This is a genomic window from Pseudomonas sp. H1_A03 (assembly GCF_054685145.1).
This window is the reverse complement of the sequence record NZ_CP162829.1, coordinates 1,889,043-1,946,713: the sequence shown is the minus strand read 5'-3', so window position 1 is coordinate 1,946,713 and position 57,671 is coordinate 1,889,043. Positions and strand designations below refer to the sequence as shown.

General features: G+C 60.9%; 42 protein-coding genes and 3 pseudogenes (2 of these 45 cut by a window edge). 19 read left to right on the top strand and 26 right to left on the bottom strand.

Going from position 1 to position 57,671, the window contains the following annotated elements; all coding sequences use genetic code 11:
* The 3 genes from AB4O35_RS08890 to AB4O35_RS08880 form a co-directional block, all read right to left on the bottom strand.
* Positions 1-3,092: the start of an NEL-type E3 ubiquitin ligase domain-containing protein gene (locus AB4O35_RS08890; protein ID WP_065945536.1), read on the bottom strand. Its footprint begins 3,919 nt before the window's first position; the window shows 3,092 of its 7,011 coding nt (coding positions 1-3,092); its start codon is at positions 3,090-3,092; its stop codon lies beyond the left edge, outside the window.
* 70 nt (positions 3,093-3,162) lie between these two features.
* Entirely contained in the window at positions 3,163-10,098 is a 6,936-nt protein-coding gene (locus tag AB4O35_RS08885; RefSeq protein WP_065945537.1) for a dermonecrotic toxin domain-containing protein, read from the bottom strand.
* A 116-nt stretch (positions 10,099-10,214) separates the two neighbouring features.
* Positions 10,215-11,153 carry a DnaJ C-terminal domain-containing protein gene (locus tag AB4O35_RS08880; protein ID WP_065874317.1) on the bottom strand — a complete coding sequence of 313 codons (939 nt, stop codon included), beginning with the start codon at positions 11,151-11,153 and terminating at the stop codon, positions 10,215-10,217.
* A gap of 239 nt (positions 11,154-11,392) precedes the next feature.
* On the opposite strand from AB4O35_RS08880, the gene AB4O35_RS08875 reads away from it, so the two are divergent.
* Positions 11,393-12,661: an Hsp70 family protein gene (locus AB4O35_RS08875; RefSeq protein WP_186754648.1), complete on the top strand. Its 1,269-nt coding sequence runs from the start codon at positions 11,393-11,395 to the stop codon at positions 12,659-12,661.
* A 432-nt stretch (positions 12,662-13,093) separates the two neighbouring features.
* Here the strand turns inward: AB4O35_RS08875 and AB4O35_RS08870 are convergent, their stop codons facing one another.
* From AB4O35_RS08870 to AB4O35_RS08860, 3 genes are all read right to left on the bottom strand, one after another.
* Positions 13,094-14,107, bottom strand: coding sequence for an AI-2E family transporter (locus AB4O35_RS08870; protein ID WP_065874318.1), 1,014 nt, complete (start codon positions 14,105-14,107; stop codon positions 13,094-13,096).
* A gap of 196 nt (positions 14,108-14,303) precedes the next feature.
* The gene (locus tag AB4O35_RS08865) at positions 14,304-14,606 is read right to left on the bottom strand and encodes a PsiF family protein (protein ID WP_065874319.1); all 303 of its coding nucleotides are present in this window, start codon (positions 14,604-14,606) and stop codon (positions 14,304-14,306) included.
* Between the two features lie 70 nt (positions 14,607-14,676).
* Positions 14,677-15,465 (bottom strand): AraC family transcriptional regulator, encoded by a 789-nt coding sequence (locus AB4O35_RS08860; protein ID WP_065889078.1) that lies wholly within the window; start codon positions 15,463-15,465, stop codon positions 14,677-14,679.
* 97 nt (positions 15,466-15,562) lie between these two features.
* Here AB4O35_RS08860 and AB4O35_RS08855 point away from each other — a divergent pair, with 97 nt between their 5' ends.
* The gene (locus tag AB4O35_RS08855; RefSeq protein WP_065889080.1) at positions 15,563-16,438 is read left to right on the top strand and encodes a DMT family transporter; all 876 of its coding nucleotides are present in this window, start codon (positions 15,563-15,565) and stop codon (positions 16,436-16,438) included.
* Positions 16,439-16,457: 19 nt separating this feature from the next.
* On the opposite strand, the gene AB4O35_RS08850 is transcribed toward AB4O35_RS08855, so the two are convergent.
* Both AB4O35_RS08850 and AB4O35_RS08845 read right to left on the bottom strand, forming a co-directional pair.
* Complete coding sequence (locus AB4O35_RS08850) at positions 16,458-17,348, bottom strand: esterase/lipase family protein (protein WP_065874322.1); 891 nt, start codon at positions 17,346-17,348, stop codon at positions 16,458-16,460.
* Between the two features lie 100 nt (positions 17,349-17,448).
* Positions 17,449-18,090: an FMN-dependent NADH-azoreductase gene (locus AB4O35_RS08845; protein WP_065874323.1), complete on the bottom strand. Its 642-nt coding sequence runs from the start codon at positions 18,088-18,090 to the stop codon at positions 17,449-17,451.
* Positions 18,091-18,226: 136 nt separating this feature from the next.
* Between AB4O35_RS08845 and AB4O35_RS08840 the strand changes: the two genes are divergently transcribed.
* From AB4O35_RS08840 to AB4O35_RS08815, 6 genes and pseudogenes are all read left to right on the top strand, one after another.
* Positions 18,227-19,126, top strand: coding sequence for a LysR substrate-binding domain-containing protein (locus AB4O35_RS08840; protein ID WP_065874324.1), 900 nt, complete (start codon positions 18,227-18,229; stop codon positions 19,124-19,126).
* A 98-nt stretch (positions 19,127-19,224) separates the two neighbouring features.
* Complete coding sequence (locus AB4O35_RS08835; RefSeq protein WP_065874325.1) at positions 19,225-19,755, top strand: ferritin-like domain-containing protein; 531 nt, start codon at positions 19,225-19,227, stop codon at positions 19,753-19,755.
* Positions 19,756-20,231: 476 nt separating this feature from the next.
* A pseudogene (locus tag AB4O35_RS08830) lies at positions 20,232-20,741 on the top strand (MCP four helix bundle domain-containing protein); the annotation flags it as partial.
* A gap of 609 nt (positions 20,742-21,350) precedes the next feature.
* Positions 21,351-21,872 (top strand): annotated as a pseudogene (locus AB4O35_RS08825) (methyl-accepting chemotaxis protein); the annotation flags it as partial.
* A 70-nt stretch (positions 21,873-21,942) separates the two neighbouring features.
* Positions 21,943-22,719, top strand: a pseudogene (locus AB4O35_RS08820) (PAS domain-containing protein); the annotation flags it as partial.
* Positions 22,720-22,818: 99 nt separating this feature from the next.
* A complete protein-coding gene (locus AB4O35_RS08815; RefSeq protein WP_371905324.1) occupies positions 22,819-23,256 on the top strand; it encodes a methyl-accepting chemotaxis protein in 438 nt (145 codons plus the stop codon).
* A gap of 86 nt (positions 23,257-23,342) precedes the next feature.
* Here AB4O35_RS08815 and AB4O35_RS08810 read toward each other — a convergent pair whose 3' ends face one another.
* Positions 23,343-25,412: an AsmA family protein gene (locus AB4O35_RS08810; protein WP_065889084.1), complete on the bottom strand. Its 2,070-nt coding sequence runs from the start codon at positions 25,410-25,412 to the stop codon at positions 23,343-23,345.
* Positions 25,413-25,771: 359 nt separating this feature from the next.
* Here AB4O35_RS08810 and AB4O35_RS08805 point away from each other — a divergent pair, with 359 nt between their 5' ends.
* Together AB4O35_RS08805 and AB4O35_RS08800 are read left to right on the top strand one after the other, a co-directional pair.
* Positions 25,772-26,224, top strand: a complete 453-nt coding sequence (locus AB4O35_RS08805) for a hypothetical protein (protein WP_065874329.1) — start codon at positions 25,772-25,774, stop codon at positions 26,222-26,224.
* Positions 26,225-26,373: 149 nt separating this feature from the next.
* A complete protein-coding gene (locus tag AB4O35_RS08800; RefSeq protein WP_049710266.1) occupies positions 26,374-27,006 on the top strand; it encodes a TetR family transcriptional regulator in 633 nt (210 codons plus the stop codon).
* 5 nt (positions 27,007-27,011) lie between these two features.
* Here AB4O35_RS08800 and AB4O35_RS08795 read toward each other — a convergent pair whose 3' ends face one another.
* A complete protein-coding gene (locus AB4O35_RS08795; RefSeq protein ID WP_065879915.1) occupies positions 27,012-27,509 on the bottom strand; it encodes a C40 family peptidase in 498 nt (165 codons plus the stop codon).
* A gap of 277 nt (positions 27,510-27,786) precedes the next feature.
* Between AB4O35_RS08795 and ureE the strand changes: the two genes are divergently transcribed.
* The 5 genes from ureE (at position 27,787) to AB4O35_RS08770 (ending at position 31,463) form a co-directional block, all read left to right on the top strand.
* Positions 27,787-28,287, top strand: a complete 501-nt coding sequence (gene ureE / locus AB4O35_RS08790; RefSeq protein ID WP_010213559.1) for an urease accessory protein UreE — start codon at positions 27,787-27,789, stop codon at positions 28,285-28,287.
* Positions 28,284-28,958: an urease accessory protein UreF gene (locus AB4O35_RS08785; protein ID WP_065874332.1), complete on the top strand. Its 675-nt coding sequence runs from the start codon at positions 28,284-28,286 to the stop codon at positions 28,956-28,958. Before ureE ends, AB4O35_RS08785 begins: the two co-directional genes overlap by 4 nt.
* Positions 28,959-28,970: 12 nt before the next feature.
* On the top strand, positions 28,971-29,585 hold the full coding sequence (gene ureG / locus AB4O35_RS08780) for an urease accessory protein UreG (RefSeq protein WP_065874333.1): 615 nt from the start codon (positions 28,971-28,973) through the stop codon (positions 29,583-29,585).
* 22 nt (positions 29,586-29,607) lie between these two features.
* Positions 29,608-30,180, top strand: coding sequence for a HupE/UreJ family protein (locus AB4O35_RS08775; protein WP_065945538.1), 573 nt, complete (start codon positions 29,608-29,610; stop codon positions 30,178-30,180).
* Positions 30,181-30,353: 173 nt separating this feature from the next.
* Positions 30,354-31,463: an AGE family epimerase/isomerase gene (locus AB4O35_RS08770; protein WP_065879914.1), complete on the top strand. Its 1,110-nt coding sequence runs from the start codon at positions 30,354-30,356 to the stop codon at positions 31,461-31,463.
* A gap of 119 nt (positions 31,464-31,582) precedes the next feature.
* On the opposite strand, the gene AB4O35_RS08765 is transcribed toward AB4O35_RS08770, so the two are convergent.
* The 9 genes from AB4O35_RS08765 to amaB all read right to left on the bottom strand — a co-directional run bounded on the left by AB4O35_RS08765 (position 31,583) and on the right by amaB (position 42,621).
* The gene (locus AB4O35_RS08765; RefSeq protein WP_065874336.1) at positions 31,583-32,488 is read right to left on the bottom strand and encodes a cation diffusion facilitator family transporter; all 906 of its coding nucleotides are present in this window, start codon (positions 32,486-32,488) and stop codon (positions 31,583-31,585) included.
* Between the two features lie 166 nt (positions 32,489-32,654).
* A complete protein-coding gene (locus tag AB4O35_RS08760) occupies positions 32,655-33,422 on the bottom strand; it encodes an SDR family oxidoreductase (protein ID WP_049710274.1) in 768 nt (255 codons plus the stop codon).
* A gap of 728 nt (positions 33,423-34,150) precedes the next feature.
* On the bottom strand, positions 34,151-34,867 hold the full coding sequence (locus tag AB4O35_RS08755) for an ABC transporter ATP-binding protein (RefSeq protein WP_065874337.1): 717 nt from the start codon (positions 34,865-34,867) through the stop codon (positions 34,151-34,153).
* The gene (locus AB4O35_RS08750) at positions 34,864-35,739 is read right to left on the bottom strand and encodes an ABC transporter ATP-binding protein (protein ID WP_049710276.1); all 876 of its coding nucleotides are present in this window, start codon (positions 35,737-35,739) and stop codon (positions 34,864-34,866) included. Before AB4O35_RS08750 ends, AB4O35_RS08755 begins: the two co-directional genes overlap by 4 nt.
* The gene (livM, locus tag AB4O35_RS08745; protein WP_065879912.1) at positions 35,736-37,013 is read right to left on the bottom strand and encodes a high-affinity branched-chain amino acid ABC transporter permease LivM; all 1,278 of its coding nucleotides are present in this window, start codon (positions 37,011-37,013) and stop codon (positions 35,736-35,738) included. The genes AB4O35_RS08750 and livM overlap by 4 nt, the downstream gene beginning before the upstream one ends.
* 2 nt (positions 37,014-37,015) lie before the next feature.
* Positions 37,016-37,930, bottom strand: a complete 915-nt coding sequence (locus AB4O35_RS08740) for an ABC transporter permease subunit (protein ID WP_048727385.1) — start codon at positions 37,928-37,930, stop codon at positions 37,016-37,018.
* Positions 37,931-38,165: 235 nt separating this feature from the next.
* Complete coding sequence (locus AB4O35_RS08735) at positions 38,166-39,302, bottom strand: branched-chain amino acid ABC transporter substrate-binding protein (RefSeq protein WP_065874340.1); 1,137 nt, start codon at positions 39,300-39,302, stop codon at positions 38,166-38,168.
* A gap of 374 nt (positions 39,303-39,676) precedes the next feature.
* Positions 39,677-40,960 (bottom strand): L-pipecolate oxidase, encoded by a 1,284-nt coding sequence (gene amaA, locus AB4O35_RS08730; RefSeq protein ID WP_065889088.1) that lies wholly within the window; start codon positions 40,958-40,960, stop codon positions 39,677-39,679.
* A 170-nt stretch (positions 40,961-41,130) separates the two neighbouring features.
* A complete protein-coding gene (gene amaB / locus AB4O35_RS08725) occupies positions 41,131-42,621 on the bottom strand; it encodes an L-piperidine-6-carboxylate dehydrogenase (RefSeq protein ID WP_065945540.1) in 1,491 nt (496 codons plus the stop codon).
* A 154-nt stretch (positions 42,622-42,775) separates the two neighbouring features.
* Between amaB and AB4O35_RS08720 the strand changes: the two genes are divergently transcribed.
* The 3 genes from AB4O35_RS08720 to nadE all read left to right on the top strand — a co-directional run bounded on the left by AB4O35_RS08720 (position 42,776) and on the right by nadE (position 45,919).
* Positions 42,776-43,666, top strand: coding sequence for a LysR family transcriptional regulator (locus AB4O35_RS08720; RefSeq protein ID WP_065874343.1), 891 nt, complete (start codon positions 42,776-42,778; stop codon positions 43,664-43,666).
* A 207-nt stretch (positions 43,667-43,873) separates the two neighbouring features.
* Positions 43,874-45,088, top strand: a complete 1,215-nt coding sequence (gene pncB / locus AB4O35_RS08715) for a nicotinate phosphoribosyltransferase (RefSeq protein WP_012721934.1) — start codon at positions 43,874-43,876, stop codon at positions 45,086-45,088.
* A gap of 3 nt (positions 45,089-45,091) precedes the next feature.
* Positions 45,092-45,919 carry an ammonia-dependent NAD(+) synthetase gene (gene nadE / locus AB4O35_RS08710; protein WP_065874344.1) on the top strand — a complete coding sequence of 276 codons (828 nt, stop codon included), beginning with the start codon at positions 45,092-45,094 and terminating at the stop codon, positions 45,917-45,919.
* Positions 45,920-46,114: 195 nt separating this feature from the next.
* Here nadE and azu read toward each other — a convergent pair whose 3' ends face one another.
* On the bottom strand, positions 46,115-46,561 hold the full coding sequence (gene azu / locus AB4O35_RS08705; protein ID WP_065874345.1) for an azurin: 447 nt from the start codon (positions 46,559-46,561) through the stop codon (positions 46,115-46,117).
* Between the two features lie 332 nt (positions 46,562-46,893).
* Here azu and AB4O35_RS08700 point away from each other — a divergent pair, with 332 nt between their 5' ends.
* The gene (locus AB4O35_RS08700; protein ID WP_065874346.1) at positions 46,894-47,076 is read left to right on the top strand and encodes a hypothetical protein; all 183 of its coding nucleotides are present in this window, start codon (positions 46,894-46,896) and stop codon (positions 47,074-47,076) included.
* A gap of 46 nt (positions 47,077-47,122) precedes the next feature.
* On the opposite strand, the gene AB4O35_RS08695 is transcribed toward AB4O35_RS08700, so the two are convergent.
* The 6 genes from AB4O35_RS08695 to AB4O35_RS08670 all read right to left on the bottom strand — a co-directional run.
* Positions 47,123-48,013, bottom strand: coding sequence for a transglutaminase family protein (locus AB4O35_RS08695; protein WP_065874347.1), 891 nt, complete (start codon positions 48,011-48,013; stop codon positions 47,123-47,125).
* On the bottom strand, positions 48,013-50,499 hold the full coding sequence (locus AB4O35_RS08690; protein ID WP_065874348.1) for a circularly permuted type 2 ATP-grasp protein: 2,487 nt from the start codon (positions 50,497-50,499) through the stop codon (positions 48,013-48,015). Before AB4O35_RS08690 ends, AB4O35_RS08695 begins: the two co-directional genes overlap by 1 nt.
* A gap of 161 nt (positions 50,500-50,660) precedes the next feature.
* Positions 50,661-53,951, bottom strand: a complete 3,291-nt coding sequence (locus AB4O35_RS08685; protein ID WP_065874349.1) for a transglutaminase family protein — start codon at positions 53,949-53,951, stop codon at positions 50,661-50,663.
* A gap of 187 nt (positions 53,952-54,138) precedes the next feature.
* Positions 54,139-54,588, bottom strand: a complete 450-nt coding sequence (locus AB4O35_RS08680; RefSeq protein WP_065945541.1) for a hypothetical protein — start codon at positions 54,586-54,588, stop codon at positions 54,139-54,141.
* Positions 54,585-55,517 carry an NAD synthetase gene (locus tag AB4O35_RS08675; protein WP_065879908.1) on the bottom strand — a complete coding sequence of 311 codons (933 nt, stop codon included), beginning with the start codon at positions 55,515-55,517 and terminating at the stop codon, positions 54,585-54,587. The genes AB4O35_RS08680 and AB4O35_RS08675 overlap by 4 nt, the downstream gene beginning before the upstream one ends.
* Before the next feature lie 210 nt (positions 55,518-55,727).
* On the bottom strand, positions 55,728-57,671 hold the 3' portion of the coding sequence (locus AB4O35_RS08670) for a YgiQ family radical SAM protein (RefSeq protein WP_065874352.1). Its footprint extends 357 nt past the window's final position; the window shows 1,944 of its 2,301 coding nt (coding positions 358-2,301); the start codon falls outside the window, past its right edge; its stop codon occupies positions 55,728-55,730.

The following is a 57,671-nucleotide window of genomic DNA, read 5'->3' as shown; positions in this document are numbered from 1 at the left end:
TGCTGCAGACCGCGCCCGCCACCCAACAGGCGCAACGACGGATCATAGGCCGGTTTGCGGATCGGATTATCCAGCAGCACCGTGCGTAATGCCGCCCGTGGCAATGGCTTTCGCTGGATCGCAGCCTTGAGCTGGGCGCTGTCGGCGATTCCCAGGTTTTGCCGTTCGCTGGCCGACAACAATTGCCAGGCCGCCGTGTAGAAATCCCCGTGTTCATCAAGCACCAGGCTGCGCGCTGCGCCATGGTCCGGGGAGCCGATGGCATCCAGCACCTTGCCTTGGGCCGAGTGGTAGCGCAGTTCCACGCGCGTACCCCGGCGCCAGCCGGGCAGGGTTTCAAGGGTGCGCAGGGCCAGGCGCTGGCTGTCAAGATCGCTGGGGGTACCCAGCAGCACCCCCTCATAGGCGCGCGCGGCGCGGGTTTCTTGTTCGTACCAGCGTACCTGTTCGGCCAATGGCTCGGGCAAGCGTTCGCTGTCGCGAAACAACTGGCGTTCTTCAGGGCTCAAGCGCTCCAGTACCCGCGAGGCGATGGCCGACGGCAGGCTGCGATGCTCGGCAAGCAGGCGCTGCACATCGGGGTCGGCGCTACGGGTGCGAGCCGTATAGCGTTCCTCGACCAGCGCGGCCTTGATAGTTTCGGCGCTTTGCGCGAGATAGCTGCGTAGTTTGCCGGCGCGGGATGCCAGGGCGTCGGCGGACGAACCGGGCATTTCCTTTAAGACGTCAGGGTAACCTTCCAGGCTGAATAGCAACTGATCGAGGGCCTCGCCACGCGCCAGATGCGTCGGGCTGAGCACCACCACATGGCGTTTGAGGGTGCTGGCCGTCGGGTCGTCCCATAGCACCTTGCCGGCGCGGTCCATCACGCGCAGCTTCGGCGCACCGGAAAGCAGGCCACGGCGCTGCATCAGGTGCATCTGCAAAGCCACATCGGCCTTGGCGTACACCGCAGGCTCGGCACTGGCGAGTTGCTCGATAAAGCCCGTCATTTCGCGGTGGATGGCAATACGCTGCAGGCTATCGGCAAGCAATAACGGGACGGACTCATGGTCCACGTGGGCGGCGCGCAACACGTCGGTATCAATCCCGCTGCTGACTTGCGCCAACTGCACGGCATCGCTCGAATAGCCAAGGCGACGCCGTACGGTCGCGTCATCCCAGGTCAACGGTGCTTCACCTTCGTGGTGCCAGGCGCCCTCTTGGTTGTGCTCAAGCCCGGGCGCATAGGCGTCCGGCCGCGTGGGGTGCTGGATACGGTACTCGCCATTATGCGGGTCGTGCTGCACCGCATAATGCTCGCCTTCCAGCGGCAGCAGCGCCTGACCTTCATGGTGATACAGGCCCAGTTCATCGGGTCGCGCGTCGGGGGGCAGCTCGACGTTGGCCTTGTAGGGTGTCAGGTCGTTTTTCCACAGTTTCTGCTCACCGGACGGCAAGGTCACCGGCTTGAGGTTTTCGATCACCGGCGGCGGGCGCAGTACACGCCCGAGCACTGCGCCACCGCCGGCCATCAGCGCCATCTGCGCAAGATTTTCCGCGACGTCAGTGATATGCCCGACCGCGGCTTCGCGATCGCCTTCGCTCCATTCGATTGCGCCGTCAAAGGTCTCATATAGCAGTTGCCCGGCCATCACCCCTAGCATCACCTCGCCCAACACCGGCACGAACATCGACACCAGGTTCAGCCCGAACAGACCCGCCTGCTCAAGCGCGGCGATCTTGCGGGCCCGCGCACGCGCATCCACATCGGCGGTGGGTACCGCGTGCTGGCGGGCATCGGCGATCAGCTTGTCACGCAGCCGGTCGGCGTTGTGCTCCCACAGTGCGACGTTTTCTTCCCACAGGCCGCGCTTTGAAATCACCCGGATGTAGAAATTCGGGTCCTTGATCGGCTCCCGGGGTGCCGGCGACTTGGGCGGCAGCTCTTTGGGCGCGAGCAGGATCGACACGGTGGCCGACACAAAGGGCAGCACGTATTGGTTGATGGCCGAACCGACAGTCGACAGGATCTGAGCCTTGGTGGTGCTGCCCTCCTGGGTCAAGCGACTGTAAAATACCGGCTGGTCGGCATAGGCCAGGAACTGCGCGAAATAGCGCGGGTAGCGGCCAGGCCCCTTGCTGTCGGCGGCCATCAACTGGCGCGTCAACTCGCCTTCCAGGGCATGGGAGTTGGGGTATTTTTTCAGCGGGTGCACGGGATCATGGGGCAGGTAGACCAGTACTTCAGAGGAATACTGGTACTTGTCCACCGGCACGAACACGGTGCAGCCGCTCAGGCGCAGGCCCATGATGCTCAGGTCGCTGAACCACACCGGCTTACCGCCTTGCTGCACATCGCGGTGGCCGGCGAGCACTGCTTCGATCACAGCATAATCGCCAGGGCCAATGTCCTGCTGCAGCAGGGCCAGGTAGGCCGCCGCCTGCAGCGCATCTTTTTCGGCGCGGATCACCAATGGCCGCAGCGTCGCTTCGTTGCTGTCGAAGAATGCCTTGAGATGGCGCTGGTACAGGTCGCCAATGTCGACGGCGCGACAGAACCGCAGCAAGCGTTCTACAGACATCGAGGAGGTGACTGCTGCGCTGTTGTCCGCATCGCCGACGCGTAAGCCCGATGACCTGTCAAAGGCACCCTCCACGCACTCGCGCTCTTCAAAGTTGTGCAAGGCGGCCTGCAGCAGGGTGAGCTTGAGCACGGAATATTCACCGATCTTGATTTCCAGCGCGCCCAGGGCAATCGGTTTGCGCAGGTGCAGCCAGGTGGTGTCCAGATCCAGTTCGATGTTGAACGTTTTCTTGAGCCGTTCGGCCAGTATGGGTTTGGCGAACGCCTCGACCGTCTGCAACGGCGCCATGGCCTGGTCCAAGGCATTTTGCGAGTCGGCGCTGGCCTCGTTGTAGCGCTTGAGCTGCTGGCGCTGGTCGTCCGGAAGGCTTACGAGCCACTCCAGGGGCTGGGTGGAGGCGCTCTTGAACGCCTCGCGAGTGGGTGCGGCGGCCTTGATCAACCACTGCGGCGTGTTCTGTTTGATCAGCGCATATTCAGCCGTGAGCGGCTCGGTCTGGGCGGCCGGGGGGGTGCCTGCGGGCATGGTGTCTCTCCAGTTAATGTAAGAGTCACAGCACACCACGCCCGCAGGCAGGTTCAGCGGTAGATAGCTATCAGGCGCCGGTCTCGCGGCGGGACAGCTCGATCAGTTTCTGATTGCGCTGGGTGGACAGCTCGATTTCAAGCGCGTTGGCAGCCTCGCCGTAGGCTTCGTCGATCTGCTCGTGAGCGGCCTCAAGGCTGCTGCGCCGGCGCGTGGTGATCTGGCTCAGGGTGTTGAACTCATCGGGGTATCGCTCCGTCAGGTACTGCACCCAGTAGTCGCGGCTGATCAGGTCCTCGTAGAACGCATCGGTGCCCTCCAGGCGCAGTATTTCGGCCCGGGCTTCATTGAGCAGCTCGCCAGCAATTGGCCGCCCATACGACATGTGGCGGGGTTGAGCGGGCAACACCAGGCCATCCGGCCAGCCGTCAGTCAGGCCTATGCGGTACTCCAGGCGCCTCTCTGCCATATCCACAGAGCCCTCGGTAGTCGCCAACGCCTCGACCTTGCCCAGGCGAAACAGCTGGCGCGACAGGTTCAACAGCGCCTGGCCCTTCAAGTCCAGACGTTCGGGGTCCAGGCCGAGCAACGCATTGTATTCATACACCTTGACCTCAATGCCGCTGAACGTGAGGATGCGCCCGTCGATACAGGTGCCGTGGGTGTTGGCCATGGCGAACAGGATCTCCCGCAACTGGCTGTTGCCGGCGGCGGCGCTTACCACGTCCCACACCCGTCGCGTCAGGTCGGCGCGGGCCACGCGAAACTCCAGGGTGTCCTGCAACCGCGCAAGCAGGTGGAAGAAGGCCTGGTTATCTGGCTCGGCGTGCAACTGCTCCCACAGCTCGATGTGGCCCTGTACGGCGTCGGGGTCGATATTTTCCAGCCATGCGGCGCGTTGTGGCGACTCACCCTGGGCCTCGACGATATCTTCGTCTTCCTCTACGCCACTGTTGCCATTGGCGTCTTCGGTATCGCTGTCCAGATCGTGCAGCAGTTGCTCGATATCGCTACGCGTAAGCCCCAGCGCGCGATCGCGCCGACCAGCCACCAAGTAGTCGCGCAGGCGCTCAAGGCTGTCGAGGGACAAACTCACGTTGTCGGACAGGTCGACCCCATCGAGCAACGTATCGTGCTGACCATTGAGCGCATGATCGGGGATCAACGAGATTTCATTGTCACTGAGGTTCAGGCTGCGCAGGTTCGGGGCGGTCAACACGCCGTCTGGCCACTGCACCAGGCGGTTGTTGCGCAGGTCCAGGGTGTGCAGCGTGTGCAGGTTGTCGACACTGAAGGTTTCCAAGTTGTTGTAGCTCAGGTCCAGCCATTGCAACTGGGTCAGGTTTGCCAATGTGCGATACAAAGGCTCGGGGTCGGCGAGGCTGTTGCTACCCAGTTCCAGGCGTTCCAACTGGCTCATCGCACCCACCGGCTCGGGCAGCAGTTGCAAGCCGTTGCCGCTGAGTTCCAACACGTGCAGTTGGGGGAACGCGCTCAAGAAGCCGTTGGAACCCAGCTCGGTGACGCGCACACCGCTGAGGTCCAGGGTGCCAACGTGGGCAAGTGATACCGGCAGTGGTGGCAAGTCGCCGAGTTGCAACCCGTTGAGGGTCAACACGCTATCGGCCTCGCGACTCCAGGCCAGGATGCCGTCGCGCCAGCAGGCCATGATGCGCCGCGCCGCCATGCCACGACTTTGTGCCGACAGGATCCAGTTGCCCCCGCGAGTCCAATCGATGCCCCGGGTTTCGCGCAGGTACATCCAGCCATTCAAGCGCCGCGTCAGGTCTTCGAAGTCACGGTTCCAGGCATCGACACGCTGATGCAGTTGGGCATCGCCAACCCCATCCTCGCGCAACTTGGCCAGCCACTGCGCGGCGCCATCCTCGTCGAGCGCCGGGCACAGACGATGCAGCCGCTGCTCCAGGGATGCGCCTTGGATTTCGGCAGGCAGCAACGGCAACAAGTGTCGGGCAATGGCTCCCCCGCTCTCCGCAGGAGGGAAATGATCGGGCACCTGATTCTCGGCAAACCGTTGCAAGGTACCTTCGGGCAAGCCACGCGCTTGCTCTACCCGGTGCATGGCCGTCTTCAGCGCGGTGTGCGCCTCGGGTGTCAGCGGCGTATCGGTAAGGTTGGCGTTGAGCAGCACGCGGTCCTGGGCCAGGGCCGAGGCTGGTACGCGGGTGAGCTGGCTGCTGCGCAAATCCAGCCAGGTGAGCTGCGACAGGTGTTCGACGCCGGTCGGCCAGGCTGTCAGTGTGGTTCCCCGCAGACTCAGTGATTGCAAACGCTCCAGGCCGCGCACATCCAAGCTGTGCAGTGGGTTGTTACGCAAGTTGAGGTGTTCAAGGGCTGGTAAATCGCGGGTTTCAAACGGCAGTTGCGTCAGGGCGCTGCCGCTGAGGTCGAGCATCTGCACCGATGGAAACGCCCGGATAAACACCTGGACCTGATCCGCCGGCACCCGCAGGTTGCGCATGCGCAAGGTGCGCACATGGCTAAAGCCCGCCGCAGGCAGATGCGGCAGCGTATCCAATTGCATGTAAGGCAGGTCCAGCACCGAGGAGTCGCTCATGTGCCCGTACAACCGGTCCAGGCTCGGCTCGCCGGTGGATGAACCGTACTGGCGGTAGACGCCATTACGCCAACAGGTTCTCAGCGTGGAGGCCAGGGTGGAGCGTGCATAGCCGCCACCCTCCAGCGTCATCGAATCGCCCACCCAGGCCTCCAGCAGGCCATTGATTTCACGGCATTGCGCACTCAGCGCCTCGATCGCCGCAAACCGCGTTTCGGCGCCCGGCCATTGTTCGGCAAATCGCGTGAACAGGATGTCGGGGGACTGGGGGCCCATCTCGGTCAGGCGCTTGAGTTCGCCACGGCAGTAGTCACTGACCATTTCCTCCAGGTCCATCAAATGTTCAGCGCGGCTACTGACAAACTCATACGCCGGCTTGAACACCTCACGCGGGAACCGCGACCAGTCCAGGGACAACCCGGCAAACAGCCGTTCATGACCGTCGTAGATTCCGCCGGGCAAAGCGTCGATGGCGGTTTGGCGCAGGTTCAGGCGTTCCAAGGCCGGCAGGTCGAGCACGCCGGTCGGCCACCGCTTCATCCAGGGGTCGATGATTTCCAGGCGACGCAGGTGATTGAATGCGCTCACATCCAGCGGCGGGCTGGGCAGCGCCGGTCCGTCGAAGCGCGCCGACACCAGGCTCAGCTCCTCGATGTGGGTCAGGGTGCCGAGCCTGGACAGGATGGGCGGCGTCAGCGGCACCGAAATGCTCAGGCTGCGCAGTTGGCGCAGGTTGCGCACGTGTTCGAAAACACTGTCTAGCTGGTCAGAGCTGCCGGCCATGTGCAGTTTTTCCAGGTTGGGGAACAGGGCCAGCAAGTCATCGGCGCTGGAGGTAACCAGTTGCAGGTCGCGCACATGGGAAAAGTCGGCGCTCAACCGAGGCAGCGGCGGCAGCGAGGAGAAATGGATGATGCGCAACTGCGCGTAGCGTGGGTCTTCGCCGGCCAATGGGGCATTGCGCCAGGAGTCTTTGATGCTGTCGGCCACTGCCCTAGACCCGAAGGACGACGACTGCAGCCCTTGGGGCTGGGGACCGACCCACTGGTCGAGGCTGGCCTCCAAGCTTTGCCATTCACGCGTGCGCGCTTGCAGCAGGCCGTAGATCTGCGCATCGCTCTGCCCGGCCAGGCGCTGCTCGAGGATGAACCCGTTGGCCTGTTGCTCGGTGAGTTGGGGGTAAAGGTCCTGCACCCGCGAGACCAGTGACGGGTCGACGCCGCTGCCGCGGCCGCTGGCGAGGTAGCCCACCTGGCTGGCGCTGATACGTGTCGGCGCCTTGATGCGTTGACGGGTGGCGGCGTGGCGGTCGAGACGTGCGGCCATCTCGCCACGATGGCCCAAGGCATAGTCGATGATCGCGCGGCGCAGGTCGGCGCTCTGGCTGACCTGGGGCATGCCCAGAGCCTGGCGCGCCTCGTCGGGCAAGGCGTGCATGATCGAGGCATAGAAGTTGTCGCCATGGCGCGGCAGGCTGTTGAGGCTTTCACCACGCGCGTTGAAGGCCTGGTAGACCGGGCCGTGCTTGACCAGGTATTTGCGCTGAGGCGCGGTCTCGCTCCCGATGCCATCGAGCAGGGCCCCGCTGATGCTGCCTTCGCGCACTTCCAGGCGCAGTTGATCGGACCAGCCCGGCAGGCGTTGCAGAGCGTGCAGGGCCAGGCGCGTGCTGTCGCCGGCGGCCATGTTTTCCAGGTGCAATCCGGCGTAGGCGTGGCCCAGGCGGCCTTGGCGGGCGTACCAACGGCCTTGTTCCAGCAGCGGCAAGGGCATGCGCCCGGTGCTGTGCAGGCGTGCCAGTTGCTCAGCGTCGGCGAGTTCGATCACGTTACGCGCAGCCGGCTCGCTGAGGCCTGGGCAGAGCCGTTGCAGCTTGGCGATATCCGGGTGCGATGCGGCGTGGCCGTTGTACAGGCTTTCAAAGATTGCCGCCTGGCGGGTGCGTGCGAAGTCGGCGATCTGCTTGCGAAACTCCGTGGGTCGCTCGGCCACCACGCGCGCCGGTTCACCGCCCAACAGCGCGGTAATTTCCGTTTCATTCAGGGCGGCGAGAATCCGCGTCGGCAGCTCGCCGCTGAGCACGTCGGCGCGGCTGATGCGGATCGGTGCCTTGGCCTCGATCCCGGCAAACCACCGCTCGGAGCCGTACTTGATCGAGCGCCCGGTCAATGCACGGCTGTCGAACACTTCGAGCACGCGTCCCAGCGGCCAGCGCGGCAGTTCGGTGATAAGAGGCAAGGTGAACAGGTAGCGTCCGTTGGTCGATTGCCCGGTCCGGATCTGCTCGATGACCTGGTCCACGCCTTGGTCAGCCTCGATCAGGCGCATTGCGTCGGTCAACTCAGGCGCAGGTGACCGGTTGTCCATGTGCATGCGGCGCAGTTGGTTATCGGTGACGCCGCTGATGTCGGCGGCCTTGAGCAATTGCGCATCGGTAAACCCTTGGGTGCTGTGGCCCATGCGGCGCAGCAGGGTCAGGCGGTCCCAGGCCAGTGGCCGCTCCAGGCTATGGCGCCATGCGCCCTGGCCGTTGTGGCTGAGCAGCGGTTGATAGGCACTGGCATCGCTGGGGTGCGCGATGCGCCAGCGTTGCACAGTGGCGTCGTAGCGCTGCTCATAGGCCTTGTCTCCCTGGCGAATGTAGGTCTTGCCGCCCTTGAAATACTGGCCCTGGGCATTCGGTGAGCCTTCAAGCAGCACCGGGCTTTCGTAGCCACGTAGGTCGGCTTTGCCCAGGCGGACCTGGCCGTCAGGCAGGCTGACCGGGTGCAGGTTTTCTATCACCGGCTCGGCCTTGGCCGCCGTCAATTTGGCCAGGGCCTTGCCGCCGGCGACCATCAATGCCAGCACCGCGAGGTTTTCCGCCACATCGATCAAATGGGCCTTAGCCGCCCGGCGGTCGCCTTCACTCCATTCGATCACACCGGTGAAGGTCTCGTGCAACAGTTGGCCGGCCATCACGACCATCATCACCTCCCCCAGCACCGGGACGAACATCGACACGGCGTTGAGCACCAGCAGGCCGATGTTGAGCAACGCACTGAATTTTTCCGAGCGCACCCGCGCATCCACATCGGCAGTGGGCACGGCGTGGCTGCGTGCGTCATTGATCAGTTTGTCGCGGTACTGTTCGAACAGGTAAGTCCACAGGTCGATGTTCTCTGCCCAGATGCCATGGCCCTTGCGCGACAGCGCCGTGGCGTCAATGTAAGGATCCAGGTTGGCGACCTTGGGCCTGGGTGGCGCTGGCGGCAATTCACGCGGGGCGACGAGCAGGATAAAGGGATTGATGCCCTTGAGCCCCTGATTGGCCAGCGGCGCATAGGGTTGCAGCGCCTCGCCCAGGGAGGCGGCAGGCGCGTTTTCAGTGAACTGGCTGAAAAAGTACGGGCGATCGGCATAGTCGACGAACTGGCTGAAAAATCGCTGATAGCCAGTGGGGTTGCCGTTGGCTTCGGCAGCGTTGTCACGGGCGGTGAAATGCTGTTTGAACGCAGCGCGCATGCCTTCGAAGGTGTAGCGCTTGAGGGGGTGAAGGGGGTCGTTGGGGATATAGAGAATCAGCTCGTCCGAGTAGCGATACTGCTCACTCATCACAAATACCACGCAGCCGGTCAGGCGTTTTTTCATCATGCCCAGATCGCGGAACCACACCGGTTTGCCGCCCAGGCGCGGGTGGCGTTCACCGTTGATCACGTCCTGGATCATCCGGTAGTCAGCGGGCCGGATATCCTGCTGCAACAACGCCTGGTCCGCCGCCACGGAGAGGGCGGCTTTCTGCGCAGCAATGAAAGCCTGGCGCAGGGCCTGGTCGTCCTGCGGCTTGAGGAAGCGCTCAAGGTAGGCCTGGTAGAGCGCGCCGATATCCAGGGTGCGGCACAGGTGAATGAATTGGGGCACGGTCAACGCTGTCGTGATGGGGTCGAAAGTGCCTGGGGTCTGGGTTTCGCGCAGGAAACCGGATTGCCGATGAAAAGCGCCGGGCTTGGCTTCCGCTTCTTCGAAGTTGTGCAGCGCAGCCTGCAGCAGCGGCAGTTTCAGCACATCGAAGCGGTCGACCTCGACGGCGAACACGCCCAGCTCCACCGGCTTTTGCAGGTGCAGGTAGGTGGTGTTGACGTCCAACTGCAGGTTGAACTGATCCTGCAACGCCTTGCGCAATAGGGGTTCAGCGAACTGGTCGACGCTTTGCAGCGAGGCCACGGCCTTGTCCAGCGCGGTTTGCGCATTGAAGCTGGCAAGCACGCGGTTGTTCAGGGCCAGGCGCTGGACGGGGGTGGCGCGGGTGTACCAATCCGGCGCGGTGGTGCGGGCCTCCTTGAGGGTGGCGCGGCGTTCGGGGGTGGCGTTGATCAGCCAGTCGGGAATGCTTTGTTCGAGAAAGGGGCCGTGGATACTGGCGGACGCGGGGGGTTGCGGGTTGGGCATGGCGGATCATCCGTGACTGATGGGAAAGCCATCAGCCTAATGATCGGTGCCTGGGGACGAGGGCTAACTATGTAGGCGCGAGCCTGCGATGCAGAGCACGTTCGCGCCTACAGGTGTCAGAAGTGCTCGCGTGGGTTGAACGCGGCTTTCTGCGCCAGTTCCTGCCACAGCGCCTTCACCTCATCGTCGCTGCTCTTGGGCATTACCGCCTTGAGCTGCACGAACAGGTACCCGCGCTGCCCCGCCTTGTTCAACAGGCCATGGCCCTTGGCGCGCATGCGCTGGCCGTTCTGGCTGCCGGCGGGCACCTTGAGGTTGATCTTGCCGGTCAGTGTCGGCACGGCGACTTCCGCGCCCAGGGCCAGTTCCCACGGTGCCAGCGGCAGGTTGATGATCAGGTTTTCACCGTCCACCTCGAATTTGGGGTGCGGCGCGAACTTGATGATCAGGTACAGGTCGCCATTGGCCCCGCCGCCGATCCCCGGTGCGCCCTGCGCCTTGAGGCGGATGCGCTCACCGTCGGCCACGCCGGCGGGGATCTTCACGTTCAGGCTCTTGGTGGTATTGCTCACATGCCGGCCCGAGGCATCGTAGTGCGGCACCTGGAAGCTGATCGGCTTGGACTCGGTCGACAGCGTCTCTTCAAGCGACACCGTGAGGTGCATCTCCACATCCTGGCCCTTGCGCCCGGCAGGACGACGCTGGCCGCCACCAAAGGCATCGCCGCGCGAGCCGAAGATGGAGCTGAAGAAGTCCGAAAAATCCTCACCGCCGCCGCCACCGCCATAGCCACCACGGCTCTGCCAGCCCGGCGGGCCCTGGAATGGCTGGCCATGTTGGCCGTATTTGCGCAGCTCGTCGTATTCCGCGCGCTTATCGGCGCTTTTAAGCGCTTCATAGGCTTCGGACGCGTCCTTGAACTTGGCTTCAGCGTCTTTTTCCTTGCTCACATCCGGGTGATATTTGCGTGCAAGCTTGCGATAGGCGGCCTTGATTTCCTTGTCATCAGCACTCGGCTCGACACCCAAAATCTTGTAATAGTCTTTGAAATCCATCGGCGGTTCACCATCCTTCAATCGAGATCGCACAGCCCGGGGCACAACGTGCGCTGGTTTGCACTTGTTGAGTCTTGTGGCCTGGGGGTGCGTCAAAGTGTTATCGGCACTTGCCGTATGCAGCAGATGTGGGGGCAAATCCCCAGGATTCAAGCACGATTTAACGGATGGTCGGCCTACGCATCCGCCTTCGACTGGCATACACTGCGCGGCCGTTTTTCAACCGGAACCCGATAGACATGAAAAACCCATCCCCAGCCCGTGCCTGCGGCATCGACTTTGGCACGTCCAACTCCACCGTCGGCTGGATCCGCCCCGGCATGGAAACGCTTATCGCGCTGGAGGACGACAAGATCACGTTGCCGTCGGTGGTGTTCTTCAACTTCGAGGAGCGTCGCCCGGTGTACGGCCGCCTGGCCCTGCATGAGTACCTGGAAAACTACGAAGGCCGGCTGATGCGCTCGCTCAAGAGCCTGCTGGGTTCCAAGCTGATCAAGCACGACACCAGCGTGCTCGGCACGGCGATGCCGTTCACAGACCTGCTGGCGCTGTTTATCGGCCAACTCAAGAGCCGCGCCGAAGCCAACGCCGGCCGTGAGTTCGAAGAAGTGGTGCTGGGCCGCCCGGTGTTTTTCGTCGATGACGACCCGATGGCCGACCAGGAAGCGGAAAACACCTTGGTCGACGTTGCGCGCAAGATCGGCTTCAAGGACATCTCGTTCCAGTACGAACCGATTGCGGCCGCCTTCGACTACGAGTCCACCATCGAAAAGGAAGAGCTGGTACTGATCGTCGACATCGGCGGGGGTACTTCAGACTTCTCGCTGGTGCGCCTGTCGCCAGACCGTCGTCACAACGACAACCGCCACGATGACATCCTCGCCACCGGCGGCGTGCACATCGGCGGTACCGACTTCGACAAGCAACTGAGCCTGCAAGGCATGATGCCGCTGTTCGGTTACGGCAGCCGCATGAAAAGTGGCGCCTACATGCCCACCAGCCATCACATGAACCTGGCCACCTGGCACACCATCAACTCGGTGTACTCACAGAAATCCCAGCTGGCGTTGGGCAGCATGCGCTATGACATCGAGGACACCGGTGGTATCGATCGCCTGTTCAAGCTGATCGAACAGCGCGCCGGGCACTGGTTGGCGATGGAAGTGGAAGAAACCAAGATCCAGCTGACCCATGAAGACAGCCGCCATGTAGCGCTGGACCGGGTTGAGCCGGGGCTGAGCGTAGCGCTGAGCCGAGCACTGTTCGAGTCGGCCATCGATGGCTTGCTGGAGCGCGTGCGCGGCAGTGTCACGCAGTTGCTCAACGATGCATCGGTCAGTGTGGCGCAGGTGGACACGGTGTTCTTTACCGGCGGTTCCAGCGGGATTCCGGCACTGCGCCATAGCATTTCGGCGATGTTGCCGAATGCGCGGCATGTGGAAGGAAATATCTTTGGCAGCATCGGCAGTGGGTTGGCGATTGAGGCGAGCAAGCGATACGGCTGCTGATCTGCCCCTTTGTCGCCAACACAGCATGACTAATGTGGGGGGGGTTGCCCGCTCCCACATTTTGATCTGCGTCCATCGCGCACCAGACCTAGAAAATGTAGCAACTTCCGGTATTTTCCGTCTCATACCGCCAGGACTTGACCACCCTGTTTTCATCCACCCAAACGGAATAACGGCAGTCACGTATCCACGTGATGTAGTAGCGCTTGCCCTGACCCTCTTCCACAACGCGGTCAAACACTCGGTTCTGATTGACGGGCGACCAGAACGAATCCGAGCATTTCCCAGGTGATTGGGAGCAGATCGTACGGATATGTGAGTCCATCGGGGTGCCATTCGAGCCATCTCGACTGGATACCCATGCGGAATGCGAGGGCGCACACCCGGCAAGCAGCGCCAGTGCAACGAACACCAAGCCTTTGGACAGCATTCCTAGACCATCCCGCCCAGCTTCAGCTCACTCTTCAAATACGCATAATAAATCGGCCCCGCCACCACCCCCGGCAAACCAAACGCGGCTTCAAACACCAGCATCGCCAGCAACAGTTCCCACGATTTGGCACTGATTTGCCCACCCACGATCCGCGCGTTGAGGAAGTACTCGACCTTGTGGATAACAATCAGATACCCCAACGCCGCCACTGCTACCCAGATCGACAGCGACAGCGCGACGATGGTGATCAGGGTGTTGGACATCAGGTTGCCGATCACCGGCAGCAAGCCGAGCAGGAAGGTGAGCACGATCAGGGTTTTGGTCAGTGGCAGGTGAATCCCGCACAGCGGCAGCACCACGGCGAGGAACACGGCGGTGAAGGCGGTGTTGAGTGCGGCGATTTTGATCTGGGCGAAAACAATGTTGCGAAAGGCCTGGACCAGCAAGTGCAGGCGATCAAACAGGGCGGCGGCCAGGGGTTTGCGTTTGGTCAGGTCGGGCACGCGCTGCAAGGCGATGATCGCGCCGAGCACCATGCCGATCAGCAGGGTGACGAACATATGCGCGGCATCCTTACCAACAAGCTGCAGTTCGCTCAGGTGTTTGCTCAGCCAATCGCCGATGGCCACGCGGAATTCGGCGGCGCTGGCGGGCAGGTAAGCATCGAGAAACGGCGGCAGTTGGCCGCGCGCGCGGTCGACCACGCCCATGAATTTGTCGAGGGAAGCTCCGGGATTTTCCGCTTCGTGGAGCAGGAAGCTGATGGCGCCAGCAAAGATCAGGGTCAGCACGCTGACGATCAGGGTGCCAAGCAGAGCCACCGCCAGCCAACGCGCGCGCCGGCCTTCGATCAGCCGTTGCAGTTGGGGGGTGAGCATGTTGACCAGTTCAAACACCAACAGACCCGCCAGCAGACTGGGCAGCAATTTGAGCGGCAGTACCAGCAGCAAACCGCCGAAAATGATGATGTAGCTGGCCAGCAACAACACATGACGCTGAGAAAACGTTGGCATACAGCCTCAAAAACGAACGGCGTTAAAGGATGGGCAGTCTGCCAGCCTTGGGGAAATCAAGCGAGAGGTCTTAGTGTTGTGAACACGGTCAGTGTGGGATCGGGCTTGCTCGCGAATGCGGTGGTTCAGTCACTGATGTGTTGAACGAAAAACTGCTTTCGCGAGCAAGCCCGCTCCCACAGGGGGATTCGCGCACTCAGCTGCCTTTCAGGCAAGTACTCATGTAGGTTTTGCGCGCATCGCCCGTCAGCGCCTTGGTTTTCGCCGATGCATTGCAATCCTTCATCTTCTGCTGCTGCGGGGTCAGGGTCTTGGCGTCGTTGGCCGCCGGGGCCGACAGGCAGGTTTTCATGAAGGCCTTGCGCTCGTCGCCCTTGAGCGTCTTGGTGGAGGCTTCAGCGTTGCAGGTGGTCATTTTGTTTTGCTGGGCGGTGGCGGCAAAGCCCTGGGAACACAGCAGCAGGCCCATCATCAACAGCGGAATTCGCAGCATCTTCATGGAGTTTTCTCCCTGTTACCGTGCCGGAGGGCACGGCCTTCCAGCAGTGTAGTCAAAACCTGTTACATCTTCACCGACTGCGTATATGCGTCCGCCGATACTGCTCCGGGGTACAACCCGCCTGGCGTTGGAACATGGCGATAAAGGCCGAGGCGGTGCTGTAGCCCAAGTCGAATGCCACATGTTGCACGCTGCGCTCGCTGTCGAGGGCTTCGATGGCCGCCAGGTAGCGCAGGCGCTGGCGCCATTCACCAAAGCTCATGCCGAGTTCGCGCACAAACTGACGCGCCAGGGTGCGTTCGCTCACGTGTACCTGCTCGGCCCAATGCGACAGGGGGCGGTTGTCTGCGGGGTCGGCCTGCATGCCTTCCAATACGCCGAGCAACCCTGGGTGGCGGGCGTAGGGCAGGAAACACTCGTGGATCGGCGCCTGTTTGAGCTGGTCCACCAGCGCTTGGGCCAGGCGGATATCGGATGCGCTCTGCGGCATATTTACGTCGCGCTGTGCGAAGTCGCGAAGGATGGCCTTGAGGATATCGCTGATGGCCAGGGTGCAAGGCTGTTGCGGCAGTTCCTCGCAGAGTTCCGGGGCAAGGCCCACCGAGTGGTAGACAATCGCCTCGGCGTTGTAGGAACTGTGTTCGGTGTGCGGCGGCACCCACACCGCGTATTGCGGCGGTGACATGAAGCGGCTGCCGGCCACTTCCATGCGCATCACGCCGCTGGCGGAGTAATCCAGCGAGCCCCAGAAATGCTGGTGTGGGGTGCATTCGGTGTCCGGGGCGAAATCCGAATAGCGGAAGTACACCGGACTGGGCAGTTGGGGGAAATCCTGAAGGCGTACGTTGTGCTTGGCCATATTGTCTGGATACAGAGGTCATTTGTCTGGATCGCAGTATAAGCTTCAATCCAGACAAGGGATAATCCTGCCTCATCAACACGCCTGGTTTCTTTCGATGCAATACGCTTATCCCCTGCTGGCCATTTTTATCTGGGCCGGCAACACCGTGGTCAACAAGCTGGCGGTGGGTTCGATCTTCCCCGCTGAAATCGGGTTTTACCGCTGGTTACTGGCCGCGCTGCTGTTTACGCCGTTCATGCTCAAGCCGGTGATTGACAACTGGCCGTTGATCCGCCCGAACCTGGGCAAGATCTTCATCCTAGGCGCGCTCGGCATGGCGGTGTACCAGAGCCTGGCGTACTACGCCGCCTCGCTAACCACCGCCACCAATATGGGCATCATTCTGTCGCTGATGCCGTTGATGGCACTCACGGCGGCCATCATCAGCCTTGGCCAGCGCCTGACCTACGGCGCATTGACCGGTGCCGTGCTGTCGTTTGCCGGCGTAGTCGTGGTGGTGTCGGCGGGCAGCCTGGGCGCACTGCTGCAACACGGGGTCAACCTGGGTGACGGCATGATGCTGGTCGCCACCCTGGCCTACGCGGTCTACAGCACCCTGCTGAAAAAATGGCAACTGCGCCTGCCACCACTGGTGTTGCTGTATTTGCAGGTGCTGGTGGCCGTGGTGGTGCTGTTTCCGCTGTTCCTGTTCTCGGCAAAAGCCGGCCTTGGCTGGGCGAATATTCCGCTGGTGCTGTATGCGTGCCTGCTGGCCTCGATGCTGGCGCCGCTGGCGTGGATGCATTCGGTGAAGACCTTGGGCCCGAGCCGCACCACGCTGTTTTTCAACCTGCTGCCGTTGATTACCGCGCTGATTGCAGCGGTGGTGTTGAAGGAAGAGTTGGCGCTGTACCACCTGGTGGGCGGCTTGCTGACGTTGGGCGGGGTGATTTTGTCGGAGCGTTGGACTACCCCCGTCAGTACTGCCTGAACACAGCCTGCTCCCACAGTTACACCCCAGCAGCCTTAAGCCTTTGTGCATGCTCGACAAACAACCGAATAGGCTCGGCCCCCTTACCCACCAGGCCCAGCGATTGGTTGACGATATCGAAATGGTCCAAGGGGTAGTCATCACCGATCACCACCCCCAGGTGTGAGCTGTAGCGCCCGACCATGCCATCGCACTGGCCCTTTTCCCGCACAAAGCTGCGGGCGAACAAACGGCAACTGCGGTGCGTACCGTCGAACAGGTTACGGCCACGGTCAGTGATGCCCGGCTGCAAGGTGCCGGACCACGAGTAATAGCGCACCCCATTGACCTCTTCGGCGCCCTGCCCGCCCCAGGTCTCGGGCAATCCTTGTGGATATTGCTGATTGAACAGCGCCACCCCCGCACTGGTCAGGGACCTATGGGACGCCTGCAGATCCGCCTTGAAGCGCGGACCGCGATAGCCGGTTTCCAGCACGCCCATCACCCAGGCGACCAGGTGAAACAGCGCGCTCATGATCCGGCCCTTGGCGCCGTCGACGGGATAATGGGTGTGGATATGGTCGGCCAGCTCCGAGCCATGATTAGGCCCAGCCACCGACGTCACCGACGCCACCCACTCCGGTCGCTTGGCCGCCGCATATCGCGCGGTGAGCGAGCCCTGGCTGTGGCCGATCAGGTTGACCTTGTCGGCCCCGGTCTCGCGGCGGATGCGCTCGATCTGCACCAGCAATTGCTCGCCGCGCACTTCACTGGAATCGAGCGGTGCCACCTGCACGGGATACACCTGGGCGCCACCCGCACGCAGTGCCGGGACGATACCGTACCAGTACGGGAACAGCCCCAGGCGCACGAACCCGAGCATGCCAGGCACCAGCACCAGGGGATAACGCGTGGCAAGGGAGTGGGGCATGGAGCAGACATCCTGGTCTCAGTACGATAAATCCATCCTAGACCAACACTGCATAAATCGACATGACCGCACCATGACCAATCCGTGACACGCGGGCTCTTTAAAAATGCCCGGCCAGATCGTGCAACTGGCGTTCGGCCTCCTCGCAGGCACGCAGGAAAACGCTCTTGTCCGACTCTTCACCCTCGGCGGCGATCACCCGCACATCGTCAATACCGATATAACCCAGCACGGTGCGCAGGTGCGGATCGGCATGGTTCATCCATTCATATTCGCCACCCGGACCAAACCCATTACCGCCTCGGCTAGTAATGATCAATGCACGCTTGCCTTTGAGCAAAGGCTGGTACTGCGCGATACCTTGGCTGTCTTGAGTGATGTCAAAGGTCAGGCCCATGCGCACGATCTGGTCAATCCAAGCCTTGAGACCGCTGGGTACGCCGAAGTTATACAGGGGCATGGAAATCACCAGGATTTCATGGTCGATCAACTCGCCGACCAGTTCATCGCTCAGCTGCAGGTCAGCTTTCATGACCCGGGGCAGAGAGTGCGGTTCGGGGTAGAAATTCGCCGCCACAAACGCTTCGTTGACGTGGGGAATGAAGGCCCGGCCGACTTCGCGACGGGTGATCTGCGCACCAGGGTTGGCGGCCTGCCACACGTCCAGGAACGATTCGGCCAGGCGCCGGGAGTGAGAGCGTTCGCCCCGGGGACTGGCATGGACAACTAGCATTTTTTTCATCTGTAGGACCTTCGCGCGTTAGACTCAGGCAACCTGTATGGTCGCTGCTCTTGCCTGCAAATCTAGTGCTGCACGCAGCTTCCAACAAATGAGCAATAGTTGATCTGGATGAATTGAATTCATCCATGGAGCCAGAATGTTTGCCTCGTTGCCCCTCACTGCCCTGCGCACCTTTGAATCGGCGTCGCGTCTGCTGAGCTTCAAGGCGGCGGCCCAGGAGTTGTCGGTCACGCCCACAGCGGTGTCCCACCAGATACGCAGCCTGGAAACCTGGCTAGGGGTGCCGCTGTTCGAGCGCCTACCGCGCCAGGTACGCCTGACGGCGTGTGGCGAACGGCTGTTCCACAGCCTGCACGGCGCCTTGCTGGATGTGGCGCAAAGCGTTGACACCTTACGCCCACAACGCAGCGCTGGGCACCTTACCCTGTCCACCACGCCGGCCTTTGCCGCGTTATGGCTGGTGCCGCGGCTGGGACGTTTTTATGCCGCTCATCCGGGGATCAACCTGCGCCTGGATACCCAGTGCGACGTCGTTGACCTGCAGCAAGACGCCAGCGTCGATCTGGTAATCCGCTACAGCCTCGATGACTACCCCAACCTCTACGGCCTGTGCCTGTTCGATGAGCGATTTGCGGTGTACGGCTCCCCCGAACAAGTGGCGCTGGCCCACACGCAGGTGCCGACGCTGATCAGCGTGCGCTGGCACAACTCCAGGCTCTATGCCCTGGGGTGGCAAGCCTGGTGTGAAAAGGCCGGGGAACGCTGGTTGGAGGACGCGCCGGCACTGCGTGAATACGACGAAGAACACTACGCGCTGCAAGCGGCCATCGCCGGTCAGGGCTTGGTCCTGGCCAGCAATATTCTGGTGTCGGAGAGCATTGCCACGGGCTTGCTGGTGCCTTTCCAACCACAGATCAGCGTAGGCGGTGCCGGTTACAGCGCGCTGTGTGTACCGGGCCGTGAGCGTCACCCGCCGGTACGGGCGTTTTTCCAGTGGATGCAGGAGGAAGTCAGGCTGTCCGGGCACGCCTTGTGAAATCCGATAAAACTTTTTGCTTCAGCCAACACTCACAACTTGGAGCGATCACGCCGGTAGAGCGTGGCGTAAAACCGGATTAGCACCAGGAGATTGAGATGACTGAAGCAAACTTGACTGACGTAGCAACCCTGCGCCAACGCGCCCGCCAGAACGTCGAAAACGGTGCCGTGACCGAAGGCTACGACGCCGACCGCGAAGAAATCATCCGCTTGCTCAACGGCTCGCTCGCGACCGAACTGGTCTGCGTACTGCGCTACAAGCGCCATTACTTCATGGCCAGCGGCGTCAAAGCCCATGTAGCCGCAGAAGAGTTCCTCGAGCACGCCACCCAGGAAGCCGAGCACGCCGACAAACTCGCCGAGCGCATCGTGCAGTTGGGCGGCGAACCGGAGTTCAACCCGGATCTGCTGTCGAAAAACTCCCACGCTCAATACGTGGCAGGTAACAGCTTGAAGGAAATGGTCTACGAAGACCTGGTGGCCGAAAGGATCGCGGTGGACAGCTACCGTGAAATCATCCAGTACATCGGTGACAAAGATCCGACCACGCGCCGTCTCTTCGAGGAAATCCTGGCCCAGGAAGAAGAGCACGCCGACGACATGGCAGATATTCTCGAAAGCCTGTAATACCAAAAAAACCGGAATACCAAAAAGGGCGCGCTGGATAACCAGCGCGCCCTTTTTGTCTGTGTGGGCGGTTACCGTGACGCATCAGAAAGTGCCACTACAGCGAGGCTGACGCCACATCGCCGCGCAACTGATTCTCGAGCGCAAAGTGGGCACTCACCATCAAAATAAAGCGTCAGTGGTCACCGCTAATTCTTGTACAATGATATGCATCCTGTATAAGTTTAATGGCACGATAGGCTCAAAATCCATCGCTGACAACGGGCACCCACGCCGCTGTGAATTTAGTTTTTTGATGGAGCCTGCTCGGCGACCCTGCCCGATAGCACATAGCTATCAATGCAGTGAGTATTGCTAACTGGATGGCCCTTATTGCACCGACGTATCGTCAATGAACTCAACGTGAGCGGCTAATAGCGCCATTCGCGTCATCCGCATCAACTCAGCCCAGTGCAGGGCGAATTTCCGAGCTAGCCATGAAGAAAACGCTTTCGTTGGCCACACGTATAGGGCTTAGCTTCGCGGCCATCCTGGCGCTTCTTGTAGTGATCACTGCCATCGGCATTCAGCGCGTGGCGTTTATTGATTCCACCTTGGGCGACGTCAGCGAAAACGCTGCGAAGGTACAGCGCTACGCAATCAATTTCCGCGGCAGCGTGCATAACCGAGCCATTGCGATCCGGGATGCAGTGCTGGTGGCGAACAACGCGGACCTGGAAAAACACTTGGATGAGATTCGAGCCCTGGAAAAGGCCTACTCCGACTCGGCGGCCCCTATGGACCAGCTGTTCAAGGGCACCCGCGTCACCGCCGAAGAGGTTCGATTACTGAGCGCCATCAAGGCCATCGAACAACAAACCCTGGCATCTACCCAGGCCATAATCTCCCTGCGCCAAGCGGGCGATATTCCGGGCGCCCAAGCGCTGCTGATGCGTCAAACGTCTTTGGAATACAGCGAGTGGCTCAAGCGCGTGAATGCGCTGATCGACTATGAAGAGGCGTCAATCAAGGCGAAGCTTGGCGCGGTGCAAGCAACCGCCAGCCAGTTCAGTACGCTGATGATCATCGCGACCGGCATTGCCCTGTTGTTGAGCATTATGTTGTCGGCGGTAATTATTCGCTTCGTCAACTCCACGCTGGGCGCAGAGCCTACGGAAGTTGCATTGGCCATCGCGCGGTTGGCAGCGGGTGATCTGAACCAGACGATAGCCACGAAGTACCCCAATAGCGTGATGGGCGTATTGAAAGACGCACTTAGCCACCTGGCAGAGACTATCCAGCAAGTGCGCAGGGCGGCCCAAGAGGTCAATCACTCGTCGACTCAATTGTCTGCCACTTCATCGGCCAACAATGACCAGATCAGCCTGCAAACCCGTGAAGCCGAGCAGGTGGCCACCGCCATCACGCAAATGGCGGCAACGGTGAATGAAGTCTCAGGGTATGCCGCGCAGGCAGCTGAGGCATCCCGGTTGGCTGATATAGAAGTGGAAAGCGGCAATCGACTGGTGGCTAGCACCACACTGGCCATCGAACAACTGGCCGTCACGCTGGAGCAGACCACAGGCACTGTGAACCAGGTGTCCAAACACAGCGAAAAGATCGAGTCAGTGATCGATGTTATCAACTCCATCGCTGCGCAAACCAACTTGCTGGCCCTGAACGCCGCCATTGAGGCCGCGCGGGCTGGAGAGCATGGGCGCGGGTTTGCGGTAGTCGCCGATGAGGTGCGCTCGCTGGCCAACCGGACTCAGCGGTCGACCGAGGAAATTCGGGAGATGATCAGCACGCTGCAAGTGGGCACTGAAACCGCCTCGCAAACCATGCGTGACAGCTGCGAGCTGGCAAGCCAAACCGTGGCGCAAACCCGTAGGGCGCAGAGTGCGTTAGCCAAGATCAGCGAGCAGGTGGGTGCGATCAGCGACATGAACGCCCAAATCGCCAGTGCCTCCTCGCAGCAGAACAGCGTGGCCGAAGACGTGGCGCAAAACATCAACCGTATTCACGCATCCACCGTGCAGTCCGCCACCGGCTCACGCCAAGTGGCAACGGCGAGCATGGAACTCGCGCAGTTGGCGGATCGCCTTACTGCAAAAGTTGCGTTCTTCAGCGCTGCTTAGGCGTCGCAAAGGACCAACAAGCTGCTGACTTTGCCGATAGCCTTATCAAGACCCAACAGGCGGTTTTCCCATGTTCAATACCAAAATCAAGAACCAGCTTCAATCTCAGACAGCCGAGCTGGCGCAGCTGCGCCAACTGCGTGATGGACTCAGCCATGAAATGCTGACGCTGAGTATCGATTCGACATTTAAAATTACCGCCTGCAACGACAATTTCGCACAGGCCTTGGGCTACACCCAGAATCAGCTTCTGGGCCGTGCCATGGCCGATATCGTTCCCCAGTACGTCTCCAAGCTGCCGTGCTTTCACAACTTTCGAGCCGCCGTCGCCGCAGGTAAATCGATCTCTGACGAATACCGTTACCTGCATGCTGACGGTTCGTTAGTGTGGATTCATGCTCATTGGCAGCCCATAACCGAGGCGACTGGCCGGTTAAGTCATATCGCTTGCTATGCGACCAACATTACGTCCCGCGTAGAAAAAGCCTCGGAAAACGCCTCGTTCATTGACGCGCTGCTGCGTTCGACGGCGGTGATCGAGTTCGACCTATCCGGGCATGTGCTCATGGCGAATGAGCAGTTTTTAAAAGCCATGGGCTACAACTTGAGCCAAGCGAAAGGCAGTCACCACCGTATTTTCTGCAAGCCAGAAGAAGCTTCGTCGCAGAACTACAAGGATTTTTGGTCAACGCTGAACAAGGGTGAATTTGTTGCTGGCCGCTTCGAACGAATGGACAGTCGCGGTCAGACTGTATGGCTGGAGGCGACTTATAACCCGGTGTACGACACCGAAGGCACACTCTGCAAGGTCGTTAAGTTTGCAACGGTGGTCACCGACCAGGTGGCCCGTGAACAAGCCGTCAGTGAAGCCGCCCAAACTGCATTTGAAATCTCCCAGCAGACTGACGTGACGGCTCAGCGCGGCGCCGTCGTGGTTAACGACACGATGCACACCATGCGTAAAGTCGCCGTTGATATGCAGGCGGCCTCTGGCGGCGTTGAAGCGCTCGGCAAGCAGTCATTGTTGATCAGCTCGATCATCCAGACGATCAGTAGTATTGCCCAACAAACCAACTTGCTGGCATTGAACGCTGCGATTGAAGCCGCGCGCGCAGGTGAGCAGGGGCGCGGTTTTGCGGTCGTGGCGGATGAGGTTCGGCAATTGGCTGGGCGTACCAGCACGGCTACCGAAGAAATTGCATCGGTTGTCTTGCAGAACCAGAAGCTGGTGGATGAGACCGTCGCCGAGATGGCAAACAGCAAATCCCAGGCAGAGCAAGGTCTTGAACTCGCCACCCAGGCGGGCCACGTCATTGTTGAGATTCAGGATGGCGCCAAACGAGTGGTCGATGCGGTGGGCAGGTTTGCGACCCAGATTGCCTAGGGTCGCAACACCGCTGGCGCAGAATGTTCGCTAGCGCTGTTGCGACACATCGTTTGATTAATGGGCAAGTGGGTGATTTTCAGCAATCACCCTTTGACTGTTTTCGGTGCTTTGCCTTCCCGCATCTGTTGCAGCAAAGGTGCGCACTGGTTAGGCGCGTCGGCGCTGGGTGCGATCAATGCCAGCAAACCGGCCGCAGGCCCTGCGATCACACCCAGCGCCACCATGCCCGCGCCACGCAGCGCCAGAGGAATGGCTTTCACACCGGCATTCGGCTTGATAAACGGCCCGTTGACGTACAGCGGTGAACGCAGGGAGAACAGTCGGAAACCTTTCGATTCGGGGTTGATGGTCAAGTCCAGTTGCTCCGTGGCCATGTTCGCCGTGCCATCGATATAGATAATGGCGTTCTCGGTATCAAACACAAACAACCGCGTCGTCGCCAGGCCAGTCTTGATGCCGAAGTCCGCCGCGGCGCAATTGATCTTCACTTCCTTGTCGCCAAACAGTCGGCCCACCACGTAGTTGCCCACATTAAGCCCGGCGATTTCCATCAGACCACGGCTGATGGCGCCGTCGTTGATCAGCATCTTCAGGTCACCATTGGAGGTGCCCAGCAGTGCCGCCACGGAGTTGCCGCGACCGGAAATGTCGGCGTCGCCGTTGAGCTCACCAAAGCTGGTTTTCATCGGTTCGAATGTCGGGAACAACTGCTTGAGCTTGAAGTTACGCGCAGTCAGTTTGGCGCGACCTTCCATCGGTGCGGTGCGCCCGTTCAGGCGAATCTGTGCATCCAGCTTGCCGCCGGCCACGCCGAAACGCAGGGGCTCCAGGCTCAGTTCGCCGTCATTGAGCACCACATGGGTGTAGAGGTCGGTGAAGGGCAGATCGGCACTGTGCACGATGCGCTTGCCGGTGAACTCCACATCGGCATCCATGACACGCCAGCGCTCGGTGCGGAACTCTTCCACCGGCAGCACTTTGGTCGCGGGTTGTTTGCTGTCGCCGCCACGGGCTTTTTGCTTGGCATTCGAGTCGGCGCCGATCAGGGGCGCGAGGTCGGTCATCAGCAGTTGGTTGGACACCAACGCGCCGCTGAGTTTGGGGCGCGGCTGGCTGGCGACGTAGCCAAGGCTACCGTGAATATCGCTGTTACCGATCTTGCCGTTGAAGTTTTCGTAGCGGAACGAGGCGCCGCTGGCTTCGTGCAGCTTGGCGATCAGGTGACCATCGGTGGAATAGGCCGGCGAATCCGGCAGGGTCACGCCGGTCAGTGGGTAGAGGTTGCCCAGGCTGGAACCTGCGAGTTTCAGGCGCAGGTCTAGGGCACCCAGATTCAGCGGATCCGTGAGGGTGCCGGCCAGGGCGATGCTGGTGTCGGCAATCTTGACCTGAGCCTGCAACGGAAACGGCTTGGCCGCGTCTTGCAACGCCAGCAGGCCGCCGATTTTGCCGGTGCCGTCGAGTTTCTGGCCGTGGTACTGGCCTTTGACCTTGAGGCCAAACGCATAGTCCTGCGGCGCCGAGCCTTTTTCCAAAGCCTTCTTGGCATCGGCGTCGCCAACGATTTCACCAAAGGGCACGGGTTTGCCCAGCGGGTCGATGATGACATCCAGCTGGGTCTTGAGGGTCTGGTCGTCGAGGGTCACGTGGCCTTTGTCGAAGCCGATAGCGCCGATGTCCACCACCCAGTTGGAGGGTTCGGCGTTCGGGTCCTTGGGGTCGAACTTGAAGGTCCAGTTGGCGCGGCCGTCGGCCAGACGCTGCAATTGCGCACTCGGCTCAGTGAGGTCAATGCGCGGGATCACCACGCGCTGCACCAGCAACGCCAGCGGCGAAATGCGCAATTCGACCTTTTTAAGCGTGACCATTTGCGGGGTTTTCGACCAGTCGGGGTTGCCCAGGGTCAGGTCTTCGGCAATCACATGGGGCCACGGCACCCAGGCGCGCCAACCGCCTTCGTCGGGCTCACGCGCCCACACCACCGCCAGGTTGCCGTTGATGGCAAACGGTCGATGCAGCTCTTCGGAAACCTTGGCATTGAGGGGCGGCTTGATGCGGTTCCAGTCGAAGAACACCAGAACCAATACCACAACGGCGATTAACAGAACGAAGCTGGCGCAGCACCAAGCGACGATTTTACGAGTGCGCGTCATTGCACAGGACTCCTGAATACGACTGGCTGGGTCACAGCCTTTATGGACAGCTTATACGACTACGACTGGCAAACCGCTTGGGGGTTTAACCCAATCGGCCATTTGCCGGGAAAAACCTCAATTTCTGACCACTTCGACAGAATCCCCCTACGACAGCGCACCATTGTTACCCATGTGCGTGTCGAAAATACCCACACCGGTGCAAAACCGCGTGCTTGAGAGGCCCGATCTAGAGCCTCCGCCCAGAACAATCAATTCTGTTGATTATTACCATTGTGTTTATGAACTTTTATATCGACTTATCGAGAGTAGCATTAGCCCTGTACCCACTTTATCGCCCTCCCAAGGAGCAACCCATCATGAAACGCCAAGTACTCGCTACCGTCCTGTTGTCCATCCTGGCTTCCAGTGCCTTTGCCCTGCCAGCCGTTGAACAGGCCACCCCACAAGTCAAAGCCGACGCGGTGCATTTCAGCCAGACCGTAGCGCGCAGCGGCTCGCAAGAAGAAGAGAACCGTGACTACGCCAAAGGCGCTGTTGCTGAAAATGGTTCGGAGCAAGCCAACAAACGCGCTTACACCGAAGGCCTGACCGAAAATGGCCGCGACCGCCTGGAACAGAAAGGTCTGGTTGAAGGTGGTGCGGATCGCCTGCTGGAACGCAATGCTGTCGCCGAAGGTGGCCGTGATCGCCTGGAACAAAAAGGCCTGGTTGAAGGCGGTGCTGAACAAGCCAACGAACGCGCCTACACCGAAGGTGTTGCTGAGGGCGGTGCTGACCGTCTGCAAGAACTGCATCAAGCACAGAGCTAACCCGTGGTGGCCCAGAAAAAAGCCCGATCCGTCGATCGGGCTTTTGCTTTCCTGTAGATCGCGTCACGTACTTCCCCGCCAAGTTCGACGCCGGCAAAGCTGTTTTGCTAGAGTGCGTCGCTGTACTTGCCAACAAAGCCTGCCCGCCCATGCTGCCCCGCGCCGAACAAAAGCAACAGACCCGCCTCGCCTTGATGGACGCAGCCCGCCATCTGATGGAATGTGGCCGTGGGTTTGGTAGCCTGAGCCTGCGCGAAGTGGCGAAGACAGCTGGCATCGTGCCCACCGGTTTTTATCGCCATTTTGCCGACATGGACCAGCTTGGCCTCGTGTTGGTGAGTGAAGTCGGCCAGACCTTTCGCGCTACGATCCGCCTGGTGCGCCACAACGAATTCGTGATGGGCGGCATTATCGATGCCTCCGTGCGGATCTTTCTCGATGTGGTTTCGGCCAACCGTTCGCAATTCCTGTTCCTCGCCCGCGAGCAATACGGCGGCTGCCTCGCCGTGCGCCAAGCCATCGCGGCGCTGCGCGAAGACATCACTCGCGACCTGGCGGCTGACCTCACTTTCATGCCCAAACTGCAGCACCTGGACGCTGAAGGCTTGCACGTGATGGCGGACTTGATCGTCAAAAGTGTGTTCGCCACCCTTCCCGACATCATCGACCCGCCAGCCCACGCCCTGCCCGCCCACCTCACGCCGCAGGCGAAAATCACCCAGCAATTGCGCTTTATCTTTATCGGTTTGAAGCACTGGCAAGGCCTGGGCAGCACCGAATAACGCAATTAGCCTGCCGAATGGAAACGCTTGGCCGTGGTGTAGTGCTTGTTCCAATAGCGGTTGCTCAGCGAATCGATACGGATGTTTTTGCCGCTGCGCGGTGAATGGATAAATTTGCCCTCGCCTATATAAAGGCCCACATGGCTGACCTGGCCGCTACCGTTTCCTTTGAAAAACACCGCATCGCCGGGCTGGAGCGAGTTGCGCTTGATGGTCGCGGCCGTCGAACGTTGCATTGCCGCCGTGGTGCGCGGTATTCGGATATTGGCTTGAGTCTTGAACAGATACACCAGCAGGCTGCTGCAATCGAAACCCTGCTCTGCCGAGGTACCGCCCCATTTGTAAGGCGTACCCAACAGTTCGTGGGCACGGTCGACCACATCCTCGATAGACGCTTCTTTGGGTGACGCGGTGAAAGAGGGATGGGAGTTCAGATTGGCCGAAGCCGATGAAAGAGCGAGAGACAGACTGACAATAACCAGACAACAAAATGACTTGAACATGATGAACGTCGCGGTAGATTAAACACGGCGCACAGGCTAATGATCTTGCAGGTAACTTGATGAACGCCGAATCCTCATACCCTGTAGGGAAAATCTGAAAACGCCCACCACGCGTGCAACCTATAAAAATACGCACCACTTTGGCGCACACAGAGAATTGCTCCTCGCTCCATTTAGTGGCGCCATCGTCCTTGCCTACAGGCAATTCCTACTCTCTATCGACATTGGCAAGGCCCTTGCTCTAGCTGTTTCATCGCTCATAGCTGGAAGCTTCCTGATGCTGGTGATCCACCGACGAATCGCCCCTCAAGCCCTCTGGGCCGCCGAGTTGCTGCTGAATTTCGAAGCACGCAGCAAAAGTCGCCTGCGCTGTTTCAGTGCCGACGGTGAAGACGTCGGCCTTTTCCTGGAGCGCGGCCAGCCGCCGCTGCACGATGGCGAATTCCTACAGGCTGAAGACGGACGCGTCGTACGCGTATGCGCCCGGCCTGAACATCTGCTGCACGTCACCTGCAGCAGCGCATTTGAACTGACTCGCGCGGCGTATCACCTGGGTAACCGCCATGTGGCGTTGCAGGTAGGGGACGGCTGGCTGCGCCTGCTGGACGACTATGTGCTCAAGGCCATGCTCGAACAGCTGGGCGCGCAGACCGCAACTATTGAAGCGCCATTCCAGCCGGAGCACGGCGCTTACGGCGGCGGCCACCATCACTCGCGCCATGGCGATGAAGATTTCAACTACCCACCCAAGCTGCATCAGTTCGGCGTGCGTCTATGAACCCAGCCTGGGCGCTGCTGCGTCTGGCCAGTCCGCAATTGCCGATTGGCGGCTACAGCTATTCCCAGGGCCTGGAAATGGCGGTGGAGAACGGTCGCGTCAATGATGCGGCCACTGCACGACGCTGGATCAGCGATCAGTTGCTGCTCAACCTCGCGCGTTTCGAAGCACCGTTGCTGCTCGCGCACTGCCAAGCGGCCTTTGATGAGGATTGGCCGCGCCTGGCGCAATGGTGTGATGAGCATCGCGCCAGCCGCGAGACCCGCGAGCTGTATCAGGAGAGCCGGCAGATGGGCTACTCGCTGCAGCAATTACTCAGCGGATTGCCGGAACTGGACGACGCCGCCCGCGCATTTCTTGAGCGGTGCACCGAGCCGCATCTGGCCCTGGGCTGGGCCCTGGCCGCCCGCGCCTGGAGCATCAGCCCCGCCGATGCCCTCGCCGCGTGGTTGTGGAGCTGGCTGGAAAACCAACTGGCCGTGCTGATGAAAACCCTGCCCCTGGGCCAGCAAGCCGCCCAGCGCCTGACGAGCGAACTGCTGCCGCTGCTGCAACAAGCCCAGCAGGACGCCAGCCGCATCGACCCTACCCATTTCGGCAGCGCCGCTTTCGGCCTGTCCCTGGCGTGCATGGCCCACGAGCGCCAGTACAGCCGCCTGTTCCGTTCCTAGGAGAACACCTACATGAACTCACAACCTTTGCGTGTTGGTATCGGCGGCCCGGTGGGCTCCGGCAAAACGGCCCTGACCCTGGCGCTGTGCCTGGCGCTGCGTGACCGCTACAACCTGGCAGTAGTCACCAACGACATCTATACCCGCGAAGACGCCGATTTCCTGGTGCGTAACCAAGCCTTGGCACCCGAGCGCATCATCGGCGTGGAAACCGGTGGCTGCCCGCACACGGCGATCCGTGAAGACGCCTCGATCAACCTCGAAGCCGTGGATCAGCTCAACCGCCGTTTCCCCGGCCTGGACCTGATCCTGGTGGAGTCCGGCGGCGACAACCTTTCGGCCACCTTCAGCCCCGAGCTGTCGGACCTGACCATCTACGTAATCGATGTGTCAGCCGGCGACAAGCTGCCACGCAAGGGCGGGCCTGGTATTTGCAAATCCGACCTGCTGGTGATCAACAAGATCGACCTGGCACCGCTGGTGGGCGCCTCGCTGGAGTTGATGAACAGCGACACCCAGCGCATGCGCAACGGTAAACCCTTTGTGTTCAGCAACCAGAAAACCGGTGTCGGCCTGGATGACATCGTCGCCTTTATCGAACGCCAAGGCCTGCTGACCGCCGCCTGACCACCCCCCAAGGAACCCGTTTATGAGCCTCAAGAAACTTTTCACCGCCGCCGCCCTGCTGCTGGCCCCCGCCCTCGCCTTCGCTCACCCGGGCCACGGCGACAACGGCCTGGTGGCCGGCATCAGCCACCCCCTGGGTGGCATTGACCACTTGTTGGCCATGGTGGCCGTCGGTTTGTGGGCCGCCCAACAAAAAGGCGTCGCCCGCTGGGCATTGCCGTGCACTTTTGTGGGCACCATGCTGATTGGCGGCGTGCTGGGTTTTGAAGGCTTGGCACTGCCAGCGCTGGAAAGCGGGATTGCTGCCTCAGTGCTGGCCCTGGGCCTGGCGGTGGCGCTGGCGGTGCGGCCGCCGTTGTTTGTGGCGGTGGGGGCGACGGCATTGTTCGCGCTGTTTCACGGCGTCGCGCACGGTTTGGAGCTGCCGGACATGTCCAACCCTTGGGCGTATGCGGCTGGTTTTGTAGGCGCAACGGCCGTGTTGCACGCGGCGGGTTATGCGGTAGTGCGCTTCCTGCCGGCGGCTGCGGCGCCGTTGGTGCGGGTTGCAGGGGCGGCGTCGGCGGCGACTGGGGTTTGGCTGCTGGCGGGCTGAATTTTGTTGCGTTTGTAGGGGCCTCTTCGCAGGCAAGCCAGCTCCCACGTTTGATTGGGTTCGCACATCAAACTGTGGGAGCTGGCTTGCCTGCGATGGCGGTCTCAAAGACACCACACAACCCAAGCCTGATACCATGCGCGCCTACACCCCTGCCGTGACGACGCCAGCCAATGCCCAGCGCTTCCCAACCCTCCTTGAACACCGTGCTCACGCACTTCCACAGCCTGATCGTACCGCTCTGGCAAGGCCCGGGCTGGAACGCCGAGCTGGCACTGCCCTATGAGGCGCTGGATGCCGATCACCGGCCGCTGCCCCCACAACGCTACCGCGCCATGGCCTGCGCGCGGCAGCTGTACCTCTTTGCCAGCCTGATCGGCGAGCCTGGCGCAGCCTTCGCCGAGGAGCGCGCAGCGGTTCTGTTCCGTTCACTGCAACAGCACTTCCATGACGCCGAGCACGGCGGCTGGTTCTACAGCATTGATCCCGCCGGCCAGCCGCTCGACCAGCGCAAAGACCTCTACACCCACGCCTTCATCATCTTCGCCTGCGCCCATTACTGGGCCAAGGTGCGTGCGCCGCTGGTGGAATCGGTGCTCAATGCGGCCCTGGAAGTGGTCGCCGAGCGGTTTTCCACAGGCGACGGCCTGTATGAAGCCGTGCTGGAGCGCAACTGGTCATCGCTTGAATCCGGCCCGCTGCAAAACCCATTGATGCACTTGGCCGAAGGGTTCCTCGCCACCCTCGCGGTGCGTGAAGACGCCCGCGTGCAGGCAGCCCTGCTGGCACTGGCGACAGCCATGCAACAGCGCTTCATCGACCGCCAGCACGGCGTGATGATGGAAAAACCGCTGGGCGCTGTGGATAACTGGTTCGAACCGGGACACCAGTTCGAGTGGTTCTTTTTGCTGGAATCGTCAGATGTATTGCGCGGTACGCCGCTGCATGCGTCGCTGACCCGGGCTTTCGCCTACGCCGAGCAACAGGGTGTGGATAACGTAAGCGGCGCGGTCAGCGGCATGCTGGCGCTGGACGGCACGGTACGCGACGGCACTCAACGTATCTGGGCCCAGGCCGAATACCTGCGGGCACTGACCTTGCGGCCAGGCAGCGAAGCGGTGCTACAGCGCCAACTGCTCGCGCTGCAACAGCACTTCTTGCATGAAAAGGGTTGGAATGAATGCCTGGATGCCGAGGGCGTCGTGAGTCGACGGGATATGCCGTCGACTACGCCTTATCATTTGGCGACTTGCTATCAGGGTCTGATCCGGTCTCTCGGCTGATTTTCAGGGCCTCTTCGCGAGCAAGCCCGCTCCCACACTTGACCGTGTTCCAACATGTGAATGCGGTCGAATGTGGGAGCGGGCTTGCTCGCGAAGGCTTCACCTCGGTCTAACTGCCCTCACGCAATCCACTTACGATCCCCCGTAAAACTGATCGTCAGCCAGCGCGCCGCATCCGGCGTGCCGAGCCCTGTGGATATCTCTTCGCGCAGCCCGTCCAGGGTCGCAACGTTATCCACCGGATAATCCGCCGGCAGCACCACATGAATCTCGATAAACCGCGCCCGCCCGTGTTTTTGCACGTAGGACACGTAGTCGTCGAAACCATGCTTGGCCTGTGCCGCGTCCATCACTTCGCGCACTTTGTCATCCAGGTGGTCCGGGGCAATCCCCAGCACCTCGCGCAACGCCGGGCGCAGGATCTTGAACGCCGGCGCCAGCATGCTCAGGGCCAGCAGGATCAGGATCAACGGGTCGACATACACCGCCCACTCGCCATAGCCCTGGGACTTGAGCAGCAGTGCCGCCAGAAAGCTGATCAGCAAGCCCACCGAGAGCATCGCGTCCACCAGCCAACTGATGTTGTCGAACTGGATCAGCGATGATTTCAGCGTGCGATTGCGATAGCGCACGTAAAAGAAGTAGGCGAATTCGACGACGGTAAACACCGCCGCGTAGAGGATCACCAGCCCCAACTCGATCTCACGCCCGCCATTGATAATGCCGAACACGCCGTTGAGGAACGCATAAATGGCGATCAGCAACAGGAAACTGCCTTCGATCAGCAACACCATGGGCTCGAGGTGCCAATAGCCGAACTGGAAGCGCTCGTTGCTTTTCTTGGCGATCAGCTTGGCCGTGATCAGCATCAACACCTTGATGGCGGTGGCGATCAGCGAGAAAAAGCCGTCGAACAGAATGGATTGGGCGCCAGATACCACACCCGTGACAATCCCGGCGATCGCTACCGCGAACATCAGGATGGTCGATTGTTTGAGCAGTGACTGCTCACCTCGGTTACTCACATTTCCTCCTGTCAAAACCTTAAAACCGCACAGTGCGGAGGGGTTTTCAGAGGTGGAGTGTACCTTATGCCGTGTTTTGGCCGATTTGCTGCCTATTTGGCGGCTGACAATGAAATGTGTAGTGAGCGAGCCTGCCTCGCGCGGGGCAAGCCCGCTCACTACAAAATCAGGCTTTAGCGCCGCGCTCAATCGCAAACCCAGCCCATGTCTGGCTCACCGGCATCAACTCCAACCGGTTGATATTCACATGCGCCGGCGTATTCATGACCCAGAAGATCGTGTCCGCAATATCCTGCGGCTGAATCGGCTCGGCACCGGCATACGTCGCGTCATACCGCGCCTGGTCACCACCAAAGCGCACCAACGAAAACTCGCTCTCGCACAGGCCTGGCTCGATGTTGGTCACGCGCACGCCGGTACCTTGCAGGTCGCAGCGCAGGTTCAGCGAGAACTGCTTAACAAACGCCTTGGAGCCGCCATACACATGGCTGCCCGGGTACGGGTAGCTGCCGGCGATGGAGCCCAGGTTGATGATCCCGGCGCCACGGCCATGCGCGATCAGGCGCGGCAGCAGCAGGCTGGTGGTGGTCAACAAGCCCTTGATGTTGGTGTCGACCATGGTTTCCCAATCGTCGAGGCTGCACTTAGGCGCCGGGTCAGTGCCCACGGCCAGGCCGGCGTTGTTGATCAGCCCGCGCAGCTTCGCGAACGACGGCGGCAGGTTGGCGATGGCGTCTTCCATGCCCTTGCGGTCACGCACGTCCACAACTAGGCCATGCACTTCGGTCTGCTTTGAAAGCTCTTCGACCAGCGCATTCAGGCGGTCGGCACGCCGGCCAGTCAGCACCAGTTTCCAGCCAGCGTCGGCAAAACGACGAGCACAGGCTTCGCCGAAACCTGAGGTTGCGCCAGTAATAAACAGCGTGTCGGACATGGTGTTCTCCTTGCGGGCATCGGGAAAAAGTTGCCAGCAGAATGCCCTTACGCCGCGGTGGCGGCAACCGCTAAGCGCATAACTTCATGTGCAGCTGATCACTTTTCAACCATTGCACGCAAAGCCTTATGAACCGTGGCGTGCAGCCATATGCACGCAGGTTATCCACAACTGCGCCCACAGTCTTTGGGGGCAAGTGCAAAAAGCTCCAGGCCTCTGTACACAAGGGTTACAGGGGGTTTTAGAAAGTTTTTGCTTGACCTTAGACGGGCCGTATGTAGACCCATCGACAGGCGGGAAATCAGAACGATGGCTCCAGGCCAGTCATTCCGGCCTCTGCGGCCGTCTTTCCAGAGTTTAGTCACAGACTTATCCACAGGCTGGCGGGACATATTTCGGTCATATACCTGTGTCTTTAAACAGGTTGACAAAGCCCTCGGGCGGTCGCGAAAAAGCCGCTGATCAAAAAACAACCGACTCGCTACAAGCCACGGTTTTAAAGGCTTTCAGCCAGCTACTCCCACGTTACCCACAGCCGGTTCCACAGTGGATGGGGACAAGTCAAAACTGTGACAAAACAGGGATTTGCGGCGGCTATATGTCGCGCTTTAGAGGGCGGCTGGATTTGTTTTCCACAATTTCCAGAACGGTCTGTGGATAGCACTAAAAAGACTGCGGGAGCCGCTTTTATGTGGGCTCCCACAGTGGGTGCTGCGTCGTTATTTAGATCAGTGGCCGCCGAGGTAGGCGTTGCGCACTTCCTCGTTGACCAACAATTCCTTACCAGTACCCGTCAGGCGAATCTCACCGTTAACCATCACATACGCCCGATCCGACAGACGCAGCGCATGGTTGGCGTTCTGCTCCACCAGGAAAATAGTCATCCCGGTCGCCGCCAACTCGCGCAGGGTCGAGAAGATCTGCTTCACCACAATTGGCGCCAGCCCCAGGCTAGGTTCGTCCAACAGCAACAACTTTGGACGGCTCATCAACGCGCGGGCGATGGCGAGCATTTGCTGCTCGCCACCGGACATGGTCATGGCCCGCTGGGTACGCCGTTCCTTGAGCCGTGGGAACAGCTCGAACATGCGCTGCATGTCTTCCTGGGCGAACTTGTCGCCAATCGGGATGGTGCCCATCAGCAGGTTTTCCTCGACGGTCATGTCGGGGAACACCCGCCGCCCTTCCGGCGACTGCGCAATACCATTGGAGGCAATGTAGTGGGACGACTTGTGGGTAATGTCGACGCCGTTATAGAGGATCTGCCCTGACTCGGCCCGTGGCTGGCCGAAAATCGACATCAGCAGCGTGGACTTGCCCGCGCCGTTGGAGCCGATCAGGCTGACGGTTTCGCCTTCGTTGATATGCAGCGAGACTTTTTTCAGGGCCTGGATCGGACCGTAGTACACGTCCAGGTCCTTCATTTCGAGGATAGGTCCGCTCATACCAGCTCCTCTTCGTCGGCGCCCAGGTAGGCGGCAATCACTTTCGGGTCGTTGCGGATCGCTTCCGGCCCGCCTTCGGCGATCACGTTGCCGTGGTCCAGCACCACGATGTGGTCGGAAATACTCATCACCATGCCCATGTCGTGTTCGATCAGCACGACCGTGAGGTCGTGTTCGTCGCGCAGCAGGCGAATCATCGCGCTGAGGGCTTCGGTTTCCTGGGGGTTGAGGCCCGCTGCCGGCTCATCGAGGCAGATGATCTGCGGCCGCGTGCACATGGCGCGAGCGATCTCCAGGCGGCGCTGCTGGCCGTAGGAAAGTTCGCCGGCCAGGCGGTTGGCACAGTCCACCAGGTCCACCACTTCCAGCCAGTAGAAAGCGTGGTCAAGGGCATCGCTTTCGGCTTTGCGGTAGCCCTTGGTGTTGAGGATACCCGCGAGCATATTGCGGTTGACCCACATGTGCTGGGCCACCAGCAGGTTTTCCACCACCGACATTTCCTTGAACAGGCGAATGTTCTGGAAGGTTCGCGCCAGGCCAGCACGGTTCACCAGGTGGGTGCCGCCGAACATCTTGTAGTACACCCGACTGAGGAAACTTTTCGGCGACACAAAGTCGACGGCTTTGAAGCGCTCGCCGAGCAGTTGGATCACGTTTGTCTGCTTACCACGCACATTGAGTTCAATCTTGCCGCCGCTGGCTTTGTAGAAGCCGGTGAGGCAGTTGAATACCGTGGTCTTGCCGGCGCCGTTGGGGCCGATCAGGGCGAAGATCGAGTTGCGTTCGACCTTGAGGCTCACATCGCTCAAGGCTTTGATGCCACCGAAGTGCATCATCAAGTGCTCAACGGAAAGGACGACTTCCTTGCTCATGGCGCCACTCCTTTACGTGGTGTCACACCGGTACGGCTGATGCGGATCAAGCCGCGCGGTCGCCAGATCATCATCACTACCATCAACACGCCAAACAGCAGCACGCGGTATTCGGAGAAGCTGCGCAGCAGTTCGGGCGCGACGGTCAATACGAAGGCCGCAATCACCACGCCGACCGTCGAGCCCATGCCACCCAAGACCACGATGGCCAGGATCAGCGCCGACTCGAAGAAGGTAAACGAGGACGGGTTGACGAAGCCCTGGTAGCTGGCAAAGAACACCCCGGCCAGGCCCGCAGTCGACGCACCGATGGTGAACGCCGAGAGCTTGACCAGTACGTGGTTCAGGCCCATGGAACGGCAGGCGATTTCATCTTCGCGCAGCGCTTCCCAGGCACGGCCGACCGGCATGCGGGTCAGGCGATGCTTGATGTACAGCACCAGCATCACCACGATGAACAACACGATGTAGATAAACATGAACTTGAAATTAGGGTTGTAATCGATGCCAAAAAACTCATGAAAGGGCACCCCGCCATCCTTGGCCTTGCGCACGAACTCCAGCCCCATGAAGGTCGGTGACGGCACGGGCATGCCATTCGGGCCGCCGGTAAACGACAGCCAGTTGTTAAGCACCAAGCGGATGATTTCACCGAACCCCAGGGTCACGATAGCCAGGTAGTCACCGTGCATTCGTAATACCGGAAACCCGAGGATGCACCCCGCCAGCGCCGCCGCAATGGCCGCCAGTGGCAGCACCGTCCAGAAACCCAGGCCCAGGTATTGATAACCCAGCGCCAGGCCGTAGGCACCGATGGCGTAGAACGCCACGTAGCCCAAGTCGAGCAAGCCCGCCAGGCCTACCACGATGTTCAGGCCCAACCCGAGCAACACGTAGATCAGCCCGAGGATCACCACGGTCAGCAGGTACTTGTTGGCGAAGATCGGGAACACGATGGCGATCACGATGAGTGCCGGAATGATCCAGCGCAGCCGCGATTTATAGTCCGGTTTCTGTACGTGCACGCCGGAGCCGCTGCTCTCGAATCCCTGCAGGATTCTTATACCCTTGGGCGTTTGCAGGAACAGGCTCATGGCGAACCGGCCGAGCATCACAATCGCGACCATCACGCCGACGCGGGTCGGTTCCAGGTTGAAGCTGTAGCCATCGAGGACAACGCCAACGATGGGCCCGAAGATGATCAACGAAATCAGCCCGGCGAGGACTGCATCGACCACACTTTTCTTGATATCGATTGGTTTGGCAGCAGACATGTTTACACCTTAGCCACGAGTGGGCGACCAAGCAGGCCCTGAGGACGGAAAATCAGAATCACCACCAGCAGGGAGAAACTGAACACGTCTTTGTAGTCAGAGTTGATCAACCCCGAGAACAGCGACTCGGAGATACCCAGGATAATCCCGCCCAACATCGCCCCTGGCAGGGAGCCGATGCCGCCGAGTACCGCCGCGGTAAACGCCTTGATGCCGATGATGAAGCCGGCATAGAAATCGAAGGTGCCGTAGTTGAGGGTGATCAGCACGCCGGCCAGTGCAGCCATGGCGGCACCGATGACAAACACATAGGAGATCACCCGGTCGGTGTTGATGCCGAGGATCGAGGCCATCTTGCGGTCTTGCTGGGTCGCGCGGCACATGCGGCCGAGCTTGGTGTATTTGATGATGTAGGTCAGCAACGCCATGCCGGCAAACGCCGCCACGAGGATGAACACCTTGGTGTACGTGAGCTGCACGAACCCGGTGCCGATGTCGACACGCCAGGCCCCTGCCAGCAAGGTTGGAATACCTTGTTGCTTGGCGCCCTGGGCGATCTGCGCGTAGTTCTGCAGGATCAGGGAAATCCCGATGGCGCTGATCAGCGGTGCCAGGCGGGTGGAGTTACGCAGCGGTTTGTAGGCGACACGTTCGATGACCCAACCGTAAACGCCGGTGACGACGACGGTGAAGACCAAGGTGCCAAGAATGAGCAGCGGAAAGGATTCGATGCCGAAGTAAGCCAGCAGTGCCAGACTGATCGCCGCGAGGTAAGCGGAAATCATATAAACCTCGCCGTGGGCGAAGTTGATCATGCCAATGATGCCATAGACCATTGTGTAGCCGATGGCGATCAGGCCATAGACCGACCCGAGGGTCAGGCCGTTGACCAGTTGCTGCAGGAAAATACCATCCATAACGCAATCTCACGCGGTGAGCACCTGCACACCGGTGGGTGTGCGGCGCTTCTGGAGGAAAAGACAGATCTTGTTGCCTGACACGATGGGACTGACAACTGCGATCCATTGTGGGAGCTGGCTTGCCTGCGATAGCGGTTTCAGATTCAACACACGTGCTGACTGCCAGTCCGTCATCGCGGGCAAGCCCGGCTCCCACATTGGCTCTGTGTTGCCGGAGTGATCGTGTTTACGCTTATTTCTGTTTTTCCAACTGGTGGTATTTGCCTTCCTTGTCCCACTGGTAAACCACATAGTCGGAGACTTTCAGGTCGCCCTTGGCGTCCCAGGTCTTCTCGCCCATCACGGTTTTCACAGGGTTGGCCTTGAGCCACTTGGCGGCGTCTTCGCCTTTGTCGGACTTGGCGCCGTTGAAGCCGGCGGCCAGGGCCTGGAGCGAGGCGTAGGCGTACAAGGTGTAGCCTTCAGGCTCGTAGCCGGCTTTGCGGAACTCTTCCACCACGGCCTTGCTTTCGGGCAACAGGCGCGGGTCGGCGCCAAAGGTCATGTAGACGCCGTCCACGTATTGCTTGCCGCCTGCGGTGGTGACCAATTCGTCGGTCACTACGCCGTCATCGGACATGAACTTCACATCTTTCAGGCCGGCTTCACGCAGTTGGCGAACCAAAGGACCGGCTTCCGGGTGCAGGCCGCCGAAGTACACGACGTCAGCGCCGGTAGAACGGATTTTGGTGACCAGAGCACTGAAGTCTTTCTCGCCACGGGTCAGGCCTTCTTCCAGCACCGGCTTGACGCCGCGCTTGGTCAACTGGGCAGCAGTGGCGTCAGCCAGGCCTTTGCCGTAGGTGTCCTTGTCGTTGATCACGGCAATTTTCTTGCCCTTGAGCACGTCGACGATATAGTCGCCGGCCACGATGCCCTGCTGGTCGTCACGCCCGCACATACGGAACATTGCGCTCATGCCGCGCTCGGTCACTTGTGGGTTGGTGGAACCTGGGGTGATGGCGATCACGCCCGCGTCGTTATACACCTCGGACGCCGGGATGGTGTTCGACGAGCAGAAGTGCCCGACCACGCCGATCACTTTGTCCTGGTCGACCAGCCGGTTGGCCACGGCTACGGCCTGCTTGGGTTCGCAGGCATCGTCGCCGGCGACCAGCTTGATCTGCTCACCGTTAATGCCGCCGGCCTTGTTGATCGCATCGGCTGCCGCTTGGGCACCCTTCATGTACTGCTCACCGAATGAGGCGTTGGCGCCAGTCATCGGCCCCGCAACGCCAATCTTCACATCAGCTTGAACAAACGCAGAAACACCCAGCGCCGCTGCAACGGCGAGGGCCAGGAAACCTTTCTTGTAAAACGTCTGGGACATGAGTGGTGCTCCGATATTTTTGATTTTTGGCACGACAACTTGCGTTCAAACTTTTCACTGAAAGCTCAGAGCAAGGCGCGTGCCACTACGTTTTTATTCTTCAAAAAGACACGGTGTCATTGTTATTGCAGGCGTTTCAGCGCCCATCGCAAGGACGTGCAACCGTCTAGCATCAGAAGGTGCAACCAATGGATCGAAAAAGTACAACCTCGACAGGTCGCACCTGCAACCAACCCCATAAACGACAGTTCCTACCGCTGTAACAAACGGCGTAACGGAACTGCACATTTACAGTGCGTGACTGCTACGACTTGCACCAATACAGATTAGTAGCCTGCTAAGAAAATGCAGGCTTTTGAGCGGTATTTCGCTGATCAGATCACGATCCTCAGGCATTGGCCCGCGTGATACAGCGAAAATCCGGCTTCATAAAGACAGCTGCGCAGGCCCACCCCAGCCAGCGGTTGCATAGGCGCGAAGGGGATCGGCAATGCCTGTGGATTCTGGTGACACACGTAGTCGGCGAACGCCTTGCCCACCACGCTGCCGGTGGTCACGCCGCGCCCGTTATAGCCCGTTACTGCCACCAGGCCAGGGGCGGGTTCGAACAGGCGCATCAAGTGGTCCGGAGTGAAGGCAATGCAGCCGGTCCAGGTGTATTCCCACTGCACCGATTTGAGGTACGGGAAGTAATGCTGCTGCACCCGATCGGCCCACGCCTCGAGGAACCAAGCCGGTTTCTGGTTTCCGTTGCCCAGGCTACCGAGCAACAGGCGGCCATCGGCATCGCGGCGAATGCTGCTCAGCACCTGGCGCGTATCCCACGAACCTTGGCCGCCGGGGAGGATTTGCTGGGCGGCGTCCCCCGTCAGCGGGGCCGACGCGACCTGGTAGTAGTAACCGGGGAAGAAATTGCGCCGCAGCTCGGTCCATTCGCCTTCGGTGTAGGCATTTGAGGCGATGACCACCTGTGCAGCCTGCACTGAGCCTTGGGCAGTCTGCACCGACCAGTGCGCACCTTGGCGTTCGAGCTGGGTGACTGGGGAATGGTCGAACAACTGCCCGCCAAGGCCGACAGCGGCATTCGCCAAACCACTGGTGTAAGCCATTGGATTCAAGGTGCCGGCGCGCCGATCCAGCAAGGCGGCAGCGATTTTCTTAGTGCCAGTGGCTTGCTCGCAGGCTTGGCCGGTGAGCAATTCCACCGGCGCGCCCCGGCGTTTCCATTGTTCTTCACGACTGCGCAAATCCGCTTCGCCACGGGCGTTGTGCGCCATGTGCAACGTGCCCTCGCGGCGCAATTGGCAATCGATGTTGTATTTGTCGATCAGGCTGAACACCAGCGACGGCGCCGCCCCCAGCATGCGGTTGAGCTGGCTGCCCACCGCCTCGCCGAAACCGGCTTCGATCTCATCCGGCGGGATCCACATCCCGGCATTGACCAACCCGACGTTGCGCCCCGAACCGCCGTGGCCGGTGCGATGGGCCTCCAGCACGGCAACGCTTTTACCCTGTTCCAGCAAGTGGATGGCCGCCGACAGCCCGGTGATCCCGGCGCCGATCACGCACACATCCACCTTGACGTCGCCCTTGAGCGCGGCGCGGTCTGGCCGGCCAGGGGTGAGGTGTTCCCACAAACATGTTTCGCGCAGTGCCATTGCCAGACTCCGATGAGACCTAACAAACAACAGTTTCAGGGTTGTAAACCCAATCAACGGTGGGAGCTGGCTTGCCTGCGATGCAGGCACCTCGGTGTATCAGCTAGACCGAAGTGATGCTATCGCAGGCAAGCCAGCTCCCACATTCTGACCTCACTCCGACTGAGAGATCAGTCGAAGGTAATACCCTGGGCCAATGGCAGTTCCAACGAGTAGTTCACCGTATTGGTCTGCCGACGCATATACCCGCGCCACGCATCCGAACCCGATTCACGCCCACCGCCCGTTTCTTTCTCACCGCCAAACGCGCCGCCGATTTCCGCGCCGCTCGGGCCGATGTTGACGTTGGCGATGCCGCAGTCACTGCCCACGGCCGACATGAACTGCTCGGCTTCGCGCACATCGGTAGTGAAGATGCATGACGACAAACCTTGAGGCACGGCGTTGTTCAGACGCAGGGCTTCAGCGAAATCGGTGTAGCCAATCACGTAAAGAATCGGCGCGAACGTTTCAGTGCACACCACGTCGCTTTGCTCGGGCATTTCCACGATGGCCGGCGACACGTAGTAGGCGTTAGGGAATGTGTCTTGCAGTTGGCGCTTGCCGCCGAACACCTTGCCGCCTTCGCTCAAGGCTTGCTCCAGGGCGTCCTGCATGTTCTCGAAGCCGTGTTTGTCGATCAGTGGGCCGATCAGGTTGCCTTCCAGCGGGTGGCCGATGCGCACCTTGGAATAGGCGGCCTTGAGGCGGGTGACGATTTCCTCCTTCACCGACTCGTGGGCGATCAGCCGGCGTAGGGTGGTGCAACGCTGGCCGGCCGTGCCGACCGCGCTGAACAGGATGGCGCGCACGGCCATGTCCAGGTCGGCGCTTGGGCCGAGGATCATTGCGTTGTTGCCGCCCAGCTCCAGGATGCTGCGGGCAAACCGTGCGGCGACTTTCGGTGCCACTTCGCGGCCCATGCGGGTGCTGCCGGTGGCGCTGATCAACCCGACGCGCGGGTCATCCACCAGCGCGGCGCCGGCGTCGCGGCCGCCGATAATCACTTGGCTGAGGTACTCGGGCGCGCCGTCGAATTTCTTCAACACACGCTCGAACAGCGCCTGGCAAGCCAGCGCGGTAAGCGGGGTCTTTTCCGAGGGTTTCCAGATCACCGCGTTGCCGCACACCAGCGCCAGGGTGGTGTTCCACGCCCACACGGCGACCGGGAAGTTGAAGGCGCTGATCACGCCGACCACGCCCAGCGGGTGCCAGGTTTCACGCATATGGTGGCCCGGGCGTTCGGAGGCGATGGTCAAACCGTACAGCTGGCGCGACAGGCCGACGGCGAAGTCGCAGATGTCGATCATTTCCTGCACTTCACCCAGGCCTTCCTGGGTGATCTTGCCGGCTTCCCAGGACACCAGCTCGCCGAGGTCGGCCTTGTATTCGCGCAACACATCACCGAACTGACGCACCAGTTCGCCGCGGCGCGGTGCCGGCACTTTGCGCCAGGCCTCGAATGCATGCTCGGCGCGACTGACCTGTTGCTCCACCTCGGCGGCGCCTTCCCAGTTCACGCTGCCGATACGGCTGCCATCGATCGGCGAATGCACGGGTTGTTTCCCCGACTGGTACAGCGCCGGGTTTACCCCGAGACGATCAAGCAATGCGGCAACCATGGGTCACTCCTTCAATCTGCAAACAGAAAATTGCGCCGCCGACAGACACGGCGATCCAGAGCTTATTTGTAGCTGGCCGAAGACTTGCCAACAAACGACGATTAGGCGAGATATCATTCCGTTTATTCATGCAAAGAATAAAAAGAGGCGTGCCGTGCTCAATAAAAGACATTTGCCCTCGATCACTGCCTTGCAGTGTTTCGAAGCCGCCACCCGCCACCTGAGTTTCACCCGCGCCGCCGAGGAACTGAACCTCACGCAGAGCGCGGTGAGCAAGCAGGTGGCGCAGTTGGAAGAGTTGTTGCAACACCTGCTGTTTCGCCGGGTGCGCCGCCGCTTGCAGATGACGCCAGCGGGCGACCTGTACCTGGTGGAGGTGCGCAAGATCCTCACGCAGGTGGAGATGTCCACCCACTACCTGCGTTCCTACGGCGGCGAGACCGAAGTGTTGCGGGTGTCTACGCCCTACACCTTTGGCGCGCGCTGGCTGGTACCGCGCCTCAAGGGCTGGCGCCTGCGTCATCCGCAGATCCACCTGGACCTGTGCAACGAGCAGGAGCCGGACGAGCTGCTGCAAGGCAAGGCCGACATGGCCTTCTACTTTGGCCAGGGCTCACGCCCCGGCACCGAGAGTCTGAAATTGTTCAGCGAAGAGCTGGTGCCGGTGTGCGCCCCCGAAAGCCTGCCCGCGCAGCCGTTCACCGATCCCACGCAACTCAGCGACCTGGTCCTGCTGCAAAACGCCTCACGGCCCCAGGGGTGGCATGACTGGTTTGCCAGCCAGGGCTTCCACACCGAGCACAGCTATCACGGACCGCGTTTTGACACCTTTTATATGTGCATTCGTGCGGCCCAGGTCGGCTGTGGCGTGGCCTTGCTGCCGCGCTTTCTGGTGGAAGAGGAACTGGCGGATGGCAAGCTGGTGATCCCTTGGCAGCACGCAATGCCGAGTCAGGATGCGTATTTCCTGGCGTATCCGGAGCATTCGGCGGAAGTGCCCAAGGTGCGCGAATTTGTGAAGTGGATGATGGAGCAGGTTATTTAGTGCCTGGTATATCGCTTTCGCGAGCAAGCCCGCTCCCACAGTTTGAAATGCATTCCAAGTGTGGGAGCGGGCTTGCTCGCGAAAGCGCCGGTGGCCTTGGCAAAAAAATCACTGGCAAAACAACACAGGTCTATGCGCCACTAGCCCTCTTCCCTAATTGTGCGTAAAGGTCGGCGCCCATTGCCGACCCGTCTGGAGATTCCCGTTATGAGCGAGAGTGTGTTTGCCGATCGCATCGTGCAGAACTTGCTCGACACCGACTTCTACAAGCTGACCATGATGCAGGCGGTGCTGCACAACTACCCCAACGTGGAAGTTGAATGGGAGTTTCGTTGCCGAAACAGCGAAGACCTGCGCCCGTACCTGGCGGAGATCCGCTACCAGATCGAACGCCTCGCCGAGCTGAGCCTGAGCCCGGACCAACTGGGTTTCCTCGAACGCATCAGCTTCATGAAGCCGGATTTTTTGCGTTTTCTCGGGCTGTTCCGCTTCAACCTGCGCTACGTGCAAACCGGCATCGAGAACGGCGAATTGTTCATCCGCCTGCGCGGGCCGTGGCTGCATGTGATCCTTTTTGAGGTGCCAATGCTGGCCATCGTCAGCGAAGTGCGTAACCGCTACCGCTACCAGACCGTGATCCTCGAACAGGCCCGCGAGCAGTTGTATCGCAAATTCGACTGGCTGACGGCAAATGCCAGCAGCGATGAGCTGTCAGAGCTGCAAGTGGCCGACTTCGGCACGCGCCGGCGCTTCTCGTACCGCGTGCAGGAAGAAGTGGTCAGCGTGCTCAAGCATGATTTCCCAGGGCGTTTTGTCGGCACCAGCAACGTGCACCTGGCCCGCGAATTCGATATGAAACCGCTGGGCACCATGGCCCACGAATGGATCATGGCCCACCAGCAACTCGGCCCGCGCCTGATCGACAGCCAGATCGCCGCACTCGATTGCTGGGTCCGCGAGTACCGTGGGCTGCTGGGCATTGCCCTGACCGATTGCATCACCACCGACGCGTTCCTCGGCGACTTCGATTTGTACTTCGCCAAGCTGTTCGACGGCCTGCGCCATGACTCCGGCGACCCGGTGCAATGGGCGGAAAAAGCCATCGCCCATTATCATAAGCTGGGTATCGAGCCGATGAGCAAGACCCTGGTGTTCTCCGACAGCCTGTCATTGCCCAAGGCCCTGGAGATATTCCGCGCACTGCGGGGTCGGATCAATGTGAGCTTTGGCATTGGCACCAACCTGACCTGCGACATTCCAGGTGTCGAGCCGATGAGCATCGTGCTTAAAATGACCGCCTGCAATGGCCAGCCCGTCGCGAAGATTTCCGATGAAGCGGGCAAGACCCACTGCACCGACCCGAATTTCGTCGCCTATTTGCGTCATGTTTTCAAAGTACCTGCCATCTCTAGCAAGGAGTGAATCATGCAAGCCGTACAGCGTGAGATTGCTGAACAGCTCAAGGTCCAAGCGCCGTTCAAAGACCCGGCAGCCCTCGAGGCCGAGGTTGCCCGGCGCGTGACCTTTATCCAGGACTGCCTGCGCAATTCCGGGCTCAAAGCGTTGGTGCTGGGCATCAGCGGTGGCGTCGACTCCCTGACCGCCGGCCTGTTGGCCCAACGCGCGATGCAGGAACTGCGCGCCAGCACCGGGGATGACGCCTACCGTTTTATCGCCGTGCGCCTGCCCTACGAAACCCAGTTCGACGAAATCGACGCCCAGGCCTCGGTGGACTTTATCGAACCGGACGAGCGCCACACCGTGAACATCGGCCCAGCGGTGAAAGCCCTGGCCAATGAAGTGGCAGCGTTTGAAGGCAAGGCTTCGGTGTCCCGCGATTTCGTGCTGGGCAACACCAAGGCGCGCATGCGCATGGTGGCGCAGTACACCATCGCCGGCGCGGCCGGTGGGCTGGTGATTGGCACCGACCATGCGGCAGAAGCGGTGATGGGCTTTTTCACCAAGTTTGGTGACGGCGCGTGCGATCTGGCGCCATTGAGCGGGCTGGTGAAGAACCAGGTGCGCGCGATTGCACGGCACTTTGGTGCGCCTGAGTCGTTGGTGGAGAAAGTGCCGACGGCGGACCTGGAAGACCTCTCGCCGGGCAAGCCGGACGAAGCGTCACATGGCGTGACCTACACCGAGATCGATGCGTTCCTGCACGGCGAGCCGGTGCGCGAGGAAGCGTTCCGGATTATCTGTGAGACGTATCGCAAGACTGAGCACAAGCGGGTGATGCCGTTTGCGCCGTGAGGTGAGCCAGATAGGCTTGTGTTGACTGTTAGACCGCTATCGCAGGCAAGCCAGCTCCCACAGTTGACCGGGTTCCAGCATGAGAATGCGGTTGAATGTGGGAGCTGGCTTGACTGCGATGAACGATGACTCGGTTCAACTGACCGCCCACAAAAAAGCGCCCTTCGGGGCGCTTTTTTTTCGACCGGCGTCGGCTTACTTAACGGTCACAGTACCTTTCATCATCGAGATGTGGCCCGGGAACGAGCAGAAGAACGCGTAATCAGTACCGGCGGCCAGCTTCGACACGTCGAAGGTTACCGCGTCTTTCTCGCCAGCACCGATGATCTTGGTGTGGGCGATGATGCGATCGTCACCTGGCTTCAAGTAGTCTTTGTCGATGCCGGCGGCCATGCCGTCAGTGGCAACTGGCTGCATGTTGGCGGCACTGGTCAGCACCCAGTTGTGGCCCATGACGTTTTTCGGCAGGTTGCCGGAGTGAGTCAGCTCGACGGTGAAGGTCTTGCAGCTCTTGTCAATTTCGATGGCTTTGGTATTGAAGGACATCTGGTCAGTGGAGTCGACGGTGACCTTGCACTCTGCAGCAAGCAACTGGCCGCTCGCCAGAGTGAGCAGGGAAACAGCAACGAGTTTGGCAAACATGTGAATCTCCAAGGCAGGGTTTAAAAAAAGCGTATTGCGACAAGGGTGCCTCAAGCAGGCCGAAATTCTTATGATCTGAATCAACAGATTGTATACAACTTTAGGCTATCAGACCTATCAACACAATCTACCAGCCAAAGTACCGGCACCTGCCTATGATCGGCTCATTCCCCTTGGAGCCTACGCCATGCACCTCAACCAACTGTTCAACGGCCTGCTGGCTGCCTACGCCTGCGGTAAGTGAGGCCCAAGCGCGCTGCTAAGCTGCTACCATAGCGACCCAAGGCAGCTGCGCGCCGCCCACCCTCACCTTCGACCTTAGAGGATCGCCCATGGCCAAACCTAATTACTCCTTCGCCAAACGTCAGAGAGACTTGGCCAAGGAACAGAAGAAAGAGGAAAAACTGCAACGCAAGAAAGCCGCTGCTGACGAAGAAGCGGGCGCACTGAACCCGGATGCGGAAGGTGAAGTGGCAGTAGACGAAACGGAAACACCGAAAGATCCGGCTGAATAATTTCCTTTGTGCTGAGCCGGCCAGACCGGCTCGGCACAATCCACCTCTACTCCAGCGGCATCACCGTCACCCGAACCTCCGGGTCATGGCTCCCTCCCCCCAGAATCACCCCTCGCAACGGCGACACATCGGAAAAATCCCGGCCCCAGGCCAGGGTGATGTGCTCCAGAGCCGGCTGCACATTGTTTGTCGGATCAAAATCCACCCAACCTGATACCGGGCAATACACCGAGACCCACGCGTGGGACGCATCGGCGCCGATCAGCCGTGGCTGGCCGGGGGGTGGCTGGGTGAGCAGGTAGCCACTGATATAGCGCGCCGCCAGGCCCCGCGAGCGCAGGCACGCCAACATCAGGTGAGCAAAGTCCTGGCACACACCGCGCCGGCGCTCCAGCACTTCCACCAACGGCGTCGCGACCTGGGTCGCCTCGGCATCGAAGGTGAATTCGCTGAAGATCTTTTCCATCAGCGCCTGCACGCCCAGCAGCAACGGCTGACCAGGCGGGAAACAGCTTTCGGAGAACTCCACGAACGTTTGCTTCAAGTGCACGTAGGGCGATTCGAAGCGATAGCGGCAGGCTTCGATCAACTCAAGGGACATGGGATGGCAGCTGTAGGTCAGGCTGTCGCGGGTCTGGTCCCAGGCCGGCGATTGTTGGAAATCCAGCACCGGTCGCGCCAGCACTTCCACGGTCAGCCCGGCATTCACCAGCAATTCATCATGGGGACGTTCGAACGCAAGGCGGGTGATCGGGTTGCCGAACACATCCAGTTCATCGCGGCGCGACGTCGGCTCCGGGCTGATCTCCAGCTGCTGCGAGCTGCAACGCTGCCAGGCGCACGGCCGTGGCCACAGATGCGCCAACTGCTGGGCCAAGGACACCGGGCTGTCGTAGTGATAATGGGTATCGTGGAAAATCTGGTAGCGCGCACTCATCACACCGACACCGTTTGTTGGCTGACATCATCCACATGGGCAAAGTGGCGCAAGGCCAGGCGATCCGACACTTGGCCACTTTCATCGGCCACCGCTTGCAGCAGGTCGGCCAGGCCATCCAACGCGGCACGCACGCTGGATTCGCCAAACAGGGGGTTCTCCAGGCAGCCCAGGTCGAAACGCGACAGGCGCTCCACCAACGGCGCGAGACCTGTTTCCCGGGGTACACCGAAATCGTCGTTGAGACGTCGCAGGGTACGGCTGACCAGTTTGAGCTGGAACAACACCGCATGCGGGTTCTGCTCGTCCAGCAGCAACAGGTCGAGCACCGGGATCAACTGCGGCACCGCCAGGTAGCGCGAGCGATAGGTGATGCTGCTGTTGCCCAGCTCCAGCAACCACTCCAGCCCGGCCTGATCGAACACCGCCACGCCCCGCAAGAATGCGGCAAGGCTGCTGCTGAGAAATTGCAGACGCTCGATGCGCCGGCCCATCATCAAAAAACGCCAGCCTTCATCGCGGGTCATGTCGTCCAGGGCAAACCCGGACAGCGCCGCCAGGGACATCACCAGGCGGTTGAGGAAGTCCAGCAATTCACCAAAGTCCGGCGCCTCGCTTTCCAGCTCCAGGGCTTCGCGTTGCAGCTCTACCAGCGCCTGCCAGTTTTCCCGGGACAACTTGCCGCGCACTTGGGACGCCGCCCACTGCAAGCGTTGCAGGTTGGCGCGCAGGCTCGAGGGCCAGTCATCACCGAGCAAGGCCGCGAGCAGTCGTTCTGGCAATTCGCCCTCTTCCGGCAGCAGGCGCAGGTTTTCACCCAATTCCACCGCCGCCTGCAAGGCCAGCGCGTCATCGCCATCGACATACCGCGCCAGCACCACGCGCAACCAGCGCGCGCTGTCATCGCAGCGCTCGCAGTAACGACCAAACCAGAACAGATTTTCCACCACCCGCGACGGCAGATACGGATCGCGGCGCACCAGGTCATGGGCACCAATGGCGCGTTGCGCACGCCAGTGTTCGCTACCGGCCGCGCGTTCGCCGAGCACCCAGGTGTCTTTGCTGGCGCCTCCGCGTTGCATCGACACCACTTCGGCATCGGCCTCGGCGGCCACGCGGGTCAGGCCGCCGGGAAGCACGCGATAACCGTCGGCGCTGGCCACGGCATAAACACGCATGCCGATGGCGCGATGTTGCAGGTGGTCATCCACGGTGTGCCACACCGGCGCCTGGGACAGTTGCGCCAGTTCCTGGGCGACGTAGGCGTACGGCCGCGCGCGCATGCGTTCGGCCAGGGCTTGGCGCTCTTCGTCGTTCAGGTCACGGCCGAATACCGGCGCGAAACTTTGCGACGGGAAAGCCGGTTTTATCAGCAGCTCCGGCAACTTTTCCAGAGCTTCGGCCAGCACCGGCGCTTCACCGCACCACCACGTGGCAATGGACGGCAGGATCAGTGCTTCACCGAACAGAAATTCGTTGATCTTCGGCAGGAAGCCGAGCAAACCGGGCGACTCCAGCACACCGCTGCCCAACGCATTGGCCACCAACACATTGCCTTGGCGCACCGCATCGAGCAGACCGGGGACGCCAAGGGCTGAGTCGGTGCGCAGCTCCAGTGGGTCGCAGAAGTCGTCGTCGAGACGACGCATGATTGCGTGCACCCGGCGCAGGCCGCTGAGGGTTTTCAGGAACACCGTGCTGTCACGCACGGTGAGGTCGCCGCCTTCCACCAGCGGGTAGCCGAGTTGGCGGGCGAGGTAGAGGTGTTCAAAGTAACTTTCGTTGAATCGGCCCGGCGTGAGCAGAACGATCAGAGGCTGTTGATCATCCCCGGGCGCCTGTCGGACCAAGGTTTCCTGGAGCGTACGGAAGAACCCCGTGAGGTGCTGCACTTGCAGATCACGGTACAGGTCCGGGAACGCGCGGGACACGATGGTGCGGTTCTCCAGCGCGTAGCCCGCACCCGACGGCGCCTGTGTGCGGTCGGCGGTGACCCACCAGCGGCCATCCGGGGTGCGCGCCAGGTCCACGGCGTACAGGTGCAGAAACGCGCCGTCCGGCGGTTGAATGCCTTGGCACGGCCACAGGAAGTTGTTGTGCCCAAACACCAGCTCGGCCGGCAGCAAGCCTTCCTTGATCAGGCGCTGCGGGCCATAAAGGTCGGCCAGCACGGCATTGAGCAGCCGTGCACGCTGGGCAATACCGGCCGACAGGTGCTGCCACTCATCGGCTGCGAGCACGTGGGGCAACAGGTCAAGCTCCCATGGGCGGTCGGCGCCCTTGGGGTCGGCGTAGACGTTATAGGTCACGCCGTTTTCCTGGATCTGCCGGGTCAGCAGCGCCTGGCGTTGGGCCAGTTGCGCGGGTGTGCTGCGTTGCAGGTGGTCGAGCAGGCGCTGCCAATGCGCACGCACCGCGCCGCCGTCGTCCAGCAGTTCGTGATAGGTGCCCGCGGTCAGCGGGTAACGGTCGAGCAAATCGGACATGGAACGCTCGGCAGAGGCAAGGGGGCCACAGTTTAATTCAAATTCACTACGATCTAATGTGGGAGCTGGCTTGCCTGCGATGGCGGTGGTTCAGTCGACAGTGTTGGTGACTGATAAATCGCTATCGCAGGCAAGCCAGCTCCCACATTCTGGACCGGCGTTTAGTCATTTTTATTGGGGAAACGCCGCAAGTCCAAGGTCATCGGCAACTCATCGTTGATGACGACTGCCGGCACCGGAAGCGTCCCAGGGCTATGCCCCAACCGGAAAAACCTCGCCATGCGCCGGCTTTCCGCTTCATTGGCATTCACCGGCAAGCTGTCGTAATTGCGCCCGCCCGGATGGGCGACATGGTACTGGCAGCCGCCCAGCGAGCGTTGCATCCAGGTATCCAGCAAATCGAACACCAACGGCGCATGCACCGCGATGGTCGGTTGCAGGCAGTTGGCCGGCTGCCAGGCGCGATAACGCACGCCGGCCACAAACTCGCCGACTCGCCCGGTGGGTTGCAAGGGCACCGGAATGCCGTTGCAGGTCAGCAGGTAGCGTTGCGGCGGCAGCCCGGTCACTTTCACCTGAAGGCGCTCAAGGGACGAATCGACATAACGCACCGTGCCGCCCACGGCGCCCTCCTCGCCCAGCACATGCCAGGGTTCCAGGGCCTGGCGCAGCTCCAGTTCGATACCACTGACGGCATAGTCGCCGACTTTGGGGAAACGGAACCCCAGATGCGCGGCAAACCATTCGGCGCGTAGCGGGTAACCGGCGGCGTTGAGTTCGACGATCACGTCGGCAAAGTCTTGCTCGATGAAGTGCGGCAACAGGAAACGGTCGTGCAGCTCGGTGCCCCAGCGCGCCAGTTTCGGCGGCGCATAGGGTTCGCGCCAGAAACGTGCGACCAAGGCGCGCAGCAGCAATTGTTGGGTCAGGCTCATGCGCGCATGGGGCGGCATCTCAAATGCACGCAATTCCAGCAGGCCCAGGCGGCCGGTGGCGCCATCCGGCGAGTAGAGTTTATCGATGCAGAACTCGGCGCGGTGGGTGTTGCCCGTCACATCGATCAGCAGGTTGCGCAGCAGGCGGTCCACCAACCAGGGCGGGCACTCTTCGCCGGGCTCCGGCATTTGCGCGAAAGCGATTTCCAGTTCGTACAGCGCGTCGTTGCGCGCCTCGTCCACCCGTGGCGCCTGGGAGGTCGGGCCTATAAACAGCCCGGAAAACAGGTAGGACAAGGAGGGATGGTTATGCCAATAGCTGATCAGACTGCGCAGCAGGTCGGGCCGGCGCAGGAAGGGTGAGTCCTTGGGCGTGGCGCCACCGAGCACAAAGTGGTTACCCCCACCGGTGCCGGTGTGGCGCCCGTCGATCATGAATTTCTCGGTGGTGAGCCGAGTTTGCCGCGCCTCTTCGTAGAGGAATTCGGTGCGTTCCACCAGCTCATCCCAGGTGGCGGATGGCTGCACGTTGACCTCAATCACACCTGGGTCCGGCGTGACGCGGAAGTTGCTCAGGCGTGTATCAGCCGGCGGCTCGTAGCCTTCCAGTAATACCGGGCAATGCAGTTCTTCGGCGGTAGCTTCGATGGCAGCCACCAGTTCCAGATAGTCTTCGACGCGCTCAAGCGGCGGCATAAACAGATACAGCCGACCTTCCCGTGCCTCGGCACAGAGCGCCGTGCGCGTCAGCCAGTCCGCAGACTCGTCGACCTTTGGCACACGCTCATCGCTGGGTGCGGGTTCGCCGTGGCTTTGCAGTTGGGTGGTGGTCGGCAGCTCCGGCTGATCCTGGTTGGGGTCAGTGGGATGCACAAACGGATATTCCGCCGCCGTGACCCAAGGCTGCGAGGCCAAAGGCAGGCGATAGCCCAGCGGCGAATCCCCTGGCACCAGGCGGCAATGGTTATCGCGCAGGTACCAACGACCACTCTGCCAACGGTCATTCGCTGCCGTACGCGCCAGCGGCAGCACTTGGCCGATGACTTTATCCAGGCCCTGGCTGAACACTTTGCGTAGGCGTTCGCGCTCCAGGTCGTCGCTCAGGCGCGGGTCTTGGGCGGTGACGTTTTGCGGCAGCGCGCCTTCGCGCCACAGGTAGTAGAAATTGTCTTCGAAGGCCGGGAACACAAAACGCGCCGGCAGCTTCAGACGCTCGGCGACACTGGCCAGGAAGCGCCCAGCCATGACGCCGTCCGCGCCGTAATCCTCCTGCTCATCGGCAATCAGCGCGCTGTTGTGCCAGATCGGCACGCCGTCACGGCGCCAGTAGCAATTGAGCGACCAACGCGGCAGTTGTTCGCCGGGGTACCACTTACCCTGCCCGAAGTGCACCAGGCCCTTGGGCGCGTAGTGTTTGCGCATACGCTGAAACAGCTCGGCGGACAGGCGACGCTTGTCCGGCCCGAGCGCGGCGGTGTTCCACTCGGCGCCGTCGGGGTCGTCGATGGAGACGAAGGTCGGCTCGCCGCCCATGGTCAGGCGTACATCGTCCTTGAGCAGGTCGCCATCGATCTGCCGGCCCAGGGCCTGGATCGCCAGCCATTGTTCTTCGGTGTAGGGCTTGGTGACGCGCGGCGCCTCCCAAATCCGCTCCACCGACATCTCGTGGGTGAATTCGCACTCACACGGTTCCACCAACCCACTGATCGGCGCCGCTGAAGATGGATCGGGACTACAGGCCAACGGTATGTGGCCTTCACCAGCAAACAGCCCGGAAGTGGCATCCAGGCCGATCCAGCCAGCGCCGGGCAGATACACTTCGCACCAGGCGTGCAGGTCGGTGAAGTCCACTTCGGTACCGGACGGGCCATCGAGCGCTTTGACGTCAGCAGTCAGCTGGATCAAATAACCGGACACAAACCGCGCCGCCAAGCCGAGGTTGCGCAGTAGTTGCACCAGCAGCCAGGCCGAATCGCGACAGGAGCCAGAGGCGTTCTCCAGGGTGAACTCCGGGGTCTGAACGCCCGGCTCCATGCGGATCAGGTAACCGATATCGGCGGCCAGGCGCTGGTTGAGGGCGACCAGAAAATCCACGGCAGGCAGCGGCGTGCGGTCGATGCCGGCCAGGTAAGCGGCAAACCTTGGCGTCAGCGGCAAGGTTTCCAGGTACGGCGCCAGCTCGCGCTGCTCATCGGCGGCGTAGCTGAAGGGGATTTTTTCGGCGTAGGGCTCAAGGAAAAAGTCGAACGGGTTGAACACCGCCATCTCGGCGACCAGGTCGACCTCGATGCGCAGCTCATTGGTCTTTTCCGGAAACACCAGCCGCGCCAGGTAATTGCCCTGGGGGTCTTGCTGCCAGTTGATGAAATGCTGCTCGGGCAGCACTTTCAGCGCGTAGGACAAGATCCGCGTGCGGCTGTGGGCCGCCGGGCGTAGACGCACAATCTGCGGGCCGAGTTCGACCGCGCGGTCGTAGCGGTAATGCGTAACGTGGTGCAACGCGACATGAATCGACACGGCGGCCTCCTGCGAGCCAGGGCATGGAAACAAAGCGCGCAAGACTTATGCCAGAGCGGCCGTCATTGCGCTTTATCGTGGGACCCGGTGCAGTACAGCACCAAAACGGCGCCAACGGTGGTGTCGTGGTGCAGGCGCCGCACATATTTGTGGCGTTAATGTGAGGATGGGTGGCGAATCTACCCAATCACCGGGTTTTGCGCTTTGCGATTACGGCTTGGCGCAGGTGGCGTATCTCGGACAGTTTTTTGCGCATTTCGCGGTGGCGTTTGCTATTGAGCAGCAGTAACCCCAACAGCGGAAAGAGGACAGCCGAGCCATAGACCAGCTTGTTGAGATCGTATTGAATCATTGGCAGTACGAACAACAGACAAGCGCCCAAGTAAGCCGCCACCAGCCGCGTAGCCCAGGGATAGCCGCGTGCGATCATGACGTTGCCAAAGACCAGCACCGCCACTAGCACCAGTATCGCGCCTACTGAATAGTTGGCCTTGAGCGCGGGATCAAGACCGCGCAAATAGGTCACGCCAGCCATGGAGACCGAGGCTGAGCCGGAGAAGATCGCCATGAAAATCGTCCCCATGAACACGGGGAAATAGCGGGCGAGGAAACTGCCCATCTCGGGGAAGCCGTTCATTCCGTCAAGTCCTCGTACAGGCCAATGGCAATGGTCTCGGCAGTGCCTACGTGACCCGTTCTATAGCTGCCCCAGATACCCAAGAGCCCGCCCAAGGCATCCTTGAGTTGGGTCAAAGTGGCATGACGGATCTCCGTGGAACTGTAGCTCTTTGTCAGCTTGCCGGCGCGCTGCTGCAATTTGAGTAGCTTGGGCGTCAGGCTTGGGTCCCTGAGGCTAAGCAGTTCCTTGGTCAACTTCTTGCGTTCCTGACGGCTCAGGCCCTTGAGCAGTTCGTACCAACTCTTGCCCAATGCTGCGGCCTTGTTGGCCTTGAGCAGCCTGACGGTGGTCAACGCACCCGTGCCGATGCCCACCAAAGAGGCCGCGTCAAGGATAGGTGAAACGGCGCCGTACCATTCGGCGTCGTCCATACGGTCATTGGCATCAGGATCAAGCACTTCGTTATACGTACGCGCCACGCCAAACCCACATTGCGCGCTGCTGGCCAGCGCCGCCGTGATACCAATGCCGACCACAAATGCACTGGCACCTGCCGTGAACGGTACCGCAACACTGCCGCTGAACACCACGATCCAGCCGATTACCGCCGCACCACAGGAAAGACCCATATCAAACGCCTCTTTTTGAAGGCGTCCTTCCCGAGGATCGGTCTTTACTTGTTCCACAAACTGCGCAGGCGAAATGTACTTCTGCGCCTCGCGCAAAATAATGCGCTTGGGCCTGATGCTGCAGATGGGCCTGAACTCGCGCAGGGTGATCACGTTGAAATCGGCATCGATATACACGACACCTGCGCCGACAATGCCGGGGTCAGCGTCAATGGCCGCAAACAGGCGCGGCAGGTTGATCTGGCTCTCGATGCGCTGGCGCGCCATGAATTGGGAGCGGTTGGAGTCCATGCCGATACCGGCCGGGGGGTTGCCCATGGGGGTGTTCTTCCTTGAAATAGGTGGTGGCTGAGCCGACGCCTTCGCGAGCAAGCCCGCTCCCACACTTGAGTATTCGCAAATCAAAATGTGGGAGCGGGCTTGCCCGCGAAGGCGATTTAATGGTCGCCACCTTAACAAACAGGCTCGCCACCGAATAGAAAGCAAAACGCCAGCACGAGGCTGGCGTTTTGCATTTTCAGGCTACGATCAACGCGGCACGACTGGCTTGCGCGCAGGCTTCTTGCCTTTGCCCTTGGCCGCGTCGGTGCGCTCTTTAGCCGCCTGTTTGTTGCGTGCCATGGCCGCAGCCTTGGCTTGTTCACGCTTGTCCCACGGGTTGCTGCCGTCGCTGCCGCGCGGTGGCAAGCCGGTGTGCTGGGTGAGGATCTTGGTGGTTTCCTTGGCGACCTTGTGGCTGCCGGCCGGCGTCGAGTTTTTGCGACGCGCGCTCTGGTAGCTGTCGGTAGACGGCTGGTGCAGCGGGATCAGTTGCTCCTTGCCCGGCCCGATCAGGTCGGCACGGCCCATGCGGGTCAGCGCTTCACGCAGCATCGGCCAGCCTTTCGGGTCGTGGTAGCGCAGGAACGCCTTGTGCAGGCGGCGCTGCTCTTCGCTCTTGACGATGGTCACCGCGTCGCTTTTGTAGGTGACCTTGCGCAGCGGGTTCTTGCCCGAGTGGTACATCGCGGTGGCGGTGGCCATCGGCGACGGGTAGAACGCCTGCACCTGGTCGGCGCGGAAGTCATTGCGCTTGAGCCACAGGGCCAGGTTCATCATGTCTTCATCGGTGGTGCCGGGGTGGGCAGCGATGAAGTACGGGATCAGGTACTGCTCCTTGCCCGCTTCCTTGGTGTACTTTTCGAACATGCGCTTGAACTTGTCATAGCTGCCAATGCCCGGCTTCATCATCTGGTTGAGCGGACCTTCCTCGGTGTGTTCCGGGGCGATCTTGAGGTAGCCACCGACGTGGTGGGTGACCAGCTCTTTGACGTACTCCGGCGACTCGACGGCGAGGTCGTAGCGCAGGCCGGAGGCGATCAGGATCTTCTTCACACCCGGCAACGCACGGGCGCTGCGGTACAGCTGGATCAACGATGAATGGTCAGTGTTCAAGTTCGGGCAGATGCCAGGGAACACGCACGACGGCTTGCGGCACGCGGATTCGATTTCCGGGCTCTTGCAGGCGATGCGGTACATGTTCGCGGTCGGGCCACCGAGGTCGGAGATCACCCCGGTGAAGCCCGGGACCTTGTCGCGGATCTCTTCGATCTCGCGAATGATCGACTCTTCGGAACGGTTCTGGATGATGCGGCCTTCGTGCTCGGTGATCGAGCAGAAGGTGCAGCCGCCAAAGCAACCACGCATGATGTTCACCGAGAAGCGGATCATGTCGTAGGCCGGAATCTTTTCCTTGCCGTACACCGGGTGCGGGACACGGGCGTAAGGCATGCCAAACACGTAGTCCATTTCTTCGGTGGTCATGGGAATGGGCGGCGGGTTGAACCACACGTCCACTTCACCGTGCTTCTGCACCAGGGCGCGGGCGTTGCCTGGGTTGGTTTCCAGGTGCAGCACGCGGTTGGCGTGGGCGTAGAGCACCGCGTCGCCACGGACTTTTTCCACCGACGGCAGGCGGATTACGGTTTTGTCGCGGGTCATGCGCGGGCTGGCCAGGATCTGCACGACCTTGGCTTCGTCCGGATCATCAACCGGACCTTTTTCCTGCTCAATGGCGCAAGCCTGGGTGTCCTGGGTGTTCACGTACGGGTTGATGATCTTATCGATCTTGCCCGGACGGTCGATACGCGTGGAGTCCACTTCGTACCAGCCTGCCGGCGTGTCACGGCGAATGAACGCGGTGCCGCGCACGTCAGTGATGTCTTCGATCTTGTGGCCCCACGACAGGCGCTGGGCAACTTCGACAATTGCGCGCTCGGCGTTGCCGTACAACAGGATGTCCGCGGTGGCGTCGATCAGGATCGAGTTACGCACGCGGTCCTGCCAGTAGTCGTAGTGGGCGATGCGGCGCAGGGAGGCTTCGATGCCACCGAGCACGATCGGCACGTTCTTGTAGGCTTCCTTGCAACGCTGGCTGTACACCAGGCTGGCGCGGTCCGGGCGTTTGCCGGCCATGCCGCCTGGGGTGTAGGC

Bases quoted from the DNA above. Each gene is read 5' to 3' on its own strand.
- AB4O35_RS08680 (WP_065945541.1), bottom strand. From the start codon at position 54,588: ATGAACGGCTTCCCCGAGATGGGCAGTTTCCTCGCCCGCTATTTCCCC.
- AB4O35_RS08850 (WP_065874322.1), bottom strand. From the start codon at position 17,348: ATGCCCCACTCCCTTGCCACGCGTTATCCCCTGGTGCTGGTGCCTGGC.
- AB4O35_RS08735 (WP_065874340.1), bottom strand. From the start codon at position 39,302: ATGTCCCAGACGTTTTACAAGAAAGGTTTCCTGGCCCTCGCCGTTGCA.
- AB4O35_RS08805 (WP_065874329.1), top strand. From the start codon at position 25,772: ATGAAACGCCAAGTACTCGCTACCGTCCTGTTGTCCATCCTGGCTTCC.
- AB4O35_RS08835 (WP_065874325.1), top strand. From the start codon at position 19,225: ATGACTGAAGCAAACTTGACTGACGTAGCAACCCTGCGCCAACGCGCC.
- AB4O35_RS08795 (WP_065879915.1), bottom strand. From the start codon at position 27,509: ATGTTCAAGTCATTTTGTTGTCTGGTTATTGTCAGTCTGTCTCTCGCT.
- AB4O35_RS08675 (WP_065879908.1), bottom strand. From the start codon at position 55,517: ATGGGCAACCCCCCGGCCGGTATCGGCATGGACTCCAACCGCTCCCAA.
- AB4O35_RS08870 (WP_065874318.1), bottom strand. From the start codon at position 14,107: ATGCCAACGTTTTCTCAGCGTCATGTGTTGTTGCTGGCCAGCTACATC.
- AB4O35_RS08860 (WP_065889078.1), bottom strand. From the start codon at position 15,465: ATGGCCAAGCACAACGTACGCCTTCAGGATTTCCCCCAACTGCCCAGT.
- amaB (WP_065945540.1), bottom strand. From the start codon at position 42,621: ATGGTTGCCGCATTGCTTGATCGTCTCGGGGTAAACCCGGCGCTGTAC.
- pncB (WP_012721934.1), top strand. From the start codon at position 43,874: ATGAGCGAGAGTGTGTTTGCCGATCGCATCGTGCAGAACTTGCTCGAC.
- AB4O35_RS08845 (WP_065874323.1), bottom strand. From the start codon at position 18,090: ATGAAAAAAATGCTAGTTGTCCATGCCAGTCCCCGGGGCGAACGCTCT.
- AB4O35_RS08750 (WP_049710276.1), bottom strand. From the start codon at position 35,739: ATGAGCAAGGAAGTCGTCCTTTCCGTTGAGCACTTGATGATGCACTTC.
- AB4O35_RS08880 (WP_065874317.1), bottom strand. From the start codon at position 11,153: ATGGATTTCAAAGACTATTACAAGATTTTGGGTGTCGAGCCGAGTGCT.
- AB4O35_RS08815 (WP_371905324.1), top strand. From the start codon at position 22,819: ATGCACACCATGCGTAAAGTCGCCGTTGATATGCAGGCGGCCTCTGGC.
- AB4O35_RS08690 (WP_065874348.1), bottom strand. From the start codon at position 50,499: ATGTCCGATTTGCTCGACCGTTACCCGCTGACCGCGGGCACCTATCAC.
- AB4O35_RS08740 (WP_048727385.1), bottom strand. From the start codon at position 37,930: ATGGATGGTATTTTCCTGCAGCAACTGGTCAACGGCCTGACCCTCGGG.
- AB4O35_RS08755 (WP_065874337.1), bottom strand. From the start codon at position 34,867: ATGAGCGGACCTATCCTCGAAATGAAGGACCTGGACGTGTACTACGGT.
- AB4O35_RS08810 (WP_065889084.1), bottom strand. From the start codon at position 25,412: ATGACGCGCACTCGTAAAATCGTCGCTTGGTGCTGCGCCAGCTTCGTT.
- nadE (WP_065874344.1), top strand. From the start codon at position 45,092: ATGCAAGCCGTACAGCGTGAGATTGCTGAACAGCTCAAGGTCCAAGCG.
- AB4O35_RS08865 (WP_065874319.1), bottom strand. From the start codon at position 14,606: ATGAAGATGCTGCGAATTCCGCTGTTGATGATGGGCCTGCTGCTGTGT.
- AB4O35_RS08760 (WP_049710274.1), bottom strand. From the start codon at position 33,422: ATGTCCGACACGCTGTTTATTACTGGCGCAACCTCAGGTTTCGGCGAA.
- livM (WP_065879912.1), bottom strand. From the start codon at position 37,013: ATGTCTGCTGCCAAACCAATCGATATCAAGAAAAGTGTGGTCGATGCA.
- AB4O35_RS08695 (WP_065874347.1), bottom strand. From the start codon at position 48,013: ATGAGTGCGCGCTACCAGATTTTCCACGATACCCATTATCACTACGAC.
- ureG (WP_065874333.1), top strand. From the start codon at position 28,971: ATGAACTCACAACCTTTGCGTGTTGGTATCGGCGGCCCGGTGGGCTCC.
- azu (WP_065874345.1), bottom strand. From the start codon at position 46,561: ATGTTTGCCAAACTCGTTGCTGTTTCCCTGCTCACTCTGGCGAGCGGC.
- AB4O35_RS08800 (WP_049710266.1), top strand. From the start codon at position 26,374: ATGCTGCCCCGCGCCGAACAAAAGCAACAGACCCGCCTCGCCTTGATG.
- AB4O35_RS08840 (WP_065874324.1), top strand. From the start codon at position 18,227: ATGTTTGCCTCGTTGCCCCTCACTGCCCTGCGCACCTTTGAATCGGCG.
- AB4O35_RS08700 (WP_065874346.1), top strand. From the start codon at position 46,894: ATGGCCAAACCTAATTACTCCTTCGCCAAACGTCAGAGAGACTTGGCC.
- amaA (WP_065889088.1), bottom strand. From the start codon at position 40,960: ATGGCACTGCGCGAAACATGTTTGTGGGAACACCTCACCCCTGGCCGG.
- AB4O35_RS08785 (WP_065874332.1), top strand. From the start codon at position 28,284: ATGAACCCAGCCTGGGCGCTGCTGCGTCTGGCCAGTCCGCAATTGCCG.
- ureE (WP_010213559.1), top strand. From the start codon at position 27,787: ATGCTGGTGATCCACCGACGAATCGCCCCTCAAGCCCTCTGGGCCGCC.
- AB4O35_RS08770 (WP_065879914.1), top strand. From the start codon at position 30,354: ATGCCCAGCGCTTCCCAACCCTCCTTGAACACCGTGCTCACGCACTTC.
- AB4O35_RS08875 (WP_186754648.1), top strand. From the start codon at position 11,393: ATGAAAAACCCATCCCCAGCCCGTGCCTGCGGCATCGACTTTGGCACG.
- AB4O35_RS08885 (WP_065945537.1), bottom strand. From the start codon at position 10,098: ATGCCCAACCCGCAACCCCCCGCGTCCGCCAGTATCCACGGCCCCTTT.
- AB4O35_RS08775 (WP_065945538.1), top strand. From the start codon at position 29,608: ATGAGCCTCAAGAAACTTTTCACCGCCGCCGCCCTGCTGCTGGCCCCC.
- AB4O35_RS08855 (WP_065889080.1), top strand. From the start codon at position 15,563: ATGCAATACGCTTATCCCCTGCTGGCCATTTTTATCTGGGCCGGCAAC.